Raw genomic sequence first — 57,037 nt, 5'->3', positions numbered from 1 at the left:
TTTCTATGTTCGTTATTTCGATGCGACCGAATTCATTGATTTCGGGCATTCGCCATAAAAACAAGAAGCGGAATTATCCACAAAATCGACATTAATAGCAAGTTTTATAAGCGACTTTTTTAGTGGCGGGATTTAATCGTGATGAATTTTACGGAAAAAGGCCTGATAACGTCAAAGATTTGCCATTTTTCCAAGCTGTGCCAGCGAGCACCACCGACCATGATCACCCAGAATAATGTGATCCAGACAGCGAATTTCCATAATGGAAAGCGCCTCAGATAATTGGCGAGTTAAATCAAGGTCTGCTTGGCTGGGGGTAGGGTCGCCGGATGGGTGGTTGTGTGCAAGTATGACGGCTGCAGCATTGTTGTCCAAAGCGGTTTTGACGACTTCCCTAGTGTGGACGCTTGCTTGGTTCAAAGTGCCGTAAAACAATGGTTGAAAATTGATGACGCGATGTTGCTGGTCAAGCAGAACCATGCCGAAGATTTCTCTATCCGAATGACCAATTTGTAAATTAAGCCACTGAGCGACGGTTTCCGGTTGGGTAAGGGCATCGCCCTTTGTTAAACCAGACTCGAAATGGCGTCTTGCCATTTCCAAAACCGCCTTGAGTTGTACGTATTTGGCTTCGCCCAGACCTTTTGCTTCACAGAATCGGGCTTGCTCTGCCTTGAGCAGGCTATCAAGTGAACCGAACTCATCAAGCAGGTCTTGAGATAACTCGACTGCACTTTTTCCTTTGACGCCGACACGCAGAAAGATGGCTAGTAATTCGGCATCACTAAGTGCGGTAGCACCGAATTTGAGTAACTTCTCTCGTGGGCGGTCATTTTCGTGCCAGTCTCTAATTGCCATAGGCTAAATGTCACCTGCTCAATAACGGTTTTTTGGTAAGATAGCCGCATCATAAAGTAAAAAGAGTTTGTCTGACAATGTTTAAGCTGGAAATGCGTGTGCGTGATTATGAATGCGACCTGCAAGGGGTGGTTAATAACTCTGTATATCAGAATTATTTAGAGCACGCGCGACATGAGTTTTTGTTGTCGAAACAAGTCAACTTCCCGGAGTTGGCGAGACAAGGCATTGATTTGATGGTTTTGAGAGCGGAGGTTGATTACAAATCGCCGCTAAGACCGCATGATGACTTTTATGTCACAGTGGATGTCGAGCGCGAAGGACGTATTAAAATCGTGTTTGTGCAAAACATTTACCACAAAGAAGATGATCAATTGATTATCGCTGCCAGAACCTATGGCGCGGCGATCCAAAACGGTAGACCAATGAAAGGTCTGAAAGAGTTGGATGTGCTGTTTGATGACGAATTTACGCATTCCATTTCCATGTAGGTTGCTGAAAAGATGAATATATTGCTGGGGGTGACAGGCGGTATCGCGGCTTACAAAAGTTTGGAGCTGGTGCGTTTGTTTGTGAAAGCCGGTCATCACGTGCAAGTGGTGATGACATCCGGTGCCAAAGAGTTTATTCAACCCCTATCTTTTCAAGCCCTATCCGGGCATCCCGTTCGAGACAGTTTGTTTGATGCTAACCAAGAAGCCGGTATGGGTCATATCGAGTTGGCACGTTGGCCGGATGTAATTGTGGTCGCGCCCGCTTCTGCGGAAACGCTCGCCAAGCTCCGAATGGGGCGTGCCGATGATTTATTGGCTACCTTATGTTTGGCAACGGATCGTCCGATTCTACTGGCACCCGCGATGAACCGTTTGATGTGGCAAAATGCAGCTACTCAGGAAAACATCGAACTGCTACAGCGTCGTGGCTTTGAAGTCATGATGCCGGGTTCCGGCGAGCAAGCGTGCGGTGAAGTCGGAGAAGGGCGTTTGCCTGAACCTGTGGCGATTTTCGATGCGGCAACGGCTGTGTTGGCTTCCAAACAGTCAGACCCAACCTGGCAGATTTTACCGAAGTTTTGGCAGGGAAAACGTTTGCTTGTGACAGCGGGGCCAACCTATGAAGATATTGATCCGGTTCGTTTTATCGGTAATAAGAGTTCCGGGAAAATGGGCTATGCCATTGCAGAAGTCGCCGCTGATGCCGGGGCTGATGTGGTTTTGATTTCAGGGCCTGTGTCATTAAAAGCATCGGATAAAGTTCAAACCGTTTTAGTGAGAAGCGCACAGCAAATGCTTGAAGCCGTTCAACAGAACTATGCCGATTGTGATGTCTTCATTAGTGCGGCTGCCGTTGCGGATTACCGCGTCGCGACACCAAACTTGCAGAAAATCAAGAAAACCGATGATCAAGATGGCATGACATTGAATCTCGTCAAAAACCCTGATATCGTCAAATGGGTTGCAGAGCAAGTCACAAAGCCTTATGTGGTGGGGTTTGCAGCAGAAACGGAAAGACTTGAAGCTTATGCACGTGACAAGTTGGAGTGTAAGAAGTTGGATATGATTTGCGCCAATTCCGTCGGTGACGGTAAAGGGTTTGAGCAGGATGACAATGCCCTATTGCTGATGACGAAGACGCAGCATAAAAATTTAACGAACGCTCCTAAATCGCGCTTAGCCAAGAGTCTACTAGCATTCATTGCAGAATGCCTAGTGGAGGCGAAAAAGTGAAAGAAGCTTGGTTAAGCTTGCTGCGTTTTACGCTGTTGTGGTTGGTTGTTGGTCTGCACGCCGTTCAGGCGGCAGAAGCATCAACATCTACCAATCAAGCAAAGGAAAGACCACTGGAAAGAGTGGTGTTACAGCTCAAGTGGCTCCATCAGTTTCAGTTTGCGGGATATTATGCCGCGCAAAAGGAAGGTTATTTTCGTGATGAAGGTCTTAAGGTAGACATTCGTCAACGTGATATCAGAAAAAACAATGTCGAACAGGTGATTAATGGCGAAGCGCAGTATGGCATTGCGGACTCGGTATTATTTCTCTATCTCGCCAAGAAAAGACCGGTGGTGATTGTAGCCCCAATTTTTCAGCACTCTCCTCAAGTACTATTTACCCTCAAGTCCAGCGGATTAGACAGTCCTTATAAGCTACAAGGCAAGAAAATCGCGTTTTATCTGAACGACACGGATGGGTTCCCGACATTGGCGATGATGAAGCAACTCGGTGTTAGTCCTATCTATGATCGTATGTTGATTAAAACAGATCCGAATATTTTGGCGCGCAAAGAAGTGGATGCCTATTCCGGTTATTTGACGAATGAGGCCTATTTTCTTCGACAAAGCGGCAACGCCATCAACATCATCAACCCACTGAACTATGGCATAGACCTTTATGGCGATATGCTGTTTACCTCTCGCACTGAAGCAACCGAACATCCGGATAGGGTTTTGCGTTTCAAAAAAGCGGTGCTCAAAGGCTGGAAATATGCCATGTCGCACAAAGCCGAAATGGCAAAGTACATTTTGGATACTTATCACCCGCCGAATAAAACCTATGCGCACTTGATGTATGAAGCCAATGCGCTAGACAATGTTATCGCTCAGAATACGGTTTCTATTGGAACGTTGGACGAGGGCCGTGCCCGGTTTATTAACGACTTATTCAAGCGACATGGTTTGATAAGCAACAATATCGACTTGAAGAACGGTATTTATCACGAGAATACCTCTGAGCTGCAGTTCACACAGAATGAACTGGCCTGGATGAAGGCGCATCCAGTGATTCGCTTGGCAATCGACAATAATTGGGCGCCCATCGAATATATTGGTGAAAAGGGCAACTATCAGGGGATTGGCGCTGCGTTTTTCAACTACATCACCATTAAGACAGGCCTTAAGTTTAGGCCCGATAAGCATTCAAATTGGGTGCAAGCCGTTGAGAAAATGAAAAAGCATCAACTGGATGTTTACTCAGCAGCAATCTCTACAGAAGAAAGAAGAACGTATGCAAATTTTACGGATCCTTATGTTAGGTTTCCAACAGTCATTGCCACACGTGACAATGCGCCCTATATGTCGGATCCCAAGTTGCTTATTGGAAAAGTAGTTGCCGTTACTGACGGTTATGCTATGCAGGAGGAAATGAGACGACTGTATCCCAATGTTAAATTGCTCTCAGTGAAAAATGCTTCTGAAGGCTTGAGGGATGTGAGCTTAGGCAAGGTTTATGGTTATATAGACAATGTGGCGTCAATTGGGTATTACATCAAGTCGCAAGGTTTGGCCAACGTCAAAATTTCTGGCGAGTTGCCTTTTAAGGCCAATATTGCAATAGGCGTGCGCAAAGACTGGCCTGAATTGCAAAGTATTATTCAGAAGGTGTTGAGCCATATGCCCGCGGATACCTATGCTGAATTGATTAACCCTTGGCTGAAGGTCAAATACGAAACTAAATATCAATGGAAAGAGTTGTTGATTTATCTTGTACCGATATTGGTGGTTCTTGCAATTGTGCTCTGGTACAACCTCAAATTGCATCAAGCCAAGCAGCAACTGAAAGAAACCAATACTCAACTTTCCATGTTGTTGGTCACCGATCACCTTACTAAAGTCTACAATCGACAGTATTTGGATCAGGCGTTGGATACCGAGAAGGCTCGGGTCGATCGCTATGCAAACAAGCTGAGTGTCATTATGATTGACTTGGATCACTTTAAGAGAATCAATGATGAATACGGTCATATGGTCGGTGATAAGGTATTGGTCGATGTGTCTAGCGTGATCCGCCAGACGATTCGCAAAACCGATGTGTTCGGTCGCTGGGGGGGGGAGGAATTTATGATTGTTTGTCCAGAAACTGGTTTCCAGCAAGCGCTTCGCTTAGCCGAAAAAATCCGCCAGACAGTAGAAAAAGCAGTTTTGGTTCATGATATTCAGCAAACCCTGAGTTTAGGGGTGGCTGAGTACCGTTTGACGGAAAAGGTTTTCGATACCGTCAAACGTGCAGATGAATGTTTGTATGAAGCCAAGCGTGCAGGACGTAACCAAGTAAAATGTGGCTAAGCACCCGCTTGGCTATTATTGGTTAATGTCTTTGATACACCCCTTGTAATGTGGCTTTCGCCAACATGTTTTGATGCACATAATACCCAACCGTTGCCGCAGTGGTGTCAGCCTTTAAAGGCAGGCTTTTCACTTTCAATGCATAGACCGTGAATTGATAGCGGTGAGGTTTGTCACCTTTCGGTGGGCAGGGCCCGCCATATCCTGTTGAACCAAAATCTGTTCGGCTTTGAATTACGCCTTTTGGCATAAGATGCATTGCAGGGTTACCTGCATTTAACGGGAGTTGGTGCACAGTCTTTGGAATGTTAAACACCACCCAATGCCACCAGCCACTGCCTGTAGGCGCGTCAGGATCATAAACCATCAAGGCAAAACTTTCCGTCCCTTTTGGTTCCCCAGACCATTTCAAACTGGGTGAAATGTTCTTTCCTGTACAACCGAAGCTGTTAAAGACTTGTTTGGTACTGATTGTAGCGGCAGGTTTGACTTCTGCGCTGGTTAGTGTCATTCCTGTGGCAAAGAGTTTGCCGGAAAAAGTAATGAACAGCGTAGCAACAAGTAATTTGAATAAAGGTGATTTCATGACTACCTCCATGTGATAAAGCATGAGATGAGATAAAACTCCTTGATTATCATACGCTCAGTGAATACTGTCGGTAAATTAATTTTGTGGTTGAACGAGAAGCATAAAAAAAGCCTTATTGGGGGCAATAAGGCTTAAATCTGAGGAGAGTAACCTTCCTGAAACGTTGAGGAGCATTCTATTGTTTCAATATGAAAGATTGGTGACATTTGACTAAAAGGACTTAAACTCAAATATCGATAAAGTTTAATTATCTATGTATAACTAAACTTTATATACATAGTAATGACTGAGAGAAAGAAAATCAATGAAAAAGTTTTATTTATGACCAATAAATATAATTAATGATTTTAAAGAGTTTGGTTTGAACCCCTTTCAGAACATGGTGTTCAGGGTTAAACACGTTTAGTTTAACAAAAGATTTATGGCGCGAAAAGTATAGATATGTATCCGTTCCAATAAGGTAAATTTCACTTGATTCCCTATAATGGGGGGGTATAGTAGAGCCTAGTTGATTAACCCAAACAAGCAAGAGCTTTGATATGAAAAAACGGATTCTCATTCTGGTCGTGTTGTTAATAATAGCGGGTGGCATTTATTGGTTTGCATCGAATTCAAATTCTTCCGAGCAAAATGGACATATCAAACTCTATGGTAATGTCGATATTCGTCAGGTAAATCTGGCGTTCCAGGTTACTGGGCAAATTGAGAAGATAGACGTGCAAGAAGGTGCTTCAGTCACAACAGGGCAGAAGCTTGCTTGTGTCGATAAAACACGTTATGAAGCGCAGTTGGACTTGGCGCAAGAGCAAGTGAATAGTCTTGAAGCACAACTGGATAAAATGCTTGCCGGAAACCGCCCTGAGGACATTGCACAAGCGAAAAACCGTTACCTGGCAGCAAAAGCAGAAGCTGAGCAAGCGGCTAAAAGTTACCGACGCTTGAAAACCCTATTGCCAAAAAAACTGGCTTCTCAAGATGATGTTGATATTGCCTCGTCAAAAGCCGATGCCACTCGCCATAATGAAATGGCTGCGGAAAATGCTTGGGTAGTTGCTAAGTTGGGCGCACGTAAAGAAGATATTGCCCAAGTCAGAGCACAGATTGCCCAAGCAGAGGCGCAAGTGACGTTGGCACAAAAGAACCTGACGGATTCAAATCTGATTTCGCCGGTAGATGGCATCATTCGCGATCGTATTCTTGAACCTGGAGACATTGCTCAGCCTCAACAAACCGTCATGACTCTCGCGTTACAAAATCCGAAATGGATTCGCGCCTATGTTTCAGAGAACCAATTGGGCAAAGTCAAAATCGGTTTACCTGCCACTATTACAACTGACAGTTACCCAAACAAGGTGTATCACGGTTGGGTGGGTTACCTTTCTCCTGTTGCAGAGTTCACGCCAAAAACCGTGCAAACGGAAGACCTGAGAACACAATTGGTTTATCAAGTCAGAATCTATACCTGTGATACGTCGGGAGAGCTACGTTTAGGCATGCCGGCAACCGTCACTATTGACCCACGTGATAAGCCGCTTAAGGAGCCAACCTGTTCTGCCAATTCGGTAGAGTCGTCAGACGAGATGAACGATTTCGAATCGAAGTAGCTCAGGCGACGGTCATGTCCAATCTCACTACGCCTTTAGTTGTCCAGTCGCTCAATAAGTGCTTTGTCCTGCCCAATCGAACGATTGAAGCACTTTCCGATGTCAGCTTCGAATTAAAGCCTGGTCAGGTGACCGGGTTGATCGGGGCAGACGGTGCAGGTAAAACAACGCTTATGCGCTTGATTGCCGGACTCCTTCAGTATGAAGAAGGGGAAATAAGCGTTTTAGGCCTTGATGTCGCAACCCAGTCTTTAGCCGTACAGTCGATGATTGGCTATATGCCACAACAGTTCGGGCTGTATCAGGATTTAACCGTTCGAGAAAATCTTTCTCTTTATGCAGACTTACAAGGTGTGCCAGAACACACTCGTGCGGAGCGCTTTGAGTTTCTGCTCAGTATGATGGGAATGAATGCCTTTTATGATCGTCTGGCAGGGAACCTGTCGGGCGGGATGAAGCAAAAGCTTGGCCTGGCCTGTACGCTGGTCAAAGCGCCGCAATTATTGCTGTTGGACGAACCTACCGTGGGGGTCGACCCGGTTTCCAGAAGAGAATTGTGGCAAATTGTCTATCAGCTAGTGGAAAAAGAAGGCATGAGCGTTTTGTTGAGTACCGCATATCTAGATGAAGCGGAACGCTGTCATGACATCAAACTCTTGCACGAAGGGAAGCTTTTGGCGGAGGGGCCGCCTCAGAAGTTTTCCGAAGCGATGCTGCAAAGAACCTTTTTGGTGTCTCATCCCCAGTTGTCAAAACGAGATTTGAAAAAACAACTCGACACCCTATCAATGGTGAAAGACGCGCTTATTTTTGGCGACTCTCTTAGAGTGCTTACTCAAGAAAGCATTGACTCCACTGATCTGTTGTCTAAAGCATTGGAAAAAAGTAGTGGCATGACCGGCTATCAAATCGAACCGGTGGCGCCGCGATTTGAAGACGCGTTTGTGGATCGTTTGGCGTCACAAGAGGGCGATGTTGCTGGAGGTGAGAGCAGTCAGTCCGCGTTTTCCTCGACCGAGCATGCATCTTCGCAAGACACGGAAGAACAGGCAACCCAAGGGCCTGCAATTCAAGTCAAAGAGTTGGTTTGTAAGTTTGGAGACTTTGTTGCCGTTGATCATCTGAGCTTTAGCGTGGAACGTGGTGAAATTTTTGGCTTACTGGGAGCGAATGGTGCGGGTAAAACCACCACATTCAGAATGTTGTGCGGTTTGTTACCAGCGACCAGCGGGCATCTTGAAGTGGTTGGCTTGAACCTCCGACATGCTCGCGCACAAGCGCGAGCCAAGTTGGGGTATATGTCGCAGAAATTTTCATTGTATGGCGTGATGACGGTCGAACAGAATTTGGCCTTTTACAGTCAGGTGTATGGTCTTAAAGGTAAGCAAAGGCAACGGCGTATTAACTGGGCGGTGGAAACTTTTGACTTGCAGGAGATTCTTACTCAAAACAGCCATGATTTACCGCTAGGTTTTAAGCAGCGTTTGGCGATGGCCTGCGCTCTAATGCATGAACCGGATATTCTGTTTTTGGATGAGCCGACTTCCGGGGTTGACCCACTAGGACGACGCGACTTTTGGGATAAGATCAACGCACTTGCCGATCAAGGTGTCACGATTATGGTCACGACACACTTTATGGAAGAAGCAGAGTATTGTGACCGTATGGCAATCATGGCGAGTGGACGAATTTTATCGCTCGGCACCCCAGGAGAAATCAAAGGTCAGGAAGGTGTTTCTGATATGGAAGAAGCCTTTGTACGTATTGTGCAAGGTGACAAGGCGACCGAATCCGTCAGTGACGAAGAGGTGGCTTCATGAACCAGAATCGGAAGCAAAACTTTCTGCGCATGATGATGCGTGTCAGAGGTTTGGTGACCAAGGAGTTTCGCCAAATTCTTCGTGACCCAAGCAGTATCAGTATCGCGTTTGTTATGCCGGTCGTTCTGTTGCTACTGTTCGGCTATGGCGTTTCCTTAGACGCGAAACATATCAAAATGGGCGTTGTGCAACAGTCACCTTCGGTGGAGTCAGCGGATTTCGCCAGTCATTTTTATCGCTCTCAATATTTTGATGCTTCTCATTATGACGATGTACCTTCGGCAAAAGAGGCCATGCATCAAGGAGCCATTCAAGCAGTGGTGATTCTGAAATCTAGCTTCACTCAGGACTTCTATTCACAACCTACTGCCCCCGTGCAATTGCTGGTGAATGGCGTCAACTCCAATACCGCCAATCTAATTAATGGTTATGTTCAGGCAGCATGGCAGGTGTGGCTTTCGGATTATGCGCTCAAACATGGCTCGACACTCACGCAGCCGGTGCAGCAGTTGACTCGAATTTGGTTCAACAGTGAGGTCAACAGTAGTTATTTCCTTGTACCGGGGTTGATTGCCATTGTCATGACGTTGATTGGCGCATTGCTTACCGCGCTGGTGGTGGCACGAGAATGGGAGCGTGGGACGATGGAAGCCCTGTTGGTCACGCCTGTCAGTATTTATGAAATATTGTTCAGTAAGGTATTTCCTTATTTTGTTTTAGGTATGGGTGGTATGTTGCTGAGCTTACTGATGGCGCTTTATTTATTCCATGTACCGCTTAGAGGATCTTTGTGGGTTCTTCTGTTGAGTTCCGCGCTTTTTCTTTGGGTAGCGTTGTCGATGGGAATCCTTATTTCAACGGTGGGTCGCACTCAGTTCGTTGCGGGGCAAATTGCTATTTTGGTAACGTTTCTACCCGCGTTTCTGTTGTCCGGTTTTATTTTCGATTTGCACAGTACGCCATTGGTGATTCAGATGATTTCGCATATTGTGCCAGCGCATTATTTTGTGGCGTTATTGCAGAGCGAGTTTTTGGCCGGTGATATTTTCTGGATTATCTTGCCGAATCTGTTGGCATTACTGGTGATGGGCGTTGTTTTGACACTGGTTGTGTTGAAAAAATCCCATAAGCGTCTGGATTAGCGGGAGGCAGGATGTTGAATTGGTTGAGCATGATTTCCTGGTCACGCATCTTTGCCTTGATGGTGAAAGAACTACGTGTATTGTTCCGGGATAAGCGTACTCGCTTTGTGGTGATTGGGCCGCCATTGATACAGTTGTTGGTGTTCGGGTATGCCGCAACCTTTGAGTTGAAGCAAGCACCGATAGCCATTTTGAATCAGGATAGAGGAATTCTCTCGCAAGAAATTATTGGCAGGCTTGAGGGATCGGACAGCTTTGAGGTGGTAGCCTATTTGCACGATCAGCAAAAGATTAACCAGCTCATCAATGAAAAAAAGGCATTGGTGGTCGTAAGTTTTCCGGCGGATTTTTCCAGCAGACTTCTTAAGGAAGGTACGACGGACTTGCAGGTGATTGTCGATGGGCGTAATTCGAATACTGCTTTGCTGGCGCAAAATGATGTTGCCGGTGTCGTGCAGACATTTAACCAGTTATGGGCTGAACAGCATAATTTAAAGCAACCGCCCATCACGCTGGTGCCGCGAAATTGGTTTAATGAAAACCTGGAGAATAACTGGTTCTTCGTCCCCGGAATCGTGGCATTGATTGTATTGATTGTGTCCTTGTTGATTACCGCGTTATCAGTAGCAAGGGAGAGGGAAGAAGGAACGTTTGACCAGTTGTTGGTCACGCCGTGTTTGCCGATAGAAATCCTGATAGGAAAGTCGTTGCCTGGCATGATGGTCGCGGTACTGGAAAGCAATGTGATTATCCTCATTGCGATTTTTTGGTTTGATGTACCTTTCCGCGGAGACTACTGGCTGCTTCAGTTGGCAATGGTGTTCTTCGTTATTTCCGCCATTGGGGTCGGTTTGATGATTTCATCTTTGTCAACCACGCAGCAACAGGCATTGCTAGGAGCGTTTATGTTCATGGTGCCGGCGGTCATTCTCTCCGGCTTTGCAACGCCGATTGAGAATATGCCGGAAGTCATTCAATGGCTGACCTACCTTGACCCCATGCGCTACTTTCTGGTTATCGTTCGTGGGATTTTCCTGCAGGATGTCGGAATGGATGTGGTATGGTCGCAAATCTGGCCGATGGCGATTATCGCAGTGGTCACGCTTTCGCTTGCAGGGTGGTTGTTCCGGCATAGAACGGCGTGAGGGTTTCGTTGTCACTTACCCCAACCTGGCAGATTTTATGCTCGCAAATCTACCAGGTTGGGGGTGGGAAATAGGTCTCTAGATGAACCAGCTTTCACCGATAGTGAGATATTTCACGGTTTCGGTCGTAGTGTTTTCTTTCAGCACCTTCGGCGGCAAGCTCAAGGGTTCGTCCGTCAAATCAAAAGTCCCATAGTGCATGGGTACCAAAACGCCAGCGCCCATTTCTCTGTAGGCTTGCAACGCTTCTTGAGGGTTCATGTGGCTAGACTTCATAAACCACCTCGGTTCATAAGCACCTATCGGTAGAAAAGTGATGTCCACTTTGCCGAAGAGTTGTTTGATTTCTTTGAAGTGCTCGGCATAACCCGTATCTCCCCCAAAATAGAGCATTTTGCTCGGCGTCTTAATCAGAAAGCTACCCCAAAGAATTTCATTTTTATCAAAAGGCGTTCGGCGATACCAATGGTTGGCGGGCAGATAAATGACTTCAAAATCGTCAGCAAGTTGATATTGCTGATACCAACCAGCTTCCTGACATTCAATGGTTGGATTCATTTCCTGTACTAAAGGCGTCATCTTAAGCGGAATCAAGGCCTTGCTGTGGCTGCAATGTTTTAGGGTGTCGCTATCCAGATGGTCGTAGTGTCCATGGCTGATTAGTAGATAATCGGGTTGAATGTTGTTAATGGGGAGTGGTAATTCGGTATGACGCGTAAACATCGGCGGAGCTGTGAGGCAAGGGTCGGTTAGCAGTCGTTTGCCACCTATTTGAATCAGAAAACTGGCATGTCCTAGCCAGAGAATATAATCCTGATCTGTTGCGGGCAGTGTGTTTGAGTGAATTACGTCAAGACCGGGTAGCGATTTCTCCTGCTCTTTCTGTGCTTTGTATGGCTTGTCTGAAAGTCGCCATTTTAGAATATCGCCAAAGCCATGGTTTGCTGCAGGGTCATTCACAGTATAAGGGTTGAGAAAGAGTCCGTCTTTTATCGGGTTGCCTGGATAGTCGGATTTAAGGGTTCTCAATGAAGTATTTTTCAACGTCTTGGGTTGGCTAGAGCTCGTCGCTTGCGTGGCGGTGGCATTCCTGAAAGATAGTAGTGCGCTTAATGACGAAAGCCAGATGATGACTTGTTTTAGAAAATGTCTTCGGGGCATGGGGGTTCAAACCTTTGAAATCTGCTCAGGGTGTTTGGAACATGTTATCGCCAATCCAAGGTAACATCAATTCATCACAAACAGTTTAAGGTTGGATTCTTGTACTGCATATGAGTAAATGATGAAGTAAGAGATTTGCATTTCTATTCACAATTTCTTTTGTTAGAATCGAAGGAAGCTTAAATCCTACTACTTATAACAAGATGGAACTTATAGAACTCAACGGTGGAGATCAGGATGAAATGGAGGTCAGAATGATCTGGAGTCACATGTATTTCAGTTTAGAACGACAGCAAGTCCAAAAATTACGCTGGATGGCATCTTTATTCCTTTGTTTTCTTTGTTGGTTTCCGCTTTCCTCTTCTGCCAAGGCAGCATTGCCTGACTTCAAGGATGTATTTGAGCAGCAGAATGTTGTGATGCTCATCATTGACCCTCAATCCGGCCAAATCATAGATGCCAACCCTGCAGCAATGCAGTTCTACGGTTATAACAAATCAGAATTGTTGAGTATGCATATTCAACAAATCAATCAGCTTTCCAAAGAACAGGTCGCGGTTGAAAGACAGTTGGCTGAGACGCAAGGCCGTAATTATTTTATCTTCCGCCATAAGCTTGCAAATGGCAATATCCGTACGGTTGAAGTCCATTCCGAACCTTATAAGATCAATGGCAAAAATTATTTGCTATCCATGATTAACGACATTTCGAGTGTTCGCACTAAAAACAAAGACCTTTGGACGTACCAGACCTTATTGGAAAAGATGGTCGACAAGCAAAAGCTCCAGATTGCGGCGGAAAAACAACGTCTGGTGCATTATTTGTTGGCAGCGGTTGTTCTGCAGATGTTGGTGATTGGTTATCTGTTGTATGACATTCGCCGCTGTCAACAACTACAGAAAGAATTGAATACGGTTGCTGGAACGCTAGGGCGTATTATGAATGCCGCGACGGAGGTAGCGATAATTGCAACTGATACCAGAGGTTATATCACTTCGTTTAATGCGGGTGCCGAGAAACTCCTAGGGTATGGCGCCGAAGAGATGATCGGCAAACAGACGCCTCATGCGTTTCATATAGAAGATGAAGTCAAGCGCAAGAGAAAACAAATCGAAAAAGAAATTGGTGCACTTGAGTCCGATATGCAGGTTTTTACATGGCAGTCTGAAAAAGATGGGGGGGTAGAGGGCGAATGGACATATCTCCGAAAAGACGGGAAGCGAGTTCCTGTGAATTTGGTGGTGACACCCATTTATGCAGACGATGATAAGACCATTATTGGGTATTTGGGGATCTCTAGAGACATCAGTAAACTCAAGGAGTCTCAGCATGCATTGCTCCAGGCACAAAATCAACTGCGTGCAACCCTCGATGCCATTCCAGATATGTTATTTGAGGTCAATAATGATGGGCATATGACCAATTATCATACCGCCGTGACCAATAAGCTTTATTTGCCACCATCGGAATTTTTAGGGAAATGTTATCAGGATGTGTTGCCATCGAATGTTGTTGAGGTTTGTGATGCCGCCTTTGATGAAGCTAGAGAGAAAGGGCGCTCTCGTGGAAAGCAGTATGAAATGTTTACACCAAGTGGAAAGTGTCACTTTGAATTGTCGGTTTCCTGTAAGTTGAATGCACATCAAGAATGTAGCTTTGTTGTCTTAGTGCGTGATATTACTGAACGATTTAATGCTCAACAGCACTTAAGACTGATTGGTAATGTCTTCAACCACGCACGAGAGGGAATTACCATTACTGATATTGATGGCAATATCGTTGATGTGAACAAAGGCTTTACCGATATCACCGGCTATCAGCGCGAAGAAGTGTTGGGCAAAAACCCTCGCATGCTGAAATCGAATTTGCAAAGTGCGGATTTCTACAAAGAGATGTGGAAAGATATTTCAGAAAAAGGTTTCTGGACTGGAGAGATGTGGAACCGTCATAAAAGTGGCGAGGTTTATGCAGAAGTCATTACTGTCAGTGCCATTTATGACGATAAAGGACATGTGCAGAACTACATGGGGATATTTACCGATGTCACTTCCATCAAAGAAAACCAGAAACGCCTTGAGCACATTGCTCATTATGATGTTTTGACGCAGTTACCTAACCGGGTTTTGCTAGCAGACCGCTTACAACAATCGATTATTCATGCGGATCGAAATGACAAGTCCCTAGCGGTGTTGTTTGTTGACTTGGACGGGTTTAAAGAGGTCAATGACTTGTATGGACATGATGTCGGGGATCAATTGTTGGTGAAAGTGTCCGAGCGTATGCAAGCTTCATTGCGAGCCGAAGATACGCTTGCGCGTTTGGGGGGGGATGAATTTGTGGCGGTGTTGGTAGATTTGGAATCGCCACAGTTCTGCGAGCCAGTTCTTGAGCGCATGTTAATGTCGGTTTCAGAGCCGATCTTAATCGGGGCACACTTGGTTAAGGTCTCCGCCAGCATTGGCGTGGCACTCTACCCGAATGACTTGTCGGATGCGGACTTGTTGATTCGTCATGCTGACCAAGCGATGTATCAAGCCAAGCAAGAAGGGAAAAACCGTTTCCGCTTCTTTGATGTTGACCAAGATGCTATCGTGAAATCGCAAACTGCATTACTTTCGGAAATCCGTAATGCCATTCTTGAGAATCAATTTGTGCTTTACTACCAGCCTAAAGCGGATTTGGAAGCCGCCGAAGTGTGTGGTGCGGAAGCTTTGATTCGATGGGAACATCCTGTACGTGGTTTGTTGTATCCGGACGAGTTTTTGCCCGTTATTCATGACCATCCTTTAAGTGTTGATTTGGATGAGTGGGTGATGAGAACAGCCATTGAGCAGTGGGATTCTTGGCATCAGCAAGGTTTGAATATCCCCATCAGTATTAATATCAGTGCTCGTTCATTGTTGGAAAAAGATTTTAAAGACCGTATCCAGCATTGTCTCGGTCGTTTTCCAGCAATCAATAGCAGTGCATTGTCATTTGAGGTGTTGGAGACCACGGCTTTAGAAGATGTTCATCATGTCGGTGATTTGATGCGTTTCTGTCATAAACTGGGGCTTGAATTTGCGCTGGATGACTTTGGAACAGGATACTCATCATTGACCTACCTAAGGCATTTGCCGGCACGCATGATTAAGATTGACCAGAGCTTTGTGCGAGATATGCTGGAAGATCGAGATGATATGGCGATTGTAGACGGTATCTTGAAGCTGACACAGGCTTTTGGTCGAGATGTGATTGCAGAGGGCGTTGAAACCCTTGAACATTGCCAGAGGTTATACGCGATGGGATGCCCTAAAGTACAAGGTTATGTGATTGCGAGACCCATCAAATCCGAAGACTTCCCTAACTGGGTTAAAGTTGTTTCTCGTAGCGCGATTCAGCATCTTTCCGATGTGGTAAAAGACCCTTCGCCTTCAGATAAGCCGTGAATTAAACTGGCAACACCTAAGCACATGGCTTTAATCTGTTAAATGAAGAAGATGCCCAACTTTCACCAAGATAAGCGTATCTTCTTCAACATAAGGATGGTGGCGACTCTGGTCGGGATTTCTTATCCAGCTACCGCCAGGATAATGACCTGTTTCATCTATAAAAGTGCCCGATAGCACAACAATTTCTTCTCCACCCCAATGCGTATGGGGTTGAAAAACCTCCCCAGCTGGCCAAAACACTAATGCCGTGGACTCTGTTTTGAATTGATGCAAAGGGAGAACTTCTAGATTGCCGATGCCTGGCTGCCATTGTTGGTTTTCAGGGCGAATGACGACTTGCTGGGTATCACCTGGTTGAAACTGGTCAAGCTTTACGAAAAGCGTGCAGCCTTCTTTTGTAAAAGGCTTGTGTTGGGAACCCGGAGGGTTTCGCAGATAAGTCCCCGCAGGGTAGTCACCATTTTCGTCAGAAAACACCCCATCCATGACATAGATTTCTTCACCCAGTGGATGCGTGTGAGGCGAAAAAGAGGCGCCAGGTGCAAAGCGAACAAAGCTGGTTGTGTGTCCTGACTCCGCATCTTCTCTTTCTAAATGAACACGGGAAACACCATCCGATGGGCTGGTCACCCAATCCAACTGATTACCCAGTTTATAGACCTGTTTGTCAAAATCCATATTCAGACAATAAAGTTCATTCATTTCAATTACCTATAAAGTGCGTTTTTGCCTTTTATTCTACGTTAGCAAGTCAAAAAAACCAGGGTGTAAATGTTAAAACAGCAATTTCATGCCAAAGAATCTTCCCGAATCGACAGGGTTATTGAGATAATCACGATATTGTTTAAAACCAATCGGGAGATGGTCATGGTGATTTGTGGTGTAGAACTCAGTGGAAATGATGCAATTATCAGCTTGCTGAAAGTGGAAGAGGATATTTTTCACTTGCCTGATTGTCGAGTGCGTCGCGTGACTTGTCAAAACCCCGATAGAGCCGATGATTTGAGGTATTTTCAAAAAACATTCGCTAAATTGATCGAAGATTATCAGATTGATAATGTGGTGATTCGCGCGCGTTTGAAAAAAGGCAAGTTTGCAGGTGGTGCGGATGGGTTCAAGTTAGAGGCAGCGTTACAGTTGATGCCAAACGTGAATGTGACTTTGCTGTCGGCAACAGAGCAAAAAGAGAACTTAAAAAAATACCCATTACCCATTACCTTTGCGGAAACCGGATTGAAAAAATTTCAAGAACCAGCATTTATGGCGGCGTTTGCATACTATGCCGGGCAACATGAATGGTGAGACTAAAAATCTGCCAGGTTGGGTATTGCCTTCGGTGATAGGGACTAGTCTTTGAGTTTAGGTTCTCTGACCGACTTTTCAGTAGATAAACTGAGTTTTTGGAAGATACCCAGACCAACAATTAAGATAACGGAAACAACTAGCAATACCGCAGGGTAGGGCAATAAGGTGATGTTCTCACTACCCGCTTTAAAGATATAAACCAATCCTTCAATTCCAACCGCGATGGAGATGATGACGATGACTTTGGTCATGGTTTCGCGCGCTTCTTTCGGTGAGCGTAATTCCTTATCGCGGAAAATCTCTTCTTCAATCATATATTTGGAGACATCAATAATGGCAATTGCGATAACGATTGCCCCCACTGCCTGCAACATGATGGCGACGAATTCGGATTTTTGTAGACTGGCATTAAAAAGCTGCTCAAATACTTCAGACACCGACCAGCCCATGATCATCACCGCGATGGCAAATAAAGATAAGGCGGAAAACATATAGCTTGATGTAATTAATGTATTGAGTACTTTTTTCATAATCGCTTGTTTGTTGAAAACCCTTTTTTTTCTACTATTGAGACATGATTCTACGGCAATGACTTTTAAATAACCAATAGATACTCTGAATGAAAGGAGACGCTTGGCGGTTATTTATTTAAGTTGCCGGATGAATGGATTGGGGGTCAACGCCATTTTCAATCAGTAGCTTCGGCTTTAATACTGCAATCACTAACAGTATCAGTAACCCGGCTAAGGAAAACGTTAATGCTTGGTTATTGCCAAGATGTTCCCATAGTTGTCCAATAATCAGGTTGCCTAAAGCGGTAGCGATGGCTGTTCCCAAGTAAAAAACACCATAAGCCTTGCCTTTGGCGTGTTTTGTTTGACCAATGCGGGTGCGCAAGGCATTCAATCCTGTGACCATGAAAATGCCTTGGAATACGAAGGCTAAGAAAATGCCCGTTGGGTGTGAAGAAAAAAGTAAAGCCGTTGAGGCAATGCCAGATAACAAACTGATGAGCATCAGGGTTCGTGCACCGCTTGCATCGAGTTTTTTACCGACGGTATAGCTGATGAGCGTTTGAGTGAGTCCTGATGTCACCATCAGTAAAGGCAACCAAAAAGTCGCCACGCCTTTGTCATGCCCTTGAATTAACATAAAGGCGTCATTGAGCATGAAAAATACCGCAAAGAAGTAGATAAAGAACCAGCCCCACAGCGCTTGGTCGAACTGTTTCTGTGGCGTGTCATCGTCCGAAGTTGCAGGGCGAGGCGTCATATATTTTGATTTCACCTTGTCCTGCACAAAGAGAATGAGGATGAGCACAGCGATAGCCCCTGGCAATAGCGTTGACATGAAAATTATTTGAATATGTTCAGCAGACTGCCCGAGCAGGATGAGCAGGACAAAAACGACAATGCCGCCTAGCGTTTCACCTGCAATATCCAGTGTTTTGTGAACACCGAATGCACGCCCTTGATGGCTGGATTGTGCTGATGCGGAAATCAAGACATCTTTGGGAGCACTGCGAATGGCTTTGCCCAGTCTTTCTGTGGCGCTATAGAAAGCGATGCTCTGCCAACTGACCGCAAATGCCATTAAAGGTTTCATAATCATTGATAGACCGTAGCCGACGATTAGTAGTGGTTTGGTTACTTGAAGTTTGTCACTGAGCCAACCGCCGAACCAACGGAATAAATAGGAGACAAACGTCGTGATGGCAAGTATATAGCCGAGTTTGTCCACGCCTTGGTTGAGAATCAAAACCACATATATTGGAATGAGCGGTTTGGTAATGGCAGTTGCCAAGTCGGTAAAGAAACTGACCCAACCCAGTGCCCAGATATTTCTCGGTGCTAGCATGATTTGATTACTGCGCTATTCTTTGTTGAAGGATTTGCGCAATTCGGCAATTTCATTGTGCATATTGTTCAAAAGCTGGTTGGTCTGTGCTTGCGCTTGAATCAGTTCCTCTAATTTGGTCTTGGTACCGAAAACAGCAAAGGGCATTAAAAACCATAAAATGCCTGCGACGAATAAGAAAATAAAAAAGATTAATCCGAAAAAACCTGAAAACATCCCTGGCATTTTATGCTCCTTGCATTTGGCGATAGTAATAGGTGACTTGTTCAATTCTAGTCGTTTGTCGCGTAAGGTCTAATTAAAACACTTTATATGCTTAGACTGAAACTTAGATAGGTCGCCCTTTTGTGGGTTTTGTGCCAAAATAGCGGACAAAATTTAAACAGAAAAGGAAGCGATATGACCATTCAAGTCGAATACAAAATCTTGGATAAACGTTTGGGGAATGAGATTGAGATGCCACATTACGGTACCAAAGGTTCGGCTGGATTGGATTTGCGCGCTTGTATCGATGCCCCTTTGACCATAGAACCGGGGCAAACGGTTTTAATTCCGACCGGAATGGCGATTCACCTTGATGATGCGGGCTTGGCAGCAATGATTTTGCCTCGCTCCGGTCTGGGACATAAACATGGTATTGTTTTGGGGAATTTGGTGGGTTTAATTGATTCCGATTACCAAGGAGAACTGAAAGTGTCATGTTGGAATCGTGGTGACACGCCTTATACAGTTGAAGTTGGCGAGCGCATCGCACAAATGGTGATTGTCCCTGTTCTACAACCTGTGTTTACTGAAGTCGAAGAGTTCGGTGAAGCAACCGAGCGTGGCATGGGTGGGTTTGGTCATACTGGAACACATTAAATAAAAGTATTTAAGGAGAAGATTTATGTACATGACGCATGAAGATAAACACGAGTATCGTTTTGAAACCCATGGACCTAAATATTTAACTGTTGGGCCTAACGTCGATTTGGGGGTGGTTGTGATCACGCCTGGCGAACATCACCCTTGCCACAAGCATGTTAAGCAAGAAGAGTCATTTTTAGGTTTGGAAGGTGAATGTGCGGTTTACGTGGATGGTGAACGTGTCGTAATTAAACCGGGTACTTATTTGCGCTGCGATCCGAATGAAGCACATTATTTCCGCAATGAGACGGACACACCTTTCAAAGCTGTGTTTATCAAAGCGCCTCATCTGGAAGAAAAAGATTCTGTTTATATTGATTGGGAACCGGGTCAGCCATTTATTAAAGAAGACGCTTAAGTTATCCATCGCAAAACTTTTAGGACACACAATGCAAAATTATTGGAATGAAACGGAAGCTGCTCAGATTAGCAGTGATTTAGACATGCGAGTTTACACTTCGCGTTTACTTGGCAAGGATATGAATCTGGTCATGCACGGGGGTGGAAACACCTCTGTAAAATCGCAAGTCAACGGTGAAGACATTTTATATGTCAAAGGGTCTGGTTGGGATTTGGAAACAATTGAACCAGCAGGCTTTGCGCCCGTAAAGTTAGACGCGCTATTGAAAATGGCAGAACTTGACAGCATGTCAGATATGGATATGGTTGCACAACAACGTGAGGCAATGATTGATGCTTCCGCGCCAAATCCATCAGTAGAAGCTATTCTACATGCAGTGATTCCGTTTAAGTTTGTAGATCATACCCATGCAGATGCATTGGTGACTATTAGCAACACACCAAACGGCGAAGCGATTTTAAAAGAATTGTATGGCGATACGGTTTTGTTTGTACCTTATGTGATGCCTGGGTTTATTTTGGCTAAAGCCGTTTATGAACAGACTAAAAACGTTGATTGGTCAAATATCAAAGGCATGGTCTTGATGAACCATGGTTTGTTTACGTTTTCGGACTCTGGTAAAGATGCCTATAACATGATGGTTGAACTGGCAGGCATGGCAGAAGACTATTTACAAAGTAAAACTCATTTGCCGACATTGCAAGGTGCGCATGAAATTTCGGAAGAGTATCTAGAAGAATTAGTCGGCTGTGTTGCTCAGATCAAGTCGCCAGACGCGCCGGAAGAAGTGATTGGCTTGGTGAATGAATCTGTGGTCTCGCAAATATTCGCTCAACAGTCGGATAGTGTTTTAAAGCAAGTGAGTGTTTTGACGCCAGACCATATTATTAGAACCAAGCAGAAGCCTGTCATTCTATCGGGCGATATAGCGCGTATTGAAGATGAAGTACAAGCTTACATCTCTTCCTATAAGGCTTACTTTAACCAACATCAGACTCATGAGATATGTCTTAATCCGGCACCGCATTATGCAGTAATCAAAGGCGTAGGATCGGTTGCATTCGGAAAGTCTGAAAAAGAAGTTGAGATTATCCAAGACATAAATGACCATACCTTTGAAGCTATTTTGCGTGCACAAGATTTAGGTGGGTACCAACCACTTTCCGATGCTGAATTGTTTGAGATGGAGTATTGGGAATTGGAACAAGCTAAGCTTAAAAAATCTAGCTAAGCTGACAAGTTTGCAGAGCGGCATATGGGGTAAGTAAATGGATGCAGTGTTATTGGCGATAGATGCGGGAACTGGTTCGGGCAGGGCGGTTATTTTTGATGCTGCTGGACATCAGTTAGGTGTTGGTCAAGAAGAATGGGTGCATATCGCAGAACCTAATGTGCCGAATTCCATGTCGTTTGACTGTAAAAACAACTGGGAATTAATTTGTCGTTGTATCAAAAAAGCGATCCAGCAAGCTGGAGTTTCTCCTAGTCAGATTCAAGCGGTTTCATCAACGTCTATGCGGGAAGGAATCGTACTTTATAACGAATCAAATCAGCCAATTTGGGCGGTAGCCAATGTTGATGCCAGAGCCTCGGAAGAAGTCAAAGAGTTGCATCAACAGTTTCCAGGGATGGAAGAAGCCTTTTATCAAGTATCGGGGCAAACATTTGCTTTAGGTGCCTTGCCAAGACTGCTGTGGCTGAAAAAGCATCATCCGGAAACATTCGCACAAGTTCGGCATATCAACATGATCAGCGATTGGGTTTTGACTGAGCTCTCGGGCAAGATTGTGAGCGAACCATCTAATGCAGGAACAGCCGGTATTTTTTCATTGAAAGACCGCAGTTGGTTCCCTCATTTGGTTAAGGCTCTAGATATTCCCCCTTCAATTTTCCCGGATACCTTTGAAACAGGTACTCAAGTGGGGGAAGTGTCGGCGCAGGCGGCGAAGCAAACTGGATTGCTGGCAGGCACTCCCGTTATTACTGGTGGCGGAGATGTTCAATTGGGCTCGGCTGGATTAGGTGTTGTCGAGTTGGGAGAGTCAGCTGTATTAGGGGGAACCTTTTGGCAACAGATTGTTAATATCCCAGCGGATACGGCGGTGCCGAAGGATTTGTCGATTCGTGTGAATCCGCATGTCATTCCGGGAGTATCTCAGGCAGAAGGGATTACGTTTTTCAGTGGCTTGGTGATGCGTTGGTTTCGAGATGCTTTTTGCGATTTGGAAGTCATGCAGGCGCAAGAACAAGGCGTTGATGCTTATACTCTACTTGAACAAAAGGCACAAAAAGTACCGGTTGGTTCCTATGGGATATTGCCTGTTTTTTCGGATGCAATGAATTATGGTCATTGGATGCATGCCAGTCCCTCGTTTATTAATTTAAGTCTGGATGCAGAAAAGTGCAATAAAGCGTCAATGTTTAGAGCCTTACAGGAAAACGCTTGTATTGTTTCGGCAATTAATTTGAAAAATATTGAGGCGTTTTCTGGTATTTCCAGTGAGCAACTGGTGTTTGCTGGTGGAGCAAGCAAAGGACTGCTTTGGCCGCAAATTTTAGCGGATGTGACTGGCAAGACGATTCATATACCTGAAGTCAAAGAAGCGACTGCGCTGGGAGCAGCTATGGCTGCAGGCACTGGTATTGGGATTTACAACTCAATGGCTCAGGCATCTCGCGAAATTGTCAGATGGGAAAAAACGGTAGAACCCAATTTGGAACATACTCAGCGCTATGCTGATATTACCGAAAAGTGGCAGGCAGTTTATCAAGCACAGTTGGATTTGGTTAAGTCAGGCCTGACCGAACCCATGTGGAAAGCGCCAGGTTTGTGAGGTTTTTTCAGGCGTGACGTTGCTGTGCAGCTCTGGTATTTTCAAAGCCTACGATATTCGTGGCAAAGTTGATGTCACGCTAGATGAACAGGTCTCTGAAGCGATAGGCATCGCCTTTGCCGAAGCGCTAAGGGCTTGCGGTGAAGATCGTTTGGTTGTCGGGCGTGATGGCAGGCTGTCCAGCTTGCGGTTACAAAGAGCTTTTATGCGAGGTGTTTCGAGTCAAAATGTTTCTGTTATCGACGTTGGTGAGGTCACTTCGCCAATGGTTTATTTTGCTGCAGCAACGATAGATGGTGTTAACTCTTGTGCGGTCATTACAGGCTCGCATAATCCACCAGAAGACAACGGCATCAAGTTAGTTCTACAAGGGCAAGCAATGTATGGCGATCAAATTCAAGCGCTGTATCGTCGCATTAGCTCTACCGCCTTTGATGATGATTTCAAAACCGCTCAAAATCTGCCAGGTTGGGGGCAACCCTACATAGAAACGCTACCTGTTTTGACCGACTATTGCCGCCGTATTTCAGAAGAAATCCAGATTAATCGACCATTAAAAGTAGTGGTGGATGCGGGAAATGGTGTTGCTGGTCGTTATGCCCCGGAAGTTCTCAGGGCAATTGGCTGCGAAGTCATCGAGCTATTCTGTGAAGTGGATGGACGTTTTCCTAATCATCACCCAGACCCTGCAAAACTGGGCAATCTTGCAGCACTAAGAGAAGTTGTGCTGGCGTCCAAAGCGGATATCGGGCTGGCATTTGATGGCGATGGCGATCGTTGTGGTGTTTTGGATAATTTGGGCAATGTGTTGGAGCCTGATCGCCAATTGATTTTGTTTGCCAAGGATATTTTGGCTAATCATCCGGGGGCGGAAGTGATTTTTGACGTGAAGTGTTCAGCGCTGGTGATGCAAGAGGTAACACGTCATGGCGGTAAGGCGACCATGTGGAAAACAGGGCACTCGCTGATGAAGGCCAAAATGAAAGAAACAGGTGCTTTATTGGGCGGAGAAATGTCGGGGCACTTGTTTTTTCAGGACAGATGGTATGGCTTTGATGATGCTATTTATACAGCGGCACGTTTGTTGGAATTAGTTGCCAATCAAAGCAAAACAACGGCAGAATTATTTGCGGGCATACCCAAGTGGCGGGCCACGCCGGAAATTCATGTTTCTATCACTGAGGGTGAGGGAGCCGTCTTGGTGGAACGTTTGCGTCAAAGTTTTGTAGATCAACCTGACTCGAAGGTCAAAGAAGTGGTCACTTTGGACGGTGTTCGGGTTGAGTATGCACAAGGTTGGGGGTTGGTTCGAGCGTCAAACACGACGTCAACGCTCACGATTCGATTTGAGGCGACTTCTCAAACAGCACTGTTAGAGATTCAAGCAGCGTTCAAGCAACGCTTACTCAAGCTTGAACCTACATTGGTTTTGCCTTTTTAAGAGCTCTATCTTGTATCGGAACGAGCCAATAGCTTGTTGATATCTACTGAATGCAGAAATTCCAAGAACGCCTGAGCCGGAGGTGGTGGCGTTTTCTGTTCAAGTTTTACCACATACCAGTCCCTGTTCAACGGGAAGCCTTCTACATCTAATATTTCCAAATGCCCATGTTTTGATTCAATGCGAATCGCATGTTGTGGGATAACAGAGATGCCTAACCCTGCCATAACGGCTTGTTTAATGGATTCGGTACTTCCGAGTTCCATGTAGGGCTCTATTTGCACGCCGTTTTTGGCAAAGAGCTCTTCCGTTGCGATACGAATACCAGAACCCTTTTCCCTTAGGATGAAGTTTTCATTCGCTATCTGGTCCTGCGTAATGTTTTTTACCTTAGCAAGTGGGTGCTTAGGCGGTGCAATCACCACCAAATCACTTTTGAAGAATGGAAAGGCTTCCATTTTATACTCTTCAGGTACACGTCCCATAATGGCCAAATCGTATTGGTTTTGTTTGAGCTCATCCAAGATTCGACGGCGGTTTACCACGGTAATGCGCGGGATAACGTTTGGATAACGGTTCAGGAAAGACTTCAAAATATAGGGCATGAAGTACTTAGCCGGTGTGACCACCGCCATCGTCAGTTCGCCTTCAACTTTTTGTTGTGCAGACTTGATACTGATATTCAGGTCTTTCAGCTCATCAAGGATTTTCTGGCAGCTTTTGTACATTTGTTCGCCGGCGCGCGTCAGGTATAAACGTTTGCCGACGACTTCTATGAGTTTGACGTCATTGTTTTCTTCGATTCTTTTGATTTGAATCGAAACGGCCGGTTGAGAAAGATAGAGTTCTTCGGCCGCTTTTGTATAGCTTTTATTGCGGGCGACAGATTCAAAAATACGAATTTGTTGTGCCGTCAAATGTAAATTTTGCATTTTTATGCTCTATTTTGGAGGTGATTTTGTTATTAGATTTCCCTTAAAAGCGGGGTTTTTCAATTTTATCATAAACAAATGTAAATGGATCGCATAAGAACGCATGCATAGCCATGTATGAGTTTTTCGTTAAACTTTGCTTCAACTGAAATCGCTGGGAAATTTTTCGGGAATGTTTTCGAAAATCACACCAAGGGGTTTTTCAGCTAAACGTAACCAATTTCATTGAAAACAAAGAGGTGAAAAATGGCAAAGACTTATAACGCAGGTGTAAAAGAATACCGCGAAACTTATTGGATGCCAGAGTATGAGCCAAAAGACTCAGACTTTTTAGCGTGTTTTAAAGTTGTTCCACAACCAGGTGTACCACGTGAAGAAATCGCAGCGGCTGTTGCGGCTGAATCTTCAACAGGTACTTGGACTACAGTATGGACTGACCTTTTAACAGATTTGGATTATTACAAAGGACGTGCATACAGAATTGAAGACGTTCCAGGTGACGACTCTGCATTCTATGCATTCATCGCTTACCCAATCGATTTGTTCGAAGAAGGTTCAATCGTAAGTGTTATGACCTCTTTGGTTGGTAACGTTTTCGGATTTAAAGCGCTTCGTTCTATCCGTCTTGAAGATATCCGTTTCCCACTAGCATACGTTATGACTTGTGGTGGACCTCCACATGGTATCCAAGTAGAACGTGACAAAATGGACAAGTATGGTCGTCCAATGTTGGGTTGTACTATCAAGCCTAAATTGGGTCTATCTGCTAAGAACTACGGACGTGCTGTTTATGAGTGTCTTCGTGGTGGTCTTGACTTCACTAAAGATGATGAGAACGTAACTTCACAACCATTCATGCGTTGGAGAGATCGTTTCCTATTCTGTCAAGACGCTATCGAGAAAGCACAAGCTGAAACGGGTGAGCGTAAAGGTCACTACTTGAACGTTACTGCTGGTACGCCAGAAGAAATGTACGAGCGTGCTGAGTTTGCAAAAGAAATCGGTTCTCCGATTGTTATGCATGACTTCTTGACAGGTGGTTTGACTGCAAACACTGGTCTTGCTAACTACTGCCGTAAAAACGGTCTGTTGTTGCACATTCACCGCGCAATGCACGGTGTAATCGACCGTAACCCAATGCACGGGATTCACTTCCGCGTATTGTCAAAAGTACTTCGTTTGTCTGGTGGTGACCACCTTCACTCAGGTACGGTTGTTGGTAAGCTAGAAGGTGACCGTGAAGCGACCCTAGGTTGGATCGACATCATGCGTGACAGCTTCATTGCTGAAGACCGTTCACGTGGAATCATGTTCGACCAAGACTTCGGTGCAATGCCAGGTGTTATCCCAGTTGCTTCTGGTGGTATCCACGTATGGCACATGCCAGCACTTGTAGCTATCTTCGGTGATGATTCAGTTCTTCAGTTCGGTGGTGGTACGCTAGGTCACCCATGGGGTAACGCAGCGGGTGCAGCGGCTAACCGTGTAGCACTTGAGGCTTGTGTACAAGCACGTAACGAAGGTCAAGAAATCGAGAAGAACGGTAAAGAGATTCTGACAAATGCTGCTAAGCATAGCCCAGAATTGAAGATCGCTATGGAAACTTGGAAAGAAATCAAGTTCGAATTCGATACTGTTGACAAACTTGATGTTAGCCACAAGTAATTGAGAAATTAGGAGAACTATTATGAGTCAAGTACAAGATTATCCTTCAAGATTATCTGATCCAACGTCACGTAAGGCTGAGACTTTCTCTTACCTTCCAAAAATGACAGCTGATCAAATCAAAGCTCAAGTTGAGTACATCATCAGCAAGGGTTGGAACCCTGCGATTGAACACTCAGAGCCAGAGAACGCGTTCTCTTACTACTGGTATATGTGGAAGTTGCCAATGTTTGGTGAAACTGACGCTAACGTAGTATTGGCTGAAGTTGATGCGTGTATCAAAGCTAACCCAAACAACCACGTTCGTTTGATTGGTTATGATAACTATGCTCAGTCACAAGGCGCTAACATGCTTGTTAAGCGTGGTGACATGTAATCAAGATTAACTTGATTGCGCAAATCACTTTCTACTTGTAGAGGGTGTCAGCTTCCGGATAGCCAAAAGCGACCGGGAGCTGCTATTGAATTTCGGTGGTTGCCAAATACGAATGCGGCAACCACTAACCAGGTTTGGTTTTGGTGGTACTTACCTCCCGCCTGAACTAGACACCAGCCAGCCCCCGAAACTGGCTGGTTTTTTCTTTAAACCAATTTGTTTTGCTGATTGGCGAAATTAGACATCCAAATCATCAAACCAAATTCGTTTTCACTCTAACATGGAGAAACAACATGTCTGAAATCAATGCTCTTGACCCACAACAATACATCATTAAAAACGAACCTTTTTATCGTCCAGTTTCGGATGAAGTGGAACTGTTCGAGTCGGCTTATGCTTCACGCATGCCGATGATGCTAAAAGGTCCGACAGGATGTGGTAAATCACGTTTTGTTGAATATATGGCGCATAAACTGAACAAGCCATTGATTACCGTTGCCTGTAACGAAGACATGACTGCATCTGATTTGGTCGGTCGCTTCCTGATCGATATCAACGGTACCAAATGGCAAGATGGTCCTTTGACGGTTGCTGCACGTATTGGTGCAATCTGTTATCTGGATGAGGTTGTTGAAGCTCGTCAAGATACTACAGTTGTTATCCACCCTTTGACTGACCACCGTCGTGTATTACCTTTGGATAAGAAAGGTGAGTTGGTTGAAGCTCACCCTGATTTCCAATTGGTTATTTCTTATAACCCTGGTTATCAGTCAATGATGAAAGATTTGAAACAATCGACCAAACAGCGTTTTGGTGGGTTCAGCTTCGATTATCCTGCTGAGCAGATTGAAGCGGAAATCATTGCTAAAGAAGCTGATGTTGAAATGTCTATTGCCGAGAAACTGGTACAGATTGCACAGCGTTCACGTAACCTGAAAGGTCACGGTTTGGACGAAGGGATTTCTACGCGTCTATTGGTTTACGCAGGGCAATTGATTGGTAAAGGTGTTTCACCAAACAAAGCTTGTCGTATGGCGTTGATTACCCCACTAACAGACGATTTGGATATTTTAGATACCTTGATGACGACAGTCGAAACTTTCTTTGAAGAGTAAACACCAAAGAAAGGTCAAGGGCTACTTAGAAGCCCTTGAGTTGACTGTCTGGTAACACATCTAAAAGAAGAGTTTGGCTATGAGTTCAGAGATTGAAGAAATTAAAAAAGCCTTGATTGAGGCCGTTCCTGAGTTGTCGGAAAATTTAGATTCGATGATCAGCGAAGCGTCTCATCACATGAATGAGGCAACTCGTAAAATCTGGTTGCAGAATGCTCAGGGCATTGCTTATCTGGGCAAAGGCAAGCAGATCGTTATCAGCTACATGGAGTCGATTCCGCTCGTTATCGCGCAGGTCGAAGATGAAATCCTGACCGACATTCTTGAAACGGTCATGAAGTTGTCTTCGGTGACCTCCGGTGAAGTGGTTTCCCTGTTGTTGAACTCTTTGCCGTTGGCAGCAGAAAGAACGGGTGATATCGATCTATTACGTCAATATTTGAAATTGATTTATCAAATCGGTTCTAAGTCACCTCGCGGCTTGCGTCCGATGTTGATGAATATCGATGAGATTTTGTCGAAGTTGACGGTGTCTGGTCTACGTCGCTGGGCGATGTGGGGGGCGCAAGCGCATGCACGTAACTTTGAAGCGCAAATGGAATATTTCGCACTGGAATCTGCCGACTCAAAAGCAGTTTTCCAGCAGCAGCGTAAAGGGACGTTGTTCATTGATTTCCACCGTTCAATCAACTTTTATTTGAGAGCATTCTGGGGGCGTGATTTCTTTATCCGTCCTTCAGCGGCGGATTTTGAAGGCTTTAAGCCTTTCTATGAAAATCATGCCATGCATTTGCCGGATGCTTTGAATGACTTGGGCGACATCAAAGGGATTGAACTTTACCGTGCGATGTCCGCGCATATCGCTGCGCACTTGATGTATACCACTCAAGCCATCAGCATGGAACAGTTGAACCCTCAACAAATGTTTTTCATTGAGTTGATGGAAGATGCGCGTGTTGAGCACAAAGCCATTAAAGCTTTCCCTGGTTTGAAAAAACTTTGGAAAAAAGTTAGTGCCCAAGCCATGGAAGACGGCAAGTTGCATCCTGAATCGACAGCGGGTCGTTTGGAACAATTGGCGCTTGCGTTGATGGACCCTAAACACCCGTTTGAAGACGAAGTATTAAGCGAAATTCGTGACCGTTTCTATGCGGAAGTAGAAGAGCAACAAGACAACGAGAAATGGTCTTGGGACATGGGGATTACGCTATATAACACGTTGAATAAATCTTTGACGCGTTGGGAGTCTCTAACCGAAATTAGCAAGATTCGCTTGGCTTATCGTGACGACAACCGTTTGGTGTGGGCGTCCGACGAGTGGGGTGAAGTTGAAGGGGGCGGTGCGCCGACTGAGACCGTTCGTAAACATGTATCCTTGATGGAGATGATTAACGAAATCGACTCTGAATTGGTTGATGTTGATCATGATGAAGTTTGGGTGTTGGGTACAGAATTGTATCCTTATGAAGACCACGGTGTTTCTTGGAATGAAATGGAAGGGATTGAACCGATTTCGGATCCGTTCCATTATCCTGAGTGGGATTACCGCGTGCAATTGCACCGCCCAAACTGGGTAACACTTTATGAGCACCGTGCACGTAAAGGCGACCCTGCTTTGTATGAGCGTATTTTGGACGAAAACAAGCAGATTGCACATCGTATCAAGCAGATCGTCGATAAGTTGCAGTCCGTTGGTTTGCAGCGTATCCGTCGCATTGAAGATGGTGACGAGTTGGATTTGAATGCTTGTGTTGAAGCCATTACCGCTTTGCGTATGGGACAGGAGCCTGATCCTCGCATTACCATGAAAAACGTGATTCGTACGCGTGAAGTATCGGTCATGATTTTGTTGGATTTGTCTGAGTCCACCAATGAAATGGTACCGGGTTCAGAGAAAACCATTATTGAGGTGACGCAAGAGGCGGCAATCCTGGTATCTCATGCCATCAATGGTATCGGTGACCAGTTTGCAGTACACGGCTTCTCATCCGATGGACGTCATGATGTGCAGTACACGCGATTCAAGCAGTTTGACGAGCCGTTTAATGCAGATGTTCACGCTAAAATGGCGGGAATGACAGGCGGTTTGTCAACACGTATGGGCGCGGCAATGCGACATGCAGGCGCGTACTTGGATAGACAAACTTCAAAACAGAAATTGATGCTGGTGATTACCGATGGTGAGCCGGCGGATATTGATGAGAAGGACAGTCAATATTTGAAGCAGGATGCGAAAAAAGCGGTTGAAGAATTGGCATCACGCGGCATCTATAGCTACTGCTTGACCATCGACCAGTTTGCTGACAAATATGTTCAGCAGATTTTCGGTGCCAACCGCTTTGCGATTGTAGATAATGTAATGAGACTTCCTGAGAAGTTGCCGACATTGTTTGCGAATTTGACATCATAATTGTTATCCCTGCGAAAGCAGGGTATTACTTCAAAATTTCGGGAATAGAAGTATGAATGCACAAGAGTTTAAAGAAGCGGTCAATGCTCTGACAGAAAAAGAATTAAACGTGATTTTGCAGGATGAAGGTTTGATTGTTCATCAAGATCAAAGTTTGAAAACGGGCCCTGCTGATGCAGCATTTGTCATCTATGAATTGGGTGACGATGGGTTTACACAAACAGCTGAAGTGAAGAACTATTTGTTGGAAAACGCAGAATCACTGATTGAAACCTACTATCAGTTCAACCCGGTTAGTAAAGAGTGTTTCAACCGTGAACTACAAGGTTTGTTCAATGAACATGGTCAAGATGCGTTTGTGTGCAAGCAAGGAAAAACGCCGCAAAAAGTCATTTTTGTCGAGCAAGGCAACTTGATTGTCGAAGACGAGTCGAGCCCACGCTTTAAGTATGGCATTTATTTGCAGGTTGAAGATGACAGTTCATCCATGGTGAAAATCAATAAAGCCAAAAACTGGCTGCAATCGGGTTCCGCCTATGGGGATTATATTAGTACGAATGTTTGTCGCTTCAGCGCGATGGAGTAAAAACTATAGCTTTCTCGCTATGTGCTTTTATTAGATTTGCATAGACCCCAACCTGGCAAATTTTGCATTGAAAATCTGCCAGGTTGGGGTTTTTTCATATTTAAGCCCATATTAATTCAGGGGCAAATAAACATCCGTCATCAACTCATGCTCAGGCACTTCCGGGAAGAAGTTAAGATATTCAAAAAAGCACGGGAAGTCTCGTGGCGTTTCGTTGTTTTCCGTCAGCCAGTTGCGATAAAGATAGTAAACCGTTTCATCCATATCATCATGACTGCCGTAATGGCGAATCTTCACGCAACGTCCACCGGGAATGGTTTTGTTGACGATGCCGTAGCTGTTCTGAGGAATCTCCCTCTGAACTTCGCCACAAATATCAAAGCGGAACTTTTCTGGTTCGACCACGCTAGGATCATCGTAGGCAAGTCCAAAAGTTCGACTGTGTGTTATTGGAGAAAGTCCGGTTTCCTTACGCCAGTCAATAAATTGGCTGACGGATTCATTCAGTTTTTCGTGCGGCCCTCTGTGCTCGAAAACGGCGATTTTTAACTCGGGAAAGGCAATGATTTCTGCATCCATCGTTATTTGACCTCTTATTGGTTTAAATTGGTAGTTTGTGTGCCAATCGGACCAGATAGGTGTTCGTCGGAATTCGGTCGGCGACAAGCCAAAGCTCTTTTTGAAAGCTCGGCTAAAGCTTTCGTGGCTATCGTATCCTGAGGACAGGGCGATATCCGTGATGCGGGTATTCTGATGAAATACCAATTGATATGAGGCGCGTTTAAGCCTCAGCAATTGGATAAACTTGAATACGTTCACACCGACGCTGTTCGAAAACTGACGATGGAAATGGTATTTGGAAAAATGTGCAACGTCACTTAGCTGTTCGACGGTAAGCGTTTCATCCAGATGTTCATATATGTAATTGCATACACGTTGAATGCTTTGTTCGTAGCGTTTATTTTTCATAATTTAAATAACCAAACCTCTGTTCTTTTCGGTACAAAGGTATTATGTTTTTTTGAATTTGCAAAAACTTGACCGTAATTGCGAAATCTCATTTTACAAAAATATAAAACAGTTTATTATTGCGGATGAAGTATGGCGTTGGGATATTTGTTCCCATGTATTAAGACTGTGCAAGTATAACTCAAGGAATAGAGAGGACGATTTAATGGAGCAAAGGCTTAGGAAAGCTATTGATGTCATTAAAGGGGTTAAAATCCCTGATTTGCCGAAAGAAATCATGGAATTGGACATGGAGCTTGCCTGCAAGTTTCCAAACAATCAAAAAGTCGCCGACATCATAGAAAGCAATACCAAGCTTTCTGGAGAAGTGTTGAGGTTGGTGAACTCTCCAGTCATGAAGCTGAAATCTCCAGTGACGTCTATCCGCGAAGCAGTAGACCGCCTTGGTTACGATAACCTGAAAAATTTGGTGATCGCTGCCGCAATCAAAAACATGTTTGATAAACCGCAGGTGCAAGAAATCGTCGAGCACTCTACCGACACCGCTTTCTGTTGTGCTGAGTTGTCCGAGCATATTGCCGATGTCTCGCGTGATGAAGCCTATTTGCTCGGGCTATTCCATAACGGCGGTTGCTTGATGTTAGCGACCAAAGATCCGGAAAACTATCTTAAAATTTTTTCCCATATGAATACCCATCCAGTGAGTGGCGTGCATAAAGAGTTTGAGCTTTATGATACTTATCACATGGATGTCGGTTTGTTGCTAGGTCAAAAATGGAAGTTGCCGATTGATATGTTGAACGTCATTTTGAACCATCATGATGATGCAGAGCATTCCAACGACAAATTACGTGCCATGACGTCTATGATTAAAGTCGCCAATATTATCGTGAACGAAGTATCTTACGGCTCTTATATGACTGAAGAAGCCTACAGTTATTTAGATCGTGCTTGCGGTGATTTGATGATTGATAAAGACTCTGTTAATGCGGTTCGCAGAGCCTTGGTGGCATTTGCTTAATATTTAGTATTTTTGCTAAAAAAACCGCTTTATAAGCTACGTAATAGAACTAAAATAGCCTGAATAGCCTGAATAGCCTGAATAGCCTGAATAGCCTCAGGCTTTTTTATGGAACAAAGATTAAGACAGGCGGTTCAGGCGATAAAAGGAATTAAAATTCCGGACCTGCCGAAGGAAATCATGGAACTGGACGAGGAGATGTCCAGAAAGTTCCCAAACAACCAAACAATTACTCGAATTATTGAAAGCAACACTAAGCTCTCTGGAGAAGTGTTGCGTATCGCCAACTCACCCGTCATGAAGTTGAGAAACCCGGTGAAATCCATTCGTGAAGCGGTGGACGCATTGGGTTATGAAAATCTCAAAAACCTGGTGATTTCCGCAGCATTAAAAATCTTTTCGACAATCCTCAGATTCAGGGAATTATTGAGCATTCAGCGGATGTTGCTTTTTGCTGCGCCGAGCTGTCCGAGCATGTTGCCGAAGTGACTCGTGATGAAGCCTATTTGTTAGGGTTGTTTCACAACGGCGGCTGTTTATTGCTGGCAATGAAAGACCCGAAAGGGTATCTAAAAACGTTTGCTTACCTCAATACGTATCCGGTTTCTGGCATTAAAAAAGAGATGGGTCAATACCTGACTAATCACATGGATGTCGGTTTATTGTTGGGGCAGAAGTGGAAGTTGTTTGTTGATATGCTGAATGCCATTTTATTGCATCACAGCGCCGAACTGAATCATCCCAATGATCGCCTTCGTGGGATGGTGTCGATGTTGAAGATCGCGAATGTTTTCGTCAGTGAGGTGTCTTTCGGCTCGTATATGACAGATGAAGCCAATGGCTATTTGGAAGTGGCACGTGAAGACTTGATGATTTCAAAAGAAGTTGTCAATGAAGTACGCCACTCGCTGATTGCCTTCGCCTAGTGTGTTGGTGTCGCAAATGATGGCGGTTTACCCATCATTGTTGATAAATGACTGAATTTTTCTGACAGCTTCCAGCAGTTCGTTATCACCTGTCGTGTAGGCGATGCGAACATGTTGCCGGGAGCGATACTCTCCAAAGTCCTTGCCGGGTGTAACCACCACGCCGGTATGCAGCATTAATGTCTGGCAAAACGCTTCGGCATCGTCCGTTAATTCTGATACATCCCAATACAAGTAGAAAGCCCCAGCAGGCTTGCAGGGAATCTTAAATCCTGCGGACATCATGGCATCATACAGTCGATTGCGACGTTGCTCGAAAATCTGTCTGCGTTGCTCCAGTGCCGCTAAGGCATCCGATTCCAATACGCGCAGAGCACCATATTGGGAGGGAGTCGGTGCGGCAAGGTACAAGTTTTGGGCTAATTTATCCAATGCAGGAATCAAAAATTCTGGTGCAACAATCCAGCCCAGACGCCATCCTGTCATGCCGAAAAACTTGGAAAATGAGTTAATCACCACCACATTGTCCGGTAAGTTTGCGTTGGCAAGAATCGTTTCAGCTGCTCTCTCATAAACCAGCCCTTGATAGATTTCATCAACAATCAAATAGGCACCTTGCTCAGAGAGAAAATTTGCCATCGCAAGCAGTTCAGGCTGTTCGATTAAAGTGCCTGTGGGGTTCGAGGGGGAGGCGACCATCACTGCTTTGATACCTGGTTGCCAATGCAGTTCTATCAATTCAGCCGTCAATTGAAACCCTGTGGAAGCTTCCACTGGAACACTGAGGACTTCCCCGTGCAGGAGGTTGACGAACTCGCGGTTGCAAGGATAAGTCGGGTCGCACATCATCACTTTGTCGCTTGGATTCAGCAATGCGGTTAGCAACAGATGCAAAGCACCGGAAGCACCTGGAGTCATCACAATTCGCTGTGCGGCAACATCGGCATGGTAAAAGTCATGATAGAAACGGGAAAGTTTCTCACGCAATGCCGGTAAGCCTAATGTTGGCGTGTAGTGAGTGTTGCCGTGGTTGATGGCGTCCGTTACCGCTTGGTGGACACAATCTAGAGAAGGAAAGTCAGGCTCACCGATTTCAAGGTGAATCATTTCGCGCCCTTCGGCTTCCAGTGCTTTTGCTTCGCCAAGTAGTTTCATGACGTGAAAGGGTTCGACCGCGCTGGCAACTTTGCTGATAGGGAGTTTGTTTTGCTTGTGCATGCTGCTCAATGTTCGTCACTAATATGAAGTTTTCTGAATTATAACAGCAGGAGATTAACGCGCGGAAAAACCCAAAATGAAATGCCGAGTAAGCAATGGTAAAATAGCCGTCATTGATGGCTCGAACAATGGTAAAACATAGCTGTTTGAGACCGAAAGAAAGTAACCAGGGAGAGAGTCATGCCTTCTTTTGATATTGTTTCTGAACTAGATAAACACGAATTAACCAATGCGATTGACCAAGCCAATAAAGAAGTAACAACACGTTATGACTTCAAGGGCACGGATTCAGTATTCGAGGTAAACGGTACGACGGTTACCATGAAAACCGAGTCTGAATTTCAGTTGAACCAGATGTATAACATTTTGGTTGAAAAGGCGAACCGTCGTGGGATTGATATTAAATGTATGGAAGTTAAAGATCCTGACATTCAGCTAAAAACTGCTAAGCAAGTGGTTGAGATGAAAGAAGGGATTGATGCGGGATTGGCGAAGAAAATCATCAAGAAGATCAAGGATTCTAAAATCAAAGTTCAGGCGGCTAACCAAGGTGACAGCATTCGTGTTACCGGTAAGAAGCGTGATGACCTTCAAGAAGTGATGCAGATGCTTAGAACGCAAGAAGATATCGAGCTGCCACTACAGTTCAATAACTTCAGAGATTGATTAGAAAATAGCCTTGCGAGTGTTTCTTAAGGCTATTTTCATGCCTTATTTTTAAGGCTTTTGCACGCTGACAGCGTTAGGTGAGTCAATCATTTGCAAGACTTCAGGTGCAACCATGCTTCTGACGCTTGCCAAACTATCATCCAGCCACAACATAAACTGTCTGATTTCTTCTGTACTGACTGTTTCGTTGATGAACGTAATTGAAGCTTGAATCTGCCCTGCCTTGTTGTGGTCTATCAATGAGAATTTAGCGAAATTCAGCTTGCGGTTTAGTACTGTTGTCATGGCTTGAAGTTCAGGAGAATGGCGGTATTTAGGCTTGATTTTTACCACGCGGTTGACGACGATTCGGCTTAACCCGCCTTGAATCATTTTCGGTTCCATAATGAAGGTTTGTTGATCGTAGAATACGATAAACTGGGTGTCGTTGACTTTTTTGGTTTCGTAGCCTTCGTCAAGCATGGTTTTGACAATAATGTCGGTAGCCTGTTTGTTGTCCTTTTCATGAAGGACAATCATTTTTCCTTCTGATGGTGTGCTTGGGGTGCTGCTACAAGCACTTAAGCTTGAGAGAATAATGATTGTTAAAATGGATTGGAAAAAGCGCTTGGTTAAGTTAAAAGGCATTCAGTCATTCCTTCGAAAAAGCATTTTATAATGCGTCGATTGTAAAGGTTTCTTGCCTAGGAATCCATGAACCATTGTGAATTGGTGCTAGGTTCCTTAAAATAGCCGAAAATTATCACTTTTTATTTCCGAGTTCGCTATGAGAGTTCAAAACACGATGAATCTAAATAAAGTACAAGCCCAGAATATCGCTTCGGTACTGGCAGAAGCGCTTCCTTACATCCAACGCTTTGCCGGTAAGACCATTGTCGTCAAGTACGGCGGTAATGCGATGACCGAAGAAGCATTGAAAAACGGTTTTGCAAGAGATATCGTTTTGATGAAATTGGTCGGCATGAACCCTGTTGTTGTACATGGTGGCGGCCCTCAAATCGGTAACCTATTGAGTAAAATCGGCAAACAGTCTGAGTTTATTCAAGGTATGCGTGTCACTGATGCTGAAACCATGGATATCGTAGAGATGGTTTTGGGCGGCCTGGTGAACAAGGAAATCGTTAATCTGATTCATCAGCATGGTGGAAATGCAGTTGGCTTAACCGGTAAAGATGGCGGTCTGATTCGTGCTAAGAAACTAGAGATGACGGCGTTTAATGAAGACCTTAATGCCCCGGAAATTATCGATCTTGGTCATGTTGGTGAAGTTTCTCGTATCAATACCAAAGTATTGGATATGCTGATTCAAGATGACTTTATCCCGGTCATTGCACCTGTCGGTGTGGGTAAGGATGGGCATTCATACAACATCAATGCAGACTTGGTAGCAGGTAAAGTTGCCGAGGCATTGCAAGCTGAAAAATTGATGCTATTGACCAATACACCAGGTCTGTTGAACAAAGAAGGTGAGCTGTTGACCGGATTGAACGCTGAAAAGGTTGACGAGTTGATTGCTGACGGCACGATTTACGGCGGCATGTTGCCTAAGATTCAGTGCGCTTTGGACGCCGTACAAAGTGGCGTCAAATCTGCACATATCGTTGATGGGCGTGTTGAACATGCCGTTATGCTGGAAGTATTTACCGATGAAGGTGTGGGGACTCTAATCACTTCTCGCTAAGCGCTGTCTAATTTGCCTTGGCTTTTTGTTAAGAAAGGACTCGTTTATTGCTAATAAACGTCGTCAAGCCAAGCCTTGAATTCGGAAAAAAATAGATCAGCTTGTTCAAGTCTTTTATTTAAAAGTCCCACTCTTTTTTTATTCCATTCTCTATTGGATACCTTTTGGAAAGTTTAGCCAGTCAATTCATCCTTTTTATCATTTCGTTCATAGCGAATCTGTTTTCGGCATTGGCGGGTGGTGGTGCCGGGTTATTACAGCTTCCTGCTTTGTTATTTCTTGGGTTGCCGTTTTCTATTGCACTAGCGACTCATAAGGTCGCCAGTGTCTTTCTTGGCATCGGTGCAACGGCGCGCCATGTCAAATCCGCCAGTCTGAATTGGACATTTGTCTTGGTCATCCTAGCATTTGGCTTGCCCGGTGTTTGGTTGGGGGCGCATATCATTTTGCATATCGAAGACCGCTATGCGCAACTAGCACTCGGGGTGCTGACTTTGGGGTTGGGTGTTTACTCTTGGCGAAAACCAGAGTTGGGGCAAACGCTTAATTTGAGTCATCAAAATCTGCCAGGTTGGGTGATTGGCGGTTTGGTACTGTTTTTTATCGGCGCACTGAACGGTTCTCTGACCTCCGGAACCGGCTTGTTTGTTACCCTTTGGTTGGTGCGTTGGTTCGGATTGGACTATAAGTTGGCGGTAGCTTATACGTTGATTTTGGTGGGATTATTCTGGAATGGTACCGGTGCGTTGGCGCTAGGGTTGCAGGGACAAATTGAGTGGGGTTGGTTGCCGGCATTGATTGTTGGTTCGTTACTGGGCGGTTACCTTGGCGCGCACTTGGCAATTGTGAAAGGCAACCGATTGGTGAAACGCAGTTTTGAAATCATGACCGTGCTGGTCGGGCTTGCATTGATTGTGAAGTCTTTCTAGCAAAAACGCAGAGAATCAGCCTTTTAATAAGCACCGGAAGCTTGCTGAGGTGGTTCGTTCTCAACGGCTTTTGGCTTGTGTTCTTTATGTGTTTTGATGTCTTTTGGACGGATAAATTGCACCAGCTTGCCGGAACCTGCACTTAGGTTTTCCCAACTATTAGGCAAAATGAAATGCGCTAAAGAACCTGTCGGGAAAAGTCTTGTTTCGCAATCATCACAATGGTTTTCATGTTCTAGATATTGAGCCAGTTCTTCCAATCCCGGGTTGTGGCCGATAATCATGACACGTTCGTAGTGGGTTGGAATCTGCGCCAGGGTCTCGATAAGTTGTTCTTGAGTCGCAAGATACAGATCATCTAGCGTTAGGTGTGGGCAGATGTCTTTGCTGAATTTTAGGCGTTTGAATGTTTGTTGCGCACGTTGGGCGGGTGAAACCAGAATATAGGTTGGAATGAGATTTTTGTCTTGCAGCCACTGTCCCAGTCGACCAGCTGCCTTTTTCCCTTTTTCCGATAGGGGTCGATCAATATCTTCCAAATCTTCTTTCCAGTCAGATTTGGCATGGCGAACCAATAGCAGTTCGCGCAACCGATGTTCACTCATTGCATGATTCCATATTGAGAACGATAGTCGGTCATGGCTTCCAGATAATGACTCATATCCGGTTTGGTCGCCAAATAATCAATCAAGTCGTTCATATTGATAATGCTGTAAACAGGAATGCCGTAATCACGTTCAACTTCCTGTATGGCTGAGAGTTCGCCTTGCCCTTTTTCCATGCGGTCCAACGCGACGATAACCCCTGCCGGCTTAGCACCTTGCGCCTGAATTAAGTCCATTGATTCACGGATAGCAGTTCCGGCAGTGATGACATCATCGATAATCAAAATCTTGCCTTCCAACGCATGACCGACAATATTGCCGCCTTCACCATGGTCTTTGGCTTCCTTGCGGTTGAAAGCGTAAGGCTTGTCAATGCCTTGTTTTTCGGCAAGAGCAACGCTGGTAGTGGCCGCTAGCGGAATGCCTTTATAGGCAGGGCCAAACAATACGTCAAAGTCTGCACCTTTGTCTGCAATAGTTGCCGCATAAGCTTGAGACAGTTGTGCCAGTTGTTGCCCAGTATTAAATAGGCCAGCATTGAAGAAGTAAGGGCTTTTGCGACCGGATTTCAGCGTAAATTCGCCAAGTTTCAGTACGCCGGTTGCCATAATGAAATCGATAAATTGGGTTTTAGTCATGAATTTTTAGAAAGGTTATTTGGTTAACAAAATGTTTTGTCGTGATTTGATTAAAACAGGTAAGAAACAATGTTACTCGGGCTATCAAATTTATCAAGCAATTTCTTTATGCATTGTTTTAAGTGAACAGAAAAATGATGTTTGAGATTGAGTTGGCACAAATGATGCATATAGATTTTCACAATAGATTGCATAACAACAAACTGTCAGAAAAATGACGTTCCTTTTGATATTGGTATCAAATCGAATGCATTCAGACAGTTTTTCGACAAGGGAAAAGACCAATGGCTATTGATTTGAGAAGAGTTGAACCTCTAGGATCTAAAAGCGTTTTACTTGAGCAGGCACTTCGTCGTCACAAAGGATCGAAGGATATGGATAGCGATATCGACATGTCGGATATGGTGACGCCGGATTATCAATGGTTAAATGAAGACAAGACGGCATTGAAAAGCCTTGTCGCGCAAATGGATGCTTCCATTGGTCAGTTGTCGAAGCAAATGAAAGACTTGGAAAACGAAAGCGAAAAGGTCCGCATGAAGATGGATAAAGAGCAACAGCTGCTTTTCAAACAAATCCGTACTTTGAATAACCTGTTAAAAAACCAAGTCACGGTATTTTCATCGGTTGAGCGTCAAGTGGAAGAAATTGAACTGCGTTCCAACAATACCTTGTCTCAAGTTGGAATCGGTCTGGTGTCGGGTCTGATTGGTGCGGTGACCATTTTGGTCTCTGCCCCTTGGATGACGCTATTAATGGAACACCTTCGCGGTTAAGAAACTAGACAGCTCTTAGAAAGTCTTGATTGTAAAATAAGCTCAATTGTCGATATACCGCCGGAAAAACCTTGTTCAAATGTTCCGGCGCTTCAAAAAAATACTCTGTGCAAACGGCAAAAAACTCCGCGGGATTGGTCGCCGCGTAAGGATTGATTGCCGGTTTACGTCTTTTAGAAATCTGGCGGTTTAACAGGTTGTATGCCGTTTCAAACGCCTCATACCAATCTTTTGAATTCATGTTGTGGTGCAGTGGCGGATAACCGTTGATATCACCATTCAACATATCCATCTTATGTGCCAATTCATGTAGCAAAACCTGGTTCGCCTGTGGTCTTAGCGGGTGAGGCGCATCACTATTCCAATTGATGATAACCGGGCCTTGGTAAAAGGTTTTCCCAGCTTCAATGACGTCCGTCGGAGTTTCCACGCCAAGTAAACCGCCGAGTATCGGTTGGACTTGGTTGTGGTGAGCTCGGTAAGCATAAGGATAGACGATGATTTCATGCCAATTGCCAACCCAGTCGAATGACAGGTCTTGCTCTGCATCCATCAACCCAAAAAGCATGATTGCCGTTTGAGTGGCAATGATGATTCTCATGTGATCCGTTACCTGAAAACCTTTAACGGCGGAAATACGTTTTTTCCTGAGAATTCGGGATGCCAAGATGCGAAGTTGGATTTTTTGATGTGGCGTATAGCGCGCCAGTAATGGCATTTCGGATTCGATTTCCTGCCACAGCGCCGCGGGGATTTTGTAGTTTTGCAAACCGTGTCGAATGTAGGCGCGTTTTACTTTCTGCAGCCAAGCCATAGAGTTCACTTTTAAAAAAAGAAAGTTTATAGTGTGTTTAAAATTGTCACACTAAATAGTGTGCCAGGATATGTTTAATTAGGATACCCGTTATGCAGTTTAAAGTGATAGAAAATCGCAATATGACCGCGCAGGATGATGAAAAGGATGTGTACTTCATTCGCCTCACCTACGAAGAACCTGCGGATTATGATGCGGGTGATTGGTTGTTGGTTGAGTCGCAAAACAGACCCGACCTGGTAGATTTTGTATTACAACTACTCGGTTTGAGCGGAGATGAAATGATTGAGGTGCGTCGAGTCGGAGAAAGGACCGTGCGAGATGCTTTGCGAGAAAATTATGAGCTCACGCAACTGAATCCTGCCATCCTCAACCGTATGCAGAGAGAGTATGACTTGGATCAATGGGCAGACCGAGATGCGATGATGGCATACGCCGATGGACGTGATATTGTTGACCTGCTACAGGCCTTTCCACAACTTCAGTCGCTGGGAGCCGAGTTTTGTAAGATGTTGTCACCATTGTCGCCTCGTTATTATTCAATTGCTTCATCTCAGAAGTCGGCGGCGGCACAATCCTATGCTGGTCGCATGGTCGATCTGGTTTACAAGAAAATTGCCTATCACAAAGAGGGGCGCGATCGCCTTGGCGTAGCGACCTATCAATTGAGCGACTTGAAAGTCGGAGATGTGATTGAAGGAGACTTTTGTGCTAACAAAGTCTTCAAGTTGCCGGAAGATTTGGCGCACAACAAGCAGCCGCTTATCATGGTTGGTGCTGGAACAGGTATTGCGCCTTATATTGGGTTTATGGAAGAAATTGCCTATGAGCACCCACAGCATTTTGCCAATACCTGGTTGTTCTTTGGTGAGACGCGTGAACAAACCTGTTTCTTGTGTCAGGATCAATTACAGTCGTGGGAAGCGCAAGGCTTTCATCTGTTGACGGCATTTTCCCGTGACCAAGCCGAAAAGGTGTATGTACAGGATTTACTCTGGCAGCACCGAGAAGACGTTTGGGCGCAATTGGAAGCAGGCGGAATTTTTTATCTCTGCGGCGACAAGACCAAGATGGCGAAAGATGTTGAGCAAACCATGAAAAGAATTCTGGTGGAAGTCGGGAAAATCGAAGACCCGGATTTGGTTTGGAAGGAATGGCGTCGAGCCAGAAAAGTGCAATCGGACGTCTATTAGACGTTTAAATGAAGGCTCAATTACTCAAAGGTTAAATTGAAGTTCATCGCCTTCAGGCGTTCAGCCTCTATTTCCAAATCCAGTTGTGTTAAAGGATGCTCGGCTAACCAGCCAGCTTCAAAGAACAGTTTCAAATCCGTTCCATTTTCAATTTGAAGGCGGATATTGGAGGTTTCCATATTGGACACGTCCATATCGCGACCCCGGTGAATTCGCACGGCAAGTCGGAGTAATACGGTCAGGTAAACCAAGCTTTCATTATGTGGAGCAGTCAAAGCCTCAAAAGGCTCTCTGGCGAATTTCCCGCGGTGGTTCAGCATCATGGCCGCTAACATTGATTTTTCCTGTTGCGTGAAGCCCGCCATTTCCGAGTTTTCAATCAAGTAAGCCGAATGGTGACGGTAGCGTTTATAACTGATTGCCATGCCGGCTTCGTGAAGTTGTGCAGCCCATTTCAACAACTTCGGATAATTGTAGCTGTCTTTATCCAGTTTCCATTTCTCATGTACTTCCTGAAAAAAGCTCAAAGCGGTATAAGCGACACGTTGTGCTTGGGCGGTATCGATTTTCAGCCAGTTCTGCATGTTGGTGACGCTGGTTTCACGAACATCGGCTTCGTATAGTCGCCCCAAGGTGTCGAAGATCAAACCTTCGCGTAGTGCGTTGGCTGAAACCTGCATTTTGTCGATACTCAGCTCTTGGAAGGTGGCAATTAATATCGCCAAACCACCAGCCAATACCGGCACACGTTCATTTTTTAAACCTTTTAGCCCAGCATAAATCGCTTGGGAGATGGAGCCGTGCGTTTCCAGGTAGGACTTGAGTTTCAACATGCCGTCCAGTGTGATGTGATCATCAGACCAGCCGTTTTCCTGTAGTAGCGTGCCAATCGCTTTAATGGTACCTGAGGCGCCGATAGCGGTGTTCCAGCCCAGTCTTGTCAAACTCATGTGATGAGGGCGCAAAATAATTCGGCAGGCGTTGATGGCATTCACCATCTCGCGTTCGGTGATTTCATCACCTTTAAAATAGCGCTGAGTAACACTGACACAGCCCATTTCTGTGCTGGTGAGATGGCGTTGTTCAAAGCCGACACCGATAATGTACTCTGTACTGCCGCCGCCGATGTCCATGACTAGACGCTGTTCATCGCTACTTGGTAAACCGTGGCTAACGCCAAGATAAATCAAACGTGCTTCTTCTTGCCCGGCGATGATTTGGATTTCATGGCCAAGTGCTTCTTTGGCTTGGCGTAAGAATTCTTTGCTGTTGCGCGCGTTGCGCAACGTATTGGTGCCGACGGCGCGAACATGTTCTTCCGGGAAGCCTTTCAGTAATTGTCCGAACCGTTCCAAGCAAGAGATTGCACCGTCAAAAGACACTTCATCCAAATAGCCATTTTCATCCAAGCCAGCGCGTAATCTGACCATTTCCTTATGCTTGTCGACAACTTGCATTTGTCCATCAATATCTCTGGCGATAATCATGTGAAAGCTGTTAGAGCCTAAATCAATTGCAGCATACAGCTGTGCGTCTGAGGTGTCGTCTTTATCAGGTGCAGATAGTGTCGAATCAACGAGGCTTTGCATGAGGTTTTGCATGAAATAATGGCACTTCTGGGTAAAAATGCTATTTTACGACTTTTTGATGGAAGGTGTTGAGGAATGCACTTCCGAAATGCTTCGGAAGTGCTGTATAGGTTTAGTCTTTATCGACGTATTTGTCCATCAACCATTGTTGAGCGGAGAAGGCGATTTCATCATCGCTTCGTTCTTTTGGAAGATAGCTGCCGTCCGGTTGTAGTATCCAGGCGCCAACATTGTCTTCCAGATAGACCGCCAAACCTTCGGTATAAACCTGTTGAAAATTGTCTTTATCCAAAATCGGGAAGCAGGTTTCCACGCGAGACAACAGGTTGCGTCGCATCCAGTCTGCACTTGAACAGTAAAGTTCTGGTGAACCTTGGGTATTCTCAAAGTAATAAATACGGTGATGTTCTAAGAAGCGCCCGACAATACCTGTGACCGAAATATTCTCCGACATGTTTGGAACACCCGGTCTCAAGCTACAGATACCACGGACAATCAGGTCGATTTTGACGCCGGCATTCGAGGCATCGTAAAGTGCATCAATAATCGTTTTTTCTTCCAAACCGTTCATCTTGGCAATGATTCGAGCAGGTAACCCTTGGCGTGCATTTTCCGCCTCACGTTCAATGCGCTCAAGCATGCCTGAGTGTAATGTGAATGGTGATTGCAAGATGGTTTCAAGATTCTTGGTGTCGCCTAGACTGGTCAACTGTTGGAAGATTTTCGCGACATCGTTACACAGTCTTGGATTTGCGGTAAACAAGCCGAAGTCCGTATAGAAACGTGAAGTGACGTGGTGATAGTTCCCCGTTCCCAAGTGGACGTATTGGCGTAACTTGTGGTCTTCACGGCGAACGATATAAATCATTTTAGCGTGGGTTTTGTAGCCGACGACACCATAAACTACATTTACACCGGCATCTTGCAGACGGTTAGCCTGCAAGATGTTGTTATCTTCATCAAAGCGTGCGCGTAGCTCAACCACGGCAGTGACTTCTTTACCGGCACGAGCCGCTTTTTCCAAAGCATCAATAATGGCGGATTTCTCACCTGTACGATATAGCGTCATACGAATCGCCAAAACGTTCGGATCTTTTGCGGCTTCGTACAAGAAGTCGATAACGGGGGCGAAAGAATCGTATGGATGGTGCAGCAATAAGTCTTTACGCGCGATACGCTCAAACATCGACTCGGATTCTTTTTTACGGTTGAATAGCTTGAATCCGCCTTTCTTGTTCGATTGATTGGTTTTCGCCATGCTTGGAGAAAATGGATCGAACAATAGGTCAGGGCGGTTGGCTAAATCTGGTACCGAGTTCAAGCGGATCAAGTTAACCGGACCATCAACGGTATAAAGCTGGTCTTCAGACATGTTGAACTGATCCAGTAAGAACTGGTACATGTTTTTCGGACACTGGTCAGAAACCTCTAAGCGAATCGCCCCGCCATAGTCACGGCTATACAATTCACCTTGTAAGGCGCTCATGATATCGTCGATTTCTTCTTCATCAATAAATAGGTTGGTGTTACGCGTCAAGCGGAATTGGTGACACCCAGTGACCGTCATGCCTGGAAATAAATTCGATACATTAGAGTGCAGAATGGAAGACAGGAAAACGAAGTCATTCTCGCCATCTGTCGCTTCTGGTGGCAATTTGATGATACGGGGCAAAGAACGTGGTACCTGAACGATGGCGAGACCATTGGTACGACCAAAAGCATCCTTTCCTTCCAATGAAACGATGAAGTTCAAACTCTTGTTTAGCAAGCGAGGGAAAGGATGTGATGGATCCAATCCCATCGGGCTCAACACTGGTTGCATTGAGCTTAGGAAGTACTCACGAACCCATTCTTTTTGCTGTTCGTTCCATTGACGTCTACGCAAGAAACGAATGTTCTCCTTTTCCAACTCAGGGATCAGGATGTGGTTCAAAGTGTTGTACTGGTCGTAAACGATTTCTTTTGCGACTTCCGACAAAGTCGCAATGGCTTGAGATGGCAGTTGACCATCTGGCTTAGTGCGAGCGGCGGCATCAGTTGAGATTTCATACAAGCTCGCCATACGGACTTCAAAGAATTCGTCCATATTGCTGCTGGAGATACACAAAAATTTCAGGCGTTCTAGAATCGGAATATCAGGGTTTTTGGCTTGCGCCAGAACACGTCGATTGAACTCTAGAAGACTTCTTTCGCGGTTGATATATGGGGTATATTCCTGTGCTGTTTCTTGAACATCACTTTGCATAAGATTTCCTTGTTAGAACTTGCCTGTTAGTGCATCCGCCTTGTTATCGACGGAAGAAAATTATCTTCTTATTTTAGCGCCAGTCGGTGTTGCTTTAAATAAAAATCGTAGCAGTTGGCAGGAAGCATAGCCTGCCAAAATGACAGGTGTATGACAACATTTATTCAGGGTTAGAGGGCTTGTCTGTTGACTCGTGGTTTGTGTCATGTTTGTGCCCACAACTGCAGCCATGCTCCGGAACTGGATCAATGCCACCTTCGCTGCCTGGGTGACAGCGGCTGATACGTTTAACGCCTAACCATAGCCCACAAAATACGCCATGTTTTTCAATCGCTTCGACAGTGTAGTGAGAACAGCTTGGATAAAAACGGCATCTAGGCCCCAGTAATGGGCTGATGAACCATTGATAGAATTTTATCGGTAATATGAAAGGCCATTTGATCAGCCGTTTGAGGGTGTCCATCGATAAATCAACTATGTCGAATGTTTGAATGAGGTCATTTAACTAATCATAGAATATTTATAGGTTTCTGTACAGTTTGCTCGGTGAAGACTTATCGAAAAGCACAGCAGAAAGCGGTAGAATACCAGACCTATATACTGCAGAAAAATGGCCGCAAACATGCAAAAGACAATGCTACAAAGGAGAACAGGATGAGCCGTATTTTAATCACCCAGGCAACAATCGTAAACGAAGGTCAAATATTCGAAGCCGATGTTCTGTTAGCAAATGGCATTATCGAGAAAATTGCCACTCAGTTGGATGTTGAAGCCGATCAAGTGATCGATGCTGCGGGCATGCACCTTCTGCCAGGCTTTATTGACGATCAAGTGCATTTCCGTGATCCCGGTGTGACTTATAAAGGTTCCATTGCAACCGAATCTAAAGCGGCATTGGCTGGGGGAACAACCTCTTTCATGGATATGCCTAATGTGAAGCCTTCGACGACGACCATTGAACACCTAGAAGCCAAGTATCAACATGCTTCAGAAGTGTCTTGGTTGAACTACTCTTTTTATCTCGGGGCAACTAACGACAATATTGAAGAAGTTAAGGCGCTTGACCCAACGGGTTCATGTGGTGTCAAAATCTTCATGGGGGCCTCTACAGGAAATATGTTGGTGGATCGTGAACAGGCTTTGACCGATATTTTCACCCACAGTCCGACATTGATCACGACTCACTGCGAAGACACGCCGATGATCAAGGCGCAAGAAGCGATTTATCGTGAAAAATACGGTGAAGATGTGCCGATGATTTATCACCCGGATATCCGTTGTCGAGAAGCCTGCTATAAGTCGTCTTCTTTTGCAGTCGATTTGGCGAAAAAGACTGGCGCCGATTTGCACGTGTTGCACCTGACAACAGCCGAAGAAATGGCGCTGTTTGAGCCTGGCCCGGTTGAAGGGAAGAAAATCACTGCCGAAGCTTGTGTCCATCACTTATGGTTCAGTGATGCAGATTACGAAACCAAAGGCAGTTTGATTAAGTGTAATCCGGCGGTGAAAAAAGTGTCTGATCGTGATGCGATTCGCCAAGCGGTTCGTGAAGGGCGTATTGATATTATCGCTACAGACCATGCACCGCATACTTGGGATGAGAAGCAAAGCCTCTATTTTGATGCGCCTGCCGGCTTGCCTCAGGTTCAACAGTCGTTATCGGCATTGCTGGATTTGGTGCATCAGGGAGTGTTTGACCTACCGATGGTGGTACAAAAAATCGCGCACAACGTCGCCATTCGTTACCAAATTGATAATCGCGGTTTTATCCGTGAAGGGTATGCAGCGGATTTGGTGTTGGTAGATATGAACAAGCCACATGTCGATAGACGTGAAGATGTTCTTTATAAGTGTGGTTGGTCTCCTTGGGAAGGCCATGAGTTCAAATCATCTGTCATCGGAACCATCGTAAATGGTGAGCTGAAGTATTATCAAGGCGAGTTTGCGGATTTTATGCCAGGGCAAAGATTGCGCTTTAACCGCTAAGAGTTGAGCCAGGTAACACCTGCATATTTGGTTAAGGAAGGAGCAGATTTTTGATAAAAGCTATTTTCCTGACAAAAACTTGGGTATTTTTGCGGGGCTTTGCTTGCTTTCCATGGGTGGGAGGGGTAAAGTTTCGACTAAATAACCATACAATTCTCACGCTTGAATCCGATTGGTTTGGCGTGAGTCTCAACATCAAAGATGACAGGAAAATTTATGTCTGAAGTATTTATTGGACGCCAACCGATTTTAGACAGAAATATGGATGTTTTTGCCTATGAGTTGCAGTTTCACATGGGGTTGAACCCTAGTCAGCAAACCATTGACGCAACAGAAGAACTTTTGAGAAAAACCGAAACGGAAATCGGTTTTCAGACCATTATTGGTAAGCACGCTGCAATGATGGCGTTGCCTAAAGAATTAATCAACTCTGACCACCTTCCCGTTTTCGATAAAGGCGAAACCCTTGTTTTGGAAATTCTAAACGATGTGACTCATGATGTTGATGTGTTGAAAAGACTTAAAGAGCTTAAGTTATCAGGCTCTTCAATTGCACTGCATGATTATATGGATGACGATTCAAGCTTGAAGTTGGCCAACATCAGCGACTTCGTCAAAATCAACAATGAAGCCCATACCGAAATCAAGCTCAAACAGATGATTCAAGACCTGCATGAAAAAGGCGTCAAGGTCATCGCAGAGAGAGTTGAGACGGAAGAGATGTTTCGCTATTTGAAGAAGCTTGGATTCGATTATTTTCAAGGGCACTTTTTCACAAACCCGGTGATTATCAATGGTGAAAAACTGACAGGCAATAAACTCAACCTGTTGCAGTTGATGGCGAAAATCAATGATCCTTTGACCGATTACCATCAGTTGTCTGAGATTTTGAGTCAGGACGTGGCGCTAAGTCACAAGCTGCTGATTGCCGTCAATAATCCGATGGCGATGATACCTGTTCGCGTGGAATCTATTTCAGATGCACTGAAATATATGGGGTTGAAGCGCCTGAAATTTTGGGTCAATATGTTGTTGCTCGCAGACATGGGGGATGCACCTCAGGAATTGTTGGTGAACTCCTTGATTCGCGCAAGATTTTGCGAGCTACTGGCTGAAAAGTCAGGACATAGTTCTGAAAAAGAAAGTTATTTCTTAGTCGGTCTGTTCTCATCATTGGGTGCGTTTTTCCATACACCAATTCAACGTGTTGTCGATGAAATGCCGTTGGCGGATAATATCAAATCGGCATTGGTTGATAAACGAGGGTTGATGGGCAAAGCGTTGGAAGTGCTTCATAACTTAGAATGCACCAGTTCGAAATATGCTGAATTAAGTTATGAAAACCTTGGCATTACCGAAATCGGTAATATCTACTTAAACTCCTCTGCCTGGGCTCAAGAAGCGATCGCCCATTAAATTCAAACGTGCTGCTCACCAAGCTTGAGAGGCGGCGCATACCTAAAACCCGCTGACAAAAGGATGTGACTTATGGCTATGAAATCAATTAACCCAGCGACGGGCGAAGAGATTGCCGAGTTTGATACCTGGGATCAAGCCACGTTGGATGATGTGGTAACCCAAGTAGGGTACGGGTTTGCCGATTGGGCGAAACTCACCACATTAGAAGAACGTTGCCTGTTACTGAAACGCATGGCAGACGTATTACGTGACGATCAAGACATTCTTGCCGAACTCATTACATTGGAAATGGGCAAACTCTATAGCGAGGCGCAAGCCGAAGTTGAAAAATGCGCCATGCTTTGTGATTACTATGCTGAGCATGCACCGGCGCAGTTGGCAGATGAAATCATCGAGTCGGGCGCATCAAAAAGTTATGTTGCTTACTTGCCGCTGGGCGTAGTGTTGGGTGTTATGCCTTGGAACTATCCTTTTTGGCAAGTGTTCCGTTTTGCCGTGCCAGCCGTCACCGTCGGGAATATGGCACTGTTGAAGCATGCCTCAAACGTCCCTCAATGTGCGTTGGCAATCCAAGAGGTTTTCCGTAAAGCGGGTTATCCAGACGGTGTGTTCACCACCTTGATGATTGGTGCAGATAAAGTTGAGTCGGTGATTCGTCATCCTGCTGTGCAAGCGGTTAGCTTGACAGGAAGTGAACCTGCCGGGCGTAAAGTGGCGGCTGTTGCTGGAGAAGAGCTGAAGAAAACCGTGTTGGAACTGGGTGGTTCGGACGCGTTCATCGTGATGGATGATGCCCATATCAAAACAGCGGTTGAAGGCGCGGTAAAAGGGCGTTTCCTCAATATGGGGCAAAGTTGTATCGCTTCTAAACGTTTTATTGTCGACTCTATGATTTACGATGAATTCATTGAGGCTTTCAAGACGGCGGTAGAAGACAAGTTTGTGGTTGGCGACCCGATGGATAAGGAAACCACCTTGGCGCCGATGGCGCGTCAGGATTTGTTGGATGAACTGCATGGGCAAGTGACGGCTTCTGTTGAGCTGGGGGCGGAAATCGTCACCGGTGGTTATCAATTGGATCGCCCAGGTTGTTACTATGCACCAACAATACTGACCAATATCTCCAGTAATATGCCAGCGTTCAGTGAAGAGTTCTTCGGGCCGGTTGCGATTGTGTTGAAAGCAACCGAACCTGCTCATGCCTTGGGTTTGGCGAATGCGACGGATTTTGGTCTGGGTGGCTCCATTTGGTCTAACGATATTGCAACGGCGGAAACCATGGCAAGAGGGATGGAATCAGGAGCGACTTACATCAACAGTATTACCTTTTCTGATCCTAGATTGCCGTTCGGTGGTGTGAAAAACTCAGGCTACGGGCGTGAGCTTTCTGAGCACGGTATCCGCGAGTTTACCAATATCAAAACCATCTGGATTAAGTAGTCCGGATGAGTTTGTTAGCGGGTCTGATTTAATCATGATCACGCTTCAATTCTATTTCACCTACCTTTAAAGGTATTCACGCATGTCCTTATTGTTTAAAACGCTGATAGATTTAAAGAACCCTGCCATTCTCATTCGGTTGTTTATGCCGTTTTTCATCGGATTGATACTGGTGTCGTTACTGGGTTATGGGTTGTTCGGTATTTTTCTGACCAGTGATTTCGTTACCCAAAGCCCTATGGTTCAAGACTTTGAAACCTGGCATGCCCATGCGGAGCAAACCATTGGTGCCATTCCGGTGATAGGTGGGTTGATTCTCTGGTTTATCGGCTTATCAGTCGCCGTCATTGCAGGGTTGCTCGGTATTATTTTGGGCAGTTATCTGGTGTTGCTGTTTGCCATGATTATCACCGGATTCATGACCGATTCTTTGGTGAAAACCGTTCACAAGAATCATTACAGTCATCTGACTTATGAAGGGCATGGCTCAACACTTGGCATGATCTGGAAGCTCGTCAAGTTCGGTTTGTTAATGATTCTGTTATTGCTGGTGACCTTTCCGATCTTGTTTATTCCACTCATCAATGTGATTTGGTTTTGGTTGATTGGCTTCGTGTTTTTCCGTTATGCCATTGTGCTGGATGTTGGGCAGGTGATTCTACCGGAAGCCGTTTTTGCCAGAGTGAAGCCGATTACCGATTGGCCTTCAACCACGCCGATGATGGTGCTTTACGCCACCAGTGTGTTTCCTGTGATGAGTTTCTTTGCGCCGGTATTTGCGGTGATTTTGCTGAGTCACTACTACTTTGAAAAGTTACAGGACGAACAATGGGTGACGGCACAAGAACAGAAGAACGTCGCGTCCTGATTTAGCGTTTTATCAATGATGGCCCCAACCTGGTAGATTCTATTAAAAACCTACCAGGTTGGGGTTATTTCTTCTTAGCGGTTTTTTTAACTTTTGCAGCTTTCTTAGCCAGTTTCTTTTTATGCGGTTTCTTGACCGTTTTCTTTGGCTTTCCGGTATTGAATTTAGGTTCAAGCCCTTCGATTTTGTAGACAGGAATCTTGGCTTGCATGTGGTATTGAATACGTTCGACTTGTTTCAAATCGTGCGGTTCCACCAAGCTGATGGCAATCCCGACATTTTGTCCACGACCAGTACGACCAATGCGGTGAATGTAAATATCGCCGCGATGCGGTAGGTCGTAGTTGATGACATGTGTGATGTTGAGCATGTCCAAGCCACGGGCGGCAACATCCGTCGCCACTAGGACTTTTGTTTTGCCTTGTGTGAACTTCTTGGTGATTTCCAAACGTTTGGCTTGAATCATGTCGCCATGAAGTACATCGGCAGAAACGCCTTGCTCCAATAACCAAGCTTCCAGTTCAATGGCGCGATCTCTTTTGTTACAGAAAACCAGCGCACTCTTGCAGCTATCGTCTTCGAGCATGTTTTTCAGTAAAGCGCGTTTGTGGTCGCGGTCGTCAGCAAAATAAAGTTGTTGTTGCACTTGTTGTGATTGCTGGTTCGGCGCGTCGATTTGTACGATGACCGGATCGTCCAGTATGTCTTCAGCAAAACGTTCAACCCCAGAACCGCCTAGTGTTGCCGAGAAACAAGCGGCTTGGAAATCAGTCGGAATCGCTTCCAACAGCGCAAGAACATCTGGGCCCTGCCCCATATCGAGCATACGGTCGGCTTCGTCGATAATCACCATATCGATATAGGATAGGTCGATGAATTCTTTCGACATGATATTGAGCAGACGACCAGGCGTGGCGACCAGAATGTCGAGCGGACCGGTTAAGTTGTCTAGCTGTTTGTCGGAAGCGAAGCCTCCTGTAACGATATTGGAGCGGAATTCACAATGGGTACTAAGCTGTTTGACAACCTTGTGTATCTGGAAAGCCAACTCGCGTGTTGGCGCCAGAATCAAAGCTCTCGGCCACTTGGATGGGCGTGGCTCATCCAGTAGAACTTGCAGCATTGGCAAAACGAAAGCGGCGGTTTTCCCTGTGCCGGTGGCAGCCCCTGCTAGGATGTCTTTACGCAAAATGAATTCTGGGATGACTTCAGCTTGAACCGGAGTAGGCTTGTGGAAATGCTGCTCTTCGATTGCAGCCAGTAAAACTGGGTCTAGTTCAAGTTCTTCAAATGTCATCAGGGAATTCTTTTCGTCATCTATTGTTGTATGGGAGGAGTCAAGAGGGAGGGTTAAGCTCCCTTATTCTCGGTGATGATATTATAGCAGGGCACGTAATTCTCCGTTCCCAATTTCATGCGACGTTGTGCGACAAAGGTTTTCAGTAAGTTGTCGATGCGTGTCATGATTTCAGGGTCGCCATGAATCTGGAATGGCCCTTTTTCTTCAATCTGTTTGATGCCATCTGATTTCACATTACCAGCTACGATTGCGGAGAACACTTGGCGTAATTCCGATGCCAATTTATGGGGAGGCTGATTTTTGTGCAGCTTCAATTGGGCAATGCCTTCGTGAGTCGGCTTGAAGGGTTTTTGAAGTTCAAATGGAATGTAAAGGTTCCAGTTGTAGAAGTAGGCATCACTGGTTTCTTTGCGGTGGAAGCGCACATCTTGAACGCCTTTTTTGATGAGTTGTGCCACGCGTGATGGGTTATCGTGGATAAAGGTCAGCTTTTGCCGAGCTTCTTCGCCCAAAGCGTTCTCGATGAATTCCAATACCGCTTCAAAATAGCCTTTGTGGTTGCCTGATGAGGTGAGGATGACCGGAATCGGCACATCCATGTTTTGTGGATGCAAGAGTACGCTCAGAAGATACAGGATTTCTTCCATGGTACCGGCACCACCCGGGAAGATGATAATGCCGTGCCCCAAACGCATAAAGGCTTCCAGACGTTTTTCGATGTCCGGCAGGATAGCAAGCTCCGTCACAATGGCATTTGGTGCTTCAGCGGCGATGATACCCGGCTCGGTCAAGCCGATAAAACGTGCGCCTTTGTGGCGTTGCTTGCCGTGCCCAAGCACAGCGCCTTTCATTGGACCTTTCATAGCACCCGGTCCACAGCCGGTGCAGATATCAAAACGTCTTAGCCCCAACTCGTAACCGACATGTTTTGTGTACTTGTATTCTTCCAGACTGATGGAATGCCCACCCCAACAAACGACGATATTCGGGTCACGGTCAATGCACATTAAGTTGGCGTTACGAGCCAGATGAAAGATGGCATTGGTAATTCCAAAGGAGCTTTCCAGATCAAATTCAGGGTTGTCGATGATTTCGTTTTTGGCATAAAGCAAGTCGCGAATCACCGCCGATAAATGTTCTTGTAAGCCGACAATCATTTCGCCATCGACAAAAGCATTCGCAGGTGCATTTTCGATTTCCAGCTGAATGCCGCGTCCTTTGACGTTTACGTTAACGCGGAAATCCGGGTGTGCTTCAAGCAGAGCCAGTCCATTATCTTCCTTCGCACCGGTGTTGAGTACGGCAAGTGCACAACGTCTGAGGAGTTCGTTCAGGCCGTGATCATTTCCGTCACAAAGCTGCTGTGCCTCTTGGTAAGAGAGGATTTGCATGTTTTCAACAGGACGAATTAAGACTTTTTTGATGGCGTTATTCATGATAGATTAGTGGCTCTTCTTGTTAAGGCTAGAGTTAAGGTAACAGACCATGCGCTCACAACAAAGTTTGGCGGAAAGCTTTTTATTCATTCTTCTAATCGTCGCCATCGTCGGATTGTTGTGGCTATTCTCTCCATTTCTGGAAGCGCTGTTCTTCGCTATGATTTTAGCAACAGCGACCTATGCAATCTATCAAAAACTGTTAGTAAAGGTCAATTCCGAAACGACAGCATCCGCATTAATGAGCGTAGGAGTTTTCCTGACGGTTATTGCACCGGTGACTTATCTTCTGCTGGAAGTCGGTTTGCAGGTCGGTCAAGTCTATGGCGAAGCGCAACATTGGTTGGCGATGCAGACGCCACAAACCTTCGCCGATATGAACAAAAATCTGGTGAATATCATCCCCATTCCTGAAGATACACAAACGCAGTTGATTCAACAACTTCACGATAATGCAGGCAAGATCATTAAATTCGCTCAGGAGACCATCGTCTTTTTGGTGAAAGGGGTGTTCGGTAGCACTACTTCATTTTTGACTTTTGTTCTGTTAGCGGTCTTCGCCATGTTCTTCTTTTATCGCGACGGGCACAAAATTGCACAGCACCTTAAAGTGCTATCACCACTGGAAAATCACTATGACATGATGATTATGTCGCGTTTTTCCAACTTGTCGACCATCTTGTTATTGTCGGTACTGGGTGTGGCGTTGGCGCAAGGTGTCACCTTTGCAACGGTGGCGTGGTTACTTGGTTTGCCGGGACTGTTCTTGGGAATGGCAATTGCCGTTACCTCCTTTATTCCTGTCGTTGGCTCTGCGTTGATCTGGATTCCGGTGGCATCGTTCCTGGTATTCCAAGGGCAGTATGTCGAAGCTGGGGTAGTAATGTTCATCGGTGCGGTCATCAATGGCTTCTTGATTGATAACGTTTTACGCCCGATTCTGATTCGCCGTATTTCCATGACGCTTCATGCCAGTGGAGAAGGCTTGGAAGTTGCCAATCATACGATGATGACCATCTTGTCGACATTTGCGGGGCTGATTCATTTTGGGATTATCGGGTTGTTTTTCGGTCCGGTTATTGCGGCTTTGGCGATCACCATTTTTGATGTTTACGCGCTGAAACATTCCGATTTGCTGGATAGAACGTAATCTCTCCAGAGCTCACGGCACTGCGTTGCTCTTTTAATTGAAAAGAGGATAATGGGTTAAATACTTGTTCATAGTTAATCAAGTAAAGGCTTCTTAGAAAGCCGCATATAAACAAAATAAAAAATTGAAAAATTGTTTGGGAGGATGGTTATGAAACGACGAAGTTTATATATACCGATACTTTTTGTGGCATTGCTAGGGGTCACTGAACGCAGTTATGCGGAAAAAGGTGATCCTTATGTTGATGGCTTCAAAGCTTGGGCGCAAGACCTGAAAGCGCAAAAATCCCAAGACCAATCTCAAGCGGCGGATGCCTATCTGCGAGATATCGCCGCCACCGAAGCGAAAGCCGGTTATATCGGTAAAGAGCTGCCACTTCCTAAAGCGGTGAAAGTCAAAGAGGGGGTTTACACCATTGTCGGTAGCCAGATTTGGCACAACCCTTCTAACTTCGGTTTGAACAACAATATTTCTTTTGTCATCTTCAAAGATGGTGTATTCGTTTTCAATGCGGGCGCAAACCCTGCCATTGCCTACAGCGTGCATCAGCAAATTAAACGTATTACCGAC

Annotated in this window: 52 protein-coding genes (1 of these 52 cut by a window edge); 33 read left to right on the top strand and 19 right to left on the bottom strand. The window is 45.2% G+C overall.

Going from position 1 to position 57,037, the window contains the following annotated elements; translation table 11 throughout:
- Window positions 1–171: 171 nt before the first annotated feature.
- On the bottom strand, window positions 172–858 hold the full coding sequence (gene radC / locus HVMH_RS10405; protein WP_029912319.1) for a RadC family protein: 687 nt from the start codon (window positions 856–858) through the stop codon (window positions 172–174).
- Window positions 859–935: 77 nt separating this feature from the next.
- On the opposite strand from radC, the gene HVMH_RS10400 reads away from it, so the two are divergent.
- From HVMH_RS10400 to HVMH_RS10390, 3 genes are read left to right on the top strand one after another with little or no spacing between them, the layout of a single operon-like run.
- Window positions 936–1,349 carry an acyl-CoA thioesterase gene (locus HVMH_RS10400; protein WP_029912322.1) on the top strand — a complete coding sequence of 138 codons (414 nt, stop codon included), beginning with the start codon at window positions 936–938 and terminating at the stop codon, window positions 1,347–1,349.
- 12 nt (window positions 1,350–1,361) lie between these two features.
- On the top strand, window positions 1,362–2,585 hold the full coding sequence (gene coaBC, locus HVMH_RS10395; RefSeq protein ID WP_029912336.1) for a bifunctional phosphopantothenoylcysteine decarboxylase/phosphopantothenate--cysteine ligase CoaBC: 1,224 nt from the start codon (window positions 1,362–1,364) through the stop codon (window positions 2,583–2,585).
- Window positions 2,561–4,915, top strand: a complete 2,355-nt coding sequence (locus tag HVMH_RS10390; RefSeq protein ID WP_051623112.1) for a transporter substrate-binding domain-containing diguanylate cyclase — start codon at window positions 2,561–2,563, stop codon at window positions 4,913–4,915. The genes coaBC and HVMH_RS10390 overlap by 25 nt, the downstream gene beginning before the upstream one ends.
- A 22-nt stretch (window positions 4,916–4,937) precedes the next feature.
- Here HVMH_RS10390 and HVMH_RS10385 read toward each other — a convergent pair whose 3' ends face one another.
- On the bottom strand, window positions 4,938–5,501 hold the full coding sequence (locus tag HVMH_RS10385; protein ID WP_029912340.1) for a YbhB/YbcL family Raf kinase inhibitor-like protein: 564 nt from the start codon (window positions 5,499–5,501) through the stop codon (window positions 4,938–4,940).
- Window positions 5,502–6,043: 542 nt separating this feature from the next.
- On the opposite strand from HVMH_RS10385, the gene HVMH_RS10380 reads away from it, so the two are divergent.
- Genes HVMH_RS10380 through HVMH_RS10365 form a run of 4 tightly spaced genes read left to right on the top strand, consistent with a single transcriptional unit; the run spans window position 6,044 to window position 11,215 of the window.
- Window positions 6,044–7,108, top strand: coding sequence for an efflux RND transporter periplasmic adaptor subunit (locus HVMH_RS10380; RefSeq protein ID WP_051623113.1), 1,065 nt, complete (start codon window positions 6,044–6,046; stop codon window positions 7,106–7,108).
- Window positions 7,109–7,122: 14 nt separating this feature from the next.
- On the top strand, window positions 7,123–8,928 hold the full coding sequence (locus HVMH_RS10375; protein WP_051623114.1) for an ATP-binding cassette domain-containing protein: 1,806 nt from the start codon (window positions 7,123–7,125) through the stop codon (window positions 8,926–8,928).
- Window positions 8,925–10,070, top strand: coding sequence for an ABC transporter permease (locus tag HVMH_RS10370; RefSeq protein WP_029912348.1), 1,146 nt, complete (start codon window positions 8,925–8,927; stop codon window positions 10,068–10,070). Before HVMH_RS10375 ends, HVMH_RS10370 begins: the two co-directional genes overlap by 4 nt.
- Window positions 10,071–10,081: 11 nt before the next feature.
- On the top strand, window positions 10,082–11,215 hold the full coding sequence (locus HVMH_RS10365; protein WP_029912351.1) for an ABC transporter permease: 1,134 nt from the start codon (window positions 10,082–10,084) through the stop codon (window positions 11,213–11,215).
- Window positions 11,216–11,293: 78 nt separating this feature from the next.
- Here the strand turns inward: HVMH_RS10365 and HVMH_RS10360 are convergent, their stop codons facing one another.
- A complete protein-coding gene (locus HVMH_RS10360) occupies window positions 11,294–12,376 on the bottom strand; it encodes an MBL fold metallo-hydrolase (RefSeq protein ID WP_051623116.1) in 1,083 nt (360 codons plus the stop codon).
- A gap of 203 nt (window positions 12,377–12,579) precedes the next feature.
- On the opposite strand from HVMH_RS10360, the gene HVMH_RS10355 reads away from it, so the two are divergent.
- Entirely contained in the window at window positions 12,580–15,804 is a 3,225-nt protein-coding gene (locus tag HVMH_RS10355) for a bifunctional diguanylate cyclase/phosphodiesterase (protein ID WP_051623117.1), read from the top strand.
- A gap of 30 nt (window positions 15,805–15,834) precedes the next feature.
- Here the strand turns inward: HVMH_RS10355 and HVMH_RS10350 are convergent, their stop codons facing one another.
- Window positions 15,835–16,509: a cupin domain-containing protein gene (locus HVMH_RS10350; protein WP_029912359.1), complete on the bottom strand. Its 675-nt coding sequence runs from the start codon at window positions 16,507–16,509 to the stop codon at window positions 15,835–15,837.
- Window positions 16,510–16,578: 69 nt separating this feature from the next.
- On the opposite strand from HVMH_RS10350, the gene HVMH_RS10345 reads away from it, so the two are divergent.
- On the top strand, window positions 16,579–17,109 hold the full coding sequence (locus tag HVMH_RS10345; RefSeq protein ID WP_232087765.1) for a DUF3010 family protein: 531 nt from the start codon (window positions 16,579–16,581) through the stop codon (window positions 17,107–17,109).
- Between the two features lie 44 nt (window positions 17,110–17,153).
- On the opposite strand, the gene HVMH_RS10340 is transcribed toward HVMH_RS10345, so the two are convergent.
- From HVMH_RS10340 to HVMH_RS10330, 3 genes are all read right to left on the bottom strand, one after another.
- Window positions 17,154–17,642, bottom strand: a complete 489-nt coding sequence (locus HVMH_RS10340; RefSeq protein ID WP_029912361.1) for a hypothetical protein — start codon at window positions 17,640–17,642, stop codon at window positions 17,154–17,156.
- A gap of 118 nt (window positions 17,643–17,760) precedes the next feature.
- Window positions 17,761–18,969 carry an MFS transporter gene (locus HVMH_RS10335; RefSeq protein ID WP_051623118.1) on the bottom strand — a complete coding sequence of 403 codons (1,209 nt, stop codon included), beginning with the start codon at window positions 18,967–18,969 and terminating at the stop codon, window positions 17,761–17,763.
- Window positions 18,970–18,984: 15 nt separating this feature from the next.
- Window positions 18,985–19,194 (bottom strand): hypothetical protein, encoded by a 210-nt coding sequence (locus HVMH_RS10330; protein ID WP_029912366.1) that lies wholly within the window; start codon window positions 19,192–19,194, stop codon window positions 18,985–18,987.
- A gap of 129 nt (window positions 19,195–19,323) precedes the next feature.
- On the opposite strand from HVMH_RS10330, the gene dut reads away from it, so the two are divergent.
- The 5 genes from dut to HVMH_RS10305 are packed head-to-tail and all read left to right on the top strand — an operon-like array spanning window position 19,324 to window position 24,511.
- Window positions 19,324–19,830, top strand: coding sequence for a dUTP diphosphatase (dut, locus tag HVMH_RS10325; protein WP_408610138.1), 507 nt, complete (start codon window positions 19,324–19,326; stop codon window positions 19,828–19,830).
- A 25-nt stretch (window positions 19,831–19,855) separates the two neighbouring features.
- Window positions 19,856–20,233, top strand: coding sequence for a cupin domain-containing protein (locus HVMH_RS10320; protein WP_029912370.1), 378 nt, complete (start codon window positions 19,856–19,858; stop codon window positions 20,231–20,233).
- Window positions 20,234–20,264: 31 nt separating this feature from the next.
- The gene (locus HVMH_RS10315) at window positions 20,265–21,467 is read left to right on the top strand and encodes a class II aldolase/adducin family protein (protein WP_029912373.1); all 1,203 of its coding nucleotides are present in this window, start codon (window positions 20,265–20,267) and stop codon (window positions 21,465–21,467) included.
- A 37-nt stretch (window positions 21,468–21,504) separates the two neighbouring features.
- The gene (gene lsrK, locus HVMH_RS10310) at window positions 21,505–23,070 is read left to right on the top strand and encodes an autoinducer-2 kinase (RefSeq protein WP_029912377.1); all 1,566 of its coding nucleotides are present in this window, start codon (window positions 21,505–21,507) and stop codon (window positions 23,068–23,070) included.
- Window positions 23,071–23,083: 13 nt separating this feature from the next.
- Window positions 23,084–24,511: a phosphomannomutase/phosphoglucomutase gene (locus tag HVMH_RS10305; RefSeq protein WP_029912380.1), complete on the top strand. Its 1,428-nt coding sequence runs from the start codon at window positions 23,084–23,086 to the stop codon at window positions 24,509–24,511.
- Window positions 24,512–24,516: 5 nt separating this feature from the next.
- On the opposite strand, the gene HVMH_RS10300 is transcribed toward HVMH_RS10305, so the two are convergent.
- Window positions 24,517–25,443: a LysR family transcriptional regulator gene (locus tag HVMH_RS10300; RefSeq protein ID WP_029912387.1), complete on the bottom strand. Its 927-nt coding sequence runs from the start codon at window positions 25,441–25,443 to the stop codon at window positions 24,517–24,519.
- Window positions 25,444–25,689: 246 nt separating this feature from the next.
- Between HVMH_RS10300 and HVMH_RS10295 the strand changes: the two genes are divergently transcribed.
- From HVMH_RS10295 to HVMH_RS10275, 5 genes are all read left to right on the top strand, one after another.
- The gene (locus tag HVMH_RS10295; RefSeq protein WP_029912390.1) at window positions 25,690–27,108 is read left to right on the top strand and encodes a form I ribulose bisphosphate carboxylase large subunit; all 1,419 of its coding nucleotides are present in this window, start codon (window positions 25,690–25,692) and stop codon (window positions 27,106–27,108) included.
- Between the two features lie 22 nt (window positions 27,109–27,130).
- The gene (locus HVMH_RS10290) at window positions 27,131–27,484 is read left to right on the top strand and encodes a ribulose bisphosphate carboxylase small subunit (RefSeq protein WP_029912392.1); all 354 of its coding nucleotides are present in this window, start codon (window positions 27,131–27,133) and stop codon (window positions 27,482–27,484) included.
- A gap of 293 nt (window positions 27,485–27,777) precedes the next feature.
- On the top strand, window positions 27,778–28,599 hold the full coding sequence (locus HVMH_RS10285) for a CbbQ/NirQ/NorQ/GpvN family protein (RefSeq protein WP_029912395.1): 822 nt from the start codon (window positions 27,778–27,780) through the stop codon (window positions 28,597–28,599).
- A 79-nt stretch (window positions 28,600–28,678) separates the two neighbouring features.
- A complete protein-coding gene (locus tag HVMH_RS10280; protein WP_029912398.1) occupies window positions 28,679–31,009 on the top strand; it encodes a nitric oxide reductase activation protein NorD in 2,331 nt (776 codons plus the stop codon).
- Window positions 31,010–31,061: 52 nt separating this feature from the next.
- A complete protein-coding gene (locus tag HVMH_RS10275) occupies window positions 31,062–31,595 on the top strand; it encodes a hypothetical protein (protein ID WP_029912400.1) in 534 nt (177 codons plus the stop codon).
- A 111-nt stretch (window positions 31,596–31,706) separates the two neighbouring features.
- On the opposite strand, the gene HVMH_RS10270 is transcribed toward HVMH_RS10275, so the two are convergent.
- Window positions 31,707–32,564, bottom strand: coding sequence for an AraC family transcriptional regulator (locus HVMH_RS10270; RefSeq protein WP_029912403.1), 858 nt, complete (start codon window positions 32,562–32,564; stop codon window positions 31,707–31,709).
- 205 nt (window positions 32,565–32,769) lie between these two features.
- Here HVMH_RS10270 and HVMH_RS10265 point away from each other — a divergent pair, with 205 nt between their 5' ends.
- The 3 genes from HVMH_RS10265 (at window position 32,770) to HVMH_RS10260 (ending at window position 34,511) form a co-directional block, all read left to right on the top strand.
- Window positions 32,770–33,585, top strand: a complete 816-nt coding sequence (locus HVMH_RS10265) for an HDOD domain-containing protein (protein WP_029912406.1) — start codon at window positions 32,770–32,772, stop codon at window positions 33,583–33,585.
- Window positions 33,586–33,693: 108 nt separating this feature from the next.
- Entirely contained in the window at window positions 33,694–34,074 is a 381-nt protein-coding gene (locus HVMH_RS11885) for an HDOD domain-containing protein (protein ID WP_029912407.1), read from the top strand.
- A complete protein-coding gene (locus HVMH_RS10260) occupies window positions 33,972–34,511 on the top strand; it encodes an HDOD domain-containing protein (protein ID WP_332102812.1) in 540 nt (179 codons plus the stop codon). Before HVMH_RS11885 ends, HVMH_RS10260 begins: the two co-directional genes overlap by 103 nt.
- Before the next feature lie 27 nt (window positions 34,512–34,538).
- Here HVMH_RS10260 and HVMH_RS10255 read toward each other — a convergent pair whose 3' ends face one another.
- Entirely contained in the window at window positions 34,539–35,729 is a 1,191-nt protein-coding gene (locus HVMH_RS10255) for an aminotransferase class I/II-fold pyridoxal phosphate-dependent enzyme (protein ID WP_029912413.1), read from the bottom strand.
- Window positions 35,730–35,909: 180 nt separating this feature from the next.
- Here HVMH_RS10255 and HVMH_RS10250 point away from each other — a divergent pair, with 180 nt between their 5' ends.
- Entirely contained in the window at window positions 35,910–36,395 is a 486-nt protein-coding gene (locus tag HVMH_RS10250) for a YajQ family cyclic di-GMP-binding protein (RefSeq protein WP_029912418.1), read from the top strand.
- Between the two features lie 51 nt (window positions 36,396–36,446).
- On the opposite strand, the gene HVMH_RS10245 is transcribed toward HVMH_RS10250, so the two are convergent.
- Entirely contained in the window at window positions 36,447–37,025 is a 579-nt protein-coding gene (locus HVMH_RS10245) for a hypothetical protein (protein WP_051623120.1), read from the bottom strand.
- Window positions 37,026–37,164: 139 nt separating this feature from the next.
- On the opposite strand from HVMH_RS10245, the gene argB reads away from it, so the two are divergent.
- Window positions 37,165–38,079 carry an acetylglutamate kinase gene (argB, locus tag HVMH_RS10240; protein WP_029912425.1) on the top strand — a complete coding sequence of 305 codons (915 nt, stop codon included), beginning with the start codon at window positions 37,165–37,167 and terminating at the stop codon, window positions 38,077–38,079.
- Window positions 38,080–38,243: 164 nt separating this feature from the next.
- A complete protein-coding gene (locus HVMH_RS10235; protein ID WP_029912429.1) occupies window positions 38,244–39,008 on the top strand; it encodes a sulfite exporter TauE/SafE family protein in 765 nt (254 codons plus the stop codon).
- Between the two features lie 23 nt (window positions 39,009–39,031).
- On the opposite strand, the gene HVMH_RS10230 is transcribed toward HVMH_RS10235, so the two are convergent.
- Window positions 39,032–39,613: a SixA phosphatase family protein gene (locus tag HVMH_RS10230; RefSeq protein WP_051623121.1), complete on the bottom strand. Its 582-nt coding sequence runs from the start codon at window positions 39,611–39,613 to the stop codon at window positions 39,032–39,034.
- Complete coding sequence (gene pyrE, locus HVMH_RS10225) at window positions 39,610–40,251, bottom strand: orotate phosphoribosyltransferase (protein ID WP_029912434.1); 642 nt, start codon at window positions 40,249–40,251, stop codon at window positions 39,610–39,612. The genes HVMH_RS10230 and pyrE overlap by 4 nt, the downstream gene beginning before the upstream one ends.
- Window positions 40,252–40,535: 284 nt before the next feature.
- Here pyrE and HVMH_RS10220 point away from each other — a divergent pair, with 284 nt between their 5' ends.
- Window positions 40,536–41,027 carry a hypothetical protein gene (locus HVMH_RS10220; protein WP_029912437.1) on the top strand — a complete coding sequence of 164 codons (492 nt, stop codon included), beginning with the start codon at window positions 40,536–40,538 and terminating at the stop codon, window positions 41,025–41,027.
- Window positions 41,028–41,031: 4 nt separating this feature from the next.
- Here HVMH_RS10220 and HVMH_RS10215 read toward each other — a convergent pair whose 3' ends face one another.
- The gene (locus HVMH_RS10215) at window positions 41,032–41,841 is read right to left on the bottom strand and encodes a M90 family metallopeptidase (RefSeq protein ID WP_051623122.1); all 810 of its coding nucleotides are present in this window, start codon (window positions 41,839–41,841) and stop codon (window positions 41,032–41,034) included.
- 92 nt (window positions 41,842–41,933) lie between these two features.
- Between HVMH_RS10215 and HVMH_RS10210 the strand changes: the two genes are divergently transcribed.
- Complete coding sequence (locus HVMH_RS10210; protein ID WP_029912443.1) at window positions 41,934–43,034, top strand: ferredoxin reductase domain-containing protein; 1,101 nt, start codon at window positions 41,934–41,936, stop codon at window positions 43,032–43,034.
- A gap of 20 nt (window positions 43,035–43,054) precedes the next feature.
- Here HVMH_RS10210 and ppx read toward each other — a convergent pair whose 3' ends face one another.
- The 3 genes from ppx to yidD all read right to left on the bottom strand — a co-directional run bounded on the left by ppx (window position 43,055) and on the right by yidD (window position 47,331).
- Window positions 43,055–44,623 carry an exopolyphosphatase gene (gene ppx, locus HVMH_RS10205; protein ID WP_051623123.1) on the bottom strand — a complete coding sequence of 523 codons (1,569 nt, stop codon included), beginning with the start codon at window positions 44,621–44,623 and terminating at the stop codon, window positions 43,055–43,057.
- A gap of 112 nt (window positions 44,624–44,735) precedes the next feature.
- Window positions 44,736–46,868: a polyphosphate kinase 1 gene (gene ppk1 / locus HVMH_RS10200; RefSeq protein ID WP_029912451.1), complete on the bottom strand. Its 2,133-nt coding sequence runs from the start codon at window positions 46,866–46,868 to the stop codon at window positions 44,736–44,738.
- A gap of 160 nt (window positions 46,869–47,028) precedes the next feature.
- Window positions 47,029–47,331, bottom strand: a complete 303-nt coding sequence (gene yidD / locus HVMH_RS10195) for a membrane protein insertion efficiency factor YidD (RefSeq protein WP_081822763.1) — start codon at window positions 47,329–47,331, stop codon at window positions 47,029–47,031.
- Between the two features lie 191 nt (window positions 47,332–47,522).
- Here yidD and HVMH_RS10190 point away from each other — a divergent pair, with 191 nt between their 5' ends.
- From HVMH_RS10190 to HVMH_RS10175, 4 genes are all read left to right on the top strand, one after another.
- Window positions 47,523–48,854, top strand: a complete 1,332-nt coding sequence (locus HVMH_RS10190; RefSeq protein ID WP_029912454.1) for a dihydroorotase — start codon at window positions 47,523–47,525, stop codon at window positions 48,852–48,854.
- Between the two features lie 216 nt (window positions 48,855–49,070).
- A complete protein-coding gene (locus tag HVMH_RS10185) occupies window positions 49,071–50,270 on the top strand; it encodes an EAL and HDOD domain-containing protein (RefSeq protein ID WP_029912457.1) in 1,200 nt (399 codons plus the stop codon).
- A 72-nt stretch (window positions 50,271–50,342) separates the two neighbouring features.
- The gene (locus tag HVMH_RS10180) at window positions 50,343–51,713 is read left to right on the top strand and encodes an NAD-dependent succinate-semialdehyde dehydrogenase (RefSeq protein ID WP_029912460.1); all 1,371 of its coding nucleotides are present in this window, start codon (window positions 50,343–50,345) and stop codon (window positions 51,711–51,713) included.
- Window positions 51,714–51,795: 82 nt separating this feature from the next.
- Window positions 51,796–52,581, top strand: coding sequence for an EI24 domain-containing protein (locus HVMH_RS10175; RefSeq protein WP_029912463.1), 786 nt, complete (start codon window positions 51,796–51,798; stop codon window positions 52,579–52,581).
- A 64-nt stretch (window positions 52,582–52,645) separates the two neighbouring features.
- Here the strand turns inward: HVMH_RS10175 and HVMH_RS10170 are convergent, their stop codons facing one another.
- Together HVMH_RS10170 and ppnN are read right to left on the bottom strand one after the other, a co-directional pair.
- A complete protein-coding gene (locus HVMH_RS10170; RefSeq protein WP_029912467.1) occupies window positions 52,646–53,878 on the bottom strand; it encodes a DEAD/DEAH box helicase in 1,233 nt (410 codons plus the stop codon).
- Between the two features lie 53 nt (window positions 53,879–53,931).
- Window positions 53,932–55,317 (bottom strand): nucleotide 5'-monophosphate nucleosidase PpnN, encoded by a 1,386-nt coding sequence (ppnN, locus tag HVMH_RS10165; protein ID WP_029912470.1) that lies wholly within the window; start codon window positions 55,315–55,317, stop codon window positions 53,932–53,934.
- Window positions 55,318–55,366: 49 nt separating this feature from the next.
- On the opposite strand from ppnN, the gene HVMH_RS10160 reads away from it, so the two are divergent.
- Entirely contained in the window at window positions 55,367–56,467 is a 1,101-nt protein-coding gene (locus tag HVMH_RS10160) for an AI-2E family transporter (protein WP_029912473.1), read from the top strand.
- A gap of 150 nt (window positions 56,468–56,617) precedes the next feature.
- A protein-coding gene (locus HVMH_RS10155) for an MBL fold metallo-hydrolase (RefSeq protein ID WP_029912476.1) crosses the window boundary here: on the top strand, window positions 56,618–57,037 show its start. It continues 681 nt past the right edge of the window; only the first 420 of its 1,101 coding nucleotides appear in the window; the start codon lies at window positions 56,618–56,620; its stop codon lies off the right edge, out of view.

The sequence above is a fragment of the Hydrogenovibrio marinus genome (genome assembly GCF_013340845.1).
Lineage (GTDB): Bacteria > Pseudomonadota > Gammaproteobacteria > Thiomicrospirales > Thiomicrospiraceae > Hydrogenovibrio > Hydrogenovibrio marinus.
This window is presented reverse-complemented; position numbering and strand designations above follow the sequence as displayed.

What these genes read in the sequence shown, in the direction of transcription:
- radC (WP_029912319.1), bottom strand. Translation starts at nt 858, where the DNA reads ATGGCAATTAGAGACTGGCACGAAAATGACCGCCCACGAGAGAAGTTA.
- HVMH_RS10400 (WP_029912322.1), top strand. Translation starts at nt 936, where the DNA reads ATGTTTAAGCTGGAAATGCGTGTGCGTGATTATGAATGCGACCTGCAA.
- coaBC (WP_029912336.1), top strand. Translation starts at nt 1,362, where the DNA reads ATGAATATATTGCTGGGGGTGACAGGCGGTATCGCGGCTTACAAAAGT.
- HVMH_RS10390 (WP_051623112.1), top strand. Translation starts at nt 2,561, where the DNA reads ATGCCTAGTGGAGGCGAAAAAGTGAAAGAAGCTTGGTTAAGCTTGCTG.
- HVMH_RS10385 (WP_029912340.1), bottom strand. Translation starts at nt 5,501, where the DNA reads ATGAAATCACCTTTATTCAAATTACTTGTTGCTACGCTGTTCATTACT.
- HVMH_RS10380 (WP_051623113.1), top strand. Translation starts at nt 6,044, where the DNA reads ATGAAAAAACGGATTCTCATTCTGGTCGTGTTGTTAATAATAGCGGGT.
- HVMH_RS10375 (WP_051623114.1), top strand. Translation starts at nt 7,123, where the DNA reads ATGTCCAATCTCACTACGCCTTTAGTTGTCCAGTCGCTCAATAAGTGC.
- HVMH_RS10370 (WP_029912348.1), top strand. Translation starts at nt 8,925, where the DNA reads ATGAACCAGAATCGGAAGCAAAACTTTCTGCGCATGATGATGCGTGTC.
- HVMH_RS10365 (WP_029912351.1), top strand. Translation starts at nt 10,082, where the DNA reads ATGTTGAATTGGTTGAGCATGATTTCCTGGTCACGCATCTTTGCCTTG.
- HVMH_RS10360 (WP_051623116.1), bottom strand. Translation starts at nt 12,376, where the DNA reads ATGCCCCGAAGACATTTTCTAAAACAAGTCATCATCTGGCTTTCGTCA.
- HVMH_RS10355 (WP_051623117.1), top strand. Translation starts at nt 12,580, where the DNA reads ATGGAACTTATAGAACTCAACGGTGGAGATCAGGATGAAATGGAGGTC.
- HVMH_RS10350 (WP_029912359.1), bottom strand. Translation starts at nt 16,509, where the DNA reads ATGAATGAACTTTATTGTCTGAATATGGATTTTGACAAACAGGTCTAT.
- HVMH_RS10345 (WP_232087765.1), top strand. Translation starts at nt 16,579, where the DNA reads ATGTTAAAACAGCAATTTCATGCCAAAGAATCTTCCCGAATCGACAGG.
- HVMH_RS10340 (WP_029912361.1), bottom strand. Translation starts at nt 17,642, where the DNA reads ATGAAAAAAGTACTCAATACATTAATTACATCAAGCTATATGTTTTCC.
- HVMH_RS10335 (WP_051623118.1), bottom strand. Translation starts at nt 18,969, where the DNA reads ATGCTAGCACCGAGAAATATCTGGGCACTGGGTTGGGTCAGTTTCTTT.
- HVMH_RS10330 (WP_029912366.1), bottom strand. Translation starts at nt 19,194, where the DNA reads ATGCCAGGGATGTTTTCAGGTTTTTTCGGATTAATCTTTTTTATTTTC.
- HVMH_RS10320 (WP_029912370.1), top strand. Translation starts at nt 19,856, where the DNA reads ATGTACATGACGCATGAAGATAAACACGAGTATCGTTTTGAAACCCAT.
- HVMH_RS10315 (WP_029912373.1), top strand. Translation starts at nt 20,265, where the DNA reads ATGCAAAATTATTGGAATGAAACGGAAGCTGCTCAGATTAGCAGTGAT.
- lsrK (WP_029912377.1), top strand. Translation starts at nt 21,505, where the DNA reads ATGGATGCAGTGTTATTGGCGATAGATGCGGGAACTGGTTCGGGCAGG.
- HVMH_RS10300 (WP_029912387.1), bottom strand. Translation starts at nt 25,443, where the DNA reads ATGCAAAATTTACATTTGACGGCACAACAAATTCGTATTTTTGAATCT.
- HVMH_RS10295 (WP_029912390.1), top strand. Translation starts at nt 25,690, where the DNA reads ATGGCAAAGACTTATAACGCAGGTGTAAAAGAATACCGCGAAACTTAT.
- HVMH_RS10290 (WP_029912392.1), top strand. Translation starts at nt 27,131, where the DNA reads ATGAGTCAAGTACAAGATTATCCTTCAAGATTATCTGATCCAACGTCA.
- HVMH_RS10285 (WP_029912395.1), top strand. Translation starts at nt 27,778, where the DNA reads ATGTCTGAAATCAATGCTCTTGACCCACAACAATACATCATTAAAAAC.
- HVMH_RS10280 (WP_029912398.1), top strand. Translation starts at nt 28,679, where the DNA reads ATGAGTTCAGAGATTGAAGAAATTAAAAAAGCCTTGATTGAGGCCGTT.
- HVMH_RS10275 (WP_029912400.1), top strand. Translation starts at nt 31,062, where the DNA reads ATGAATGCACAAGAGTTTAAAGAAGCGGTCAATGCTCTGACAGAAAAA.
- HVMH_RS10270 (WP_029912403.1), bottom strand. Translation starts at nt 32,564, where the DNA reads ATGAAAAATAAACGCTACGAACAAAGCATTCAACGTGTATGCAATTAC.
- HVMH_RS10265 (WP_029912406.1), top strand. Translation starts at nt 32,770, where the DNA reads ATGGAGCAAAGGCTTAGGAAAGCTATTGATGTCATTAAAGGGGTTAAA.
- HVMH_RS11885 (WP_029912407.1), top strand. Translation starts at nt 33,694, where the DNA reads ATGGAACAAAGATTAAGACAGGCGGTTCAGGCGATAAAAGGAATTAAA.
- HVMH_RS10255 (WP_029912413.1), bottom strand. Translation starts at nt 35,729, where the DNA reads ATGCACAAGCAAAACAAACTCCCTATCAGCAAAGTTGCCAGCGCGGTC.
- HVMH_RS10250 (WP_029912418.1), top strand. Translation starts at nt 35,910, where the DNA reads ATGCCTTCTTTTGATATTGTTTCTGAACTAGATAAACACGAATTAACC.
- HVMH_RS10245 (WP_051623120.1), bottom strand. Translation starts at nt 37,025, where the DNA reads ATGCCTTTTAACTTAACCAAGCGCTTTTTCCAATCCATTTTAACAATC.
- argB (WP_029912425.1), top strand. Translation starts at nt 37,165, where the DNA reads ATGAGAGTTCAAAACACGATGAATCTAAATAAAGTACAAGCCCAGAAT.
- HVMH_RS10230 (WP_051623121.1), bottom strand. Translation starts at nt 39,613, where the DNA reads ATGAGTGAACATCGGTTGCGCGAACTGCTATTGGTTCGCCATGCCAAA.
- pyrE (WP_029912434.1), bottom strand. Translation starts at nt 40,251, where the DNA reads ATGACTAAAACCCAATTTATCGATTTCATTATGGCAACCGGCGTACTG.
- HVMH_RS10220 (WP_029912437.1), top strand. Translation starts at nt 40,536, where the DNA reads ATGGCTATTGATTTGAGAAGAGTTGAACCTCTAGGATCTAAAAGCGTT.
- HVMH_RS10215 (WP_051623122.1), bottom strand. Translation starts at nt 41,841, where the DNA reads ATGGCTTGGCTGCAGAAAGTAAAACGCGCCTACATTCGACACGGTTTG.
- HVMH_RS10210 (WP_029912443.1), top strand. Translation starts at nt 41,934, where the DNA reads ATGCAGTTTAAAGTGATAGAAAATCGCAATATGACCGCGCAGGATGAT.
- ppx (WP_051623123.1), bottom strand. Translation starts at nt 44,623, where the DNA reads ATGCAAAGCCTCGTTGATTCGACACTATCTGCACCTGATAAAGACGAC.
- ppk1 (WP_029912451.1), bottom strand. Translation starts at nt 46,868, where the DNA reads ATGCAAAGTGATGTTCAAGAAACAGCACAGGAATATACCCCATATATC.
- yidD (WP_081822763.1), bottom strand. Translation starts at nt 47,331, where the DNA reads ATGGACACCCTCAAACGGCTGATCAAATGGCCTTTCATATTACCGATA.
- HVMH_RS10190 (WP_029912454.1), top strand. Translation starts at nt 47,523, where the DNA reads ATGAGCCGTATTTTAATCACCCAGGCAACAATCGTAAACGAAGGTCAA.
- HVMH_RS10185 (WP_029912457.1), top strand. Translation starts at nt 49,071, where the DNA reads ATGTCTGAAGTATTTATTGGACGCCAACCGATTTTAGACAGAAATATG.
- HVMH_RS10180 (WP_029912460.1), top strand. Translation starts at nt 50,343, where the DNA reads ATGGCTATGAAATCAATTAACCCAGCGACGGGCGAAGAGATTGCCGAG.
- HVMH_RS10175 (WP_029912463.1), top strand. Translation starts at nt 51,796, where the DNA reads ATGTCCTTATTGTTTAAAACGCTGATAGATTTAAAGAACCCTGCCATT.
- HVMH_RS10170 (WP_029912467.1), bottom strand. Translation starts at nt 53,878, where the DNA reads ATGACATTTGAAGAACTTGAACTAGACCCAGTTTTACTGGCTGCAATC.
- ppnN (WP_029912470.1), bottom strand. Translation starts at nt 55,317, where the DNA reads ATGAATAACGCCATCAAAAAAGTCTTAATTCGTCCTGTTGAAAACATG.
- HVMH_RS10160 (WP_029912473.1), top strand. Translation starts at nt 55,367, where the DNA reads ATGCGCTCACAACAAAGTTTGGCGGAAAGCTTTTTATTCATTCTTCTA.